Consider the following 57,671-nt stretch of genomic DNA (forward strand, 5'->3'; position numbering starts at 1 on the left):
ATCATTTTCCGTTTAGTTAAACGAAAAACGACTGATGATGTAGAAACCGAATCCACATGGACACGGCAGGCTTTGCATTATACGATGGATTTAGTCTTCCTTTATTAGCTTCCATAACTTTTTAGAATATACTAACCAAACCTTATAATCACTTATTTCTTCCCTAAAGTCGTATACTTTGTCCATATCTCTGTAATGACCAATAGCGGTTATTGGTATTTTAAATTCAACTTTACTCTTTATAACTCTTGATAAGTCAATGAATAATCCATCTTTCGTGCATTCTAAAAGTACCGATGAAATGTCTTTTGGGATATCGAAAAATTTTCTTCCAGTTAACTTATGAAGTTTCAAAGTAATAACCCTGGCTAAAAGAATTTCATAATCATGTAGGTCTGTAATATAGAGCTTGTTAAACCAGCCATCATCATGTGCAAAATAGGCAAATCGTTTCTTTGGTACATTATGTAATGGCTTTGCAAGGTGACCAAAAAACAATAATTCTGCAATTTGATTGTTGCTTAAGGTGTCCAGGTCCTCCTCTTCCGAGAAATCCACCCAACAAAAATCTCCGTAGCCATAAACATTATTCTCAATTAATTCATTTATTTCTTGCTTCGTAACATAATCAAATCTAGAATGTTGATTCCATTGTGCATTACCAAAATTATGTTTAAGAAGCAAAAGGTTTTCTGGTCTATTATATACACAGTTCATAAATTCATGGAATTCGATTCCATACGAATAAAAACAATTCGTCTGCTGCTTACATATATCAAATCCCTAATTTTCTTTCTATTCTTCATGAGATAGGCCCCTTGAAATGAACGATTTGATTGCTGTATTTATTACGCTGTTTTCGTAAATATTGTTGCTATTTAAAGTGTTCGATTATTAACCGCCTATATGAGAGGAAAGTTGGCTAAACCTCAACCCAAATACGCATAACAAAATAACATGAATGACTATTGAAATAAGAAATAAACGATTGCTTTTTTGTTTGGCTTTTTTACATAACCAAAATGACAGAAGAGGTAGAAAAATAACCAAAACTGGACCTATACCAGAAAGCATTAAAAACATGAAAGCAAAGGCTGAAGAAGGACCAATCCCATGTTCTCTATTTAACGCTATTGATTCTGGGGTGTCTACTAGCGAAACAGTAACAAACAAAATCAGCAGGATGTAGTAAATGTATAAACTAAGGAGACCTAGTACGTTTGTTCCATATTTTTTTAACTTCATTCTCAGCCTACCCCCCCTAATTCACGCACTCGTTCTAAAATGCTGAACGGTCGTAAAATTCACTCGTTTGCAAGAGTCCAACAGCATTTTCTTTTGCTTATCGGTATGTTCGAGCTTCTTGTGTAGCTCCAAAAATCGGAACCAGAACATGTAGTTGTCAATGTACTTGGTTGAAACGCCCTGGAACCTGTTCATCCACTGTTTCAAGCGTGAATGAAATGAATTGACATGCTGGATATGATAAATGGCTTTAGAAACATGCGTTCCTCTAGGCAGGATTTCGTGCGTTAGACCCTTCATTTTGGCAAACTTTTTATAGTTTGTCGCACTATCCGTACAAAGCAAAGACGAGGCAGCGATGTGTCCTCCAATGACTGTATCTATGGCTTCGGCTTTGATACGCCCGCGACCGCCCATTTGACAAATAATGTTTCCGTTACGGTCATACGCAACGATAAGCACAAAGTACAATTTGAAACTTTTCTTAATGAATTAACATTCAAGCGAGAACAAAATACATTGTTAATGATTAGTAAAAAGGGATTATCGACTGCGATGTAGCCATGATCCTTTATGTCTCGTTTTCCAATAGCTGAATCTGAGAAGCGATTGATGTGATCTGCTTTTCTAAAATGCCGCAGGATGCAACTCATTATTTTTGATCTTCAATAACTTAGGATCAAACCTATTGTTCAAGGCATTCATTTGATCATTTGATAGTTTGCCTTCAATCACGATTACTTCCTCTTTTGCATTCCAATAAGCACCGTTTATATCCTTATTGTTCCGTATAGAGAATAAGTAAACACTTATTTCTGTTGCCATATCACGAAGAAATTTCGGTTTATATTTTGCTTTCTTAAAAACTACTTTTTTACCGAATTTTTCTTCTAGCTCTTTGCGAATTTCTATCATTTCTTTTGTATCTTCATTATAAGCAAGGAAGACAATTCTGGGGTTATTTTCGTCTTCATCTTCGTAATAAATCACTGCCTGCTCGGCAAGCGCATCTCCATTCTCATTATTCGGAAATTGTTTGTTTATAGCAGCTTCCAATATTGGCGTAATCTCTCTTTGGAATGCTCCCATTGGACTCTCCTGATACACAGAAGATTCTGTATCAATTTCTCCCCTACAAGCGGTTAGCATCAACACCAACAAGAATATCCATATCGTTCTTTTAAACGTCAATTTTATCTTACCTCATTCCATCCAAATACCTATCAATCGATATTAAACTCAAAACGAATCAATATGTTGCGTAATTACATACTCCAAATAGTGGAAAAGTGTATAAGCATCCTGCCCGTTACTTTAATGGAATCAAAAAGAGGTGCTTCAATGCAGATCCTGAGCTAAAGTTTCCGTTAGTTGAACGAATTCCCACGCAAAATCAGTATTTTTTTACTTATCTCATCGGATAAATAATCATAACCCAGTTCACCGAAATGCAGTCCATCGTTTCTATGACCTCTTAATATTTCAGTTAAATTATGAAACCCCATCATACTTGAGAAAAAGTCAACATATTGGCTTCCTGTTGCTAAACTCACTTCTCTAACGACCTCTGCATATTGCTTAAGTACGACATTAGTTCGAGCATGTTGTAACCTCTCATCAACTGGTGCAGGGCTAATAAGTATGACCCTCTTTGGAGAAAGAATCGTAACAATATCAGTGAGATTCCTTTTATAGTCTAACAGTTGAACCATCTTGTGAAATGCAGCATCATTCGCACCGAATAGAACCGTCACTATATCTGGATTATGAATTAAGACATCTTTCTGAATTCTCTCAATTGCATCGAAAGTATTATTACCAGGTACGCCAGCGTTAATGACTTCCCATTCCTCGCTCAGTTTAGATTTAAGTTTTATTGTTAATAAAGAGCGGTCATGACCTTCTGTCCTTGCGGTTATGCTGTCCCCAAAACAGACCAGTTTCATTTATTTGGTCTCCTTTTGCCCAATGCGTAAAATTTATTGCCTCTCTTTTGCTAATCTGGTTATTTGTCTAATGAATTCTGTTTTATTGTCAGTGTAGGCTTCCCTATCATACTTATAAGTTTCCGCTAATTTATGCTTTAGTTCTTCATACTGTTTGGCAACAGTAGGGTTCTCACGTAGGTAGTCCCTAAAATACACTCTATCCCATAGAAAGTCCAAATCTTTTGACCCCATATGAATATGGAAGGATTCCTTTTCCAATCCTGTCGGAGAATAGCCTTTAATAAACATCAAATGATTTTTCTGTTCTTTCATGTGTATATAGTTATTTTCATTCATCTTGCTCATTATCAGTTCACAAATTCCACTTTCATTTGGAATCTCCACTAAAATATCAATTGTTGGCTTGGCTGATAAATTTGGTACAGCGGTGCTTCCGATATGTTCTATTCTTAGAGCTATTTCTGAGCCAAGAAGATTGGTTAAAAATTGTTTTTCATTTTTAAACAATAAAGTCCAATTTCCATCGTAAGGGACAACTGTTATTGGATATAATTTTCCAAGTTCATCTTTATTCATAACGAACTCACTCCTTATTGGTACGAAATCCTAAGTAAGTAAATTCCATATTGGAGTTTATAGTCCTTCTCCTGAACAAAACTGCCGTTACTTGAATGAACAAAAAAAGAGCTGCCGCGTGGCAAGCCCCTAAACTATCGTTTCCGTTAGTTCAATGGACTAGGCATTATTGAACGTATTTTATTCTCCTCTCGTCAAATGTCTTTTCGTCTGCTGTTCCATATCCATAACCGTCTCTGATAATTTGGTTAACGGGAACATGTGGGGTTAGGACAATTTTTCTTTTACCACCCTCTAATACGGTAACGATAAAGAAGTAATTTACTCCGTTTATGTGATATTTGTCCTCCTTAAATACCTCATAGTTAACAGCCACATAAAAAATATGAGGGTCGATAAATGTCTCAATATAACGTGTAGGTATATAAATTTTTCCGTATTCGTAGGGTATTTGCTTAGAAGCAACAGTTTGGGCTTTATTGATATTGAATAACCCAACCTTCTGGCCTTTATTTTGCATATTGTTGAAAAAGTTAATAAGTATGTCACGTTGACCCTTAACCCACAAATCAGGTATGTCAGACCATTCTTTTTCGTTTATTGAGTTGATGTAAATTGAAATTAAGTTTTCATCTAATCCATCTCTTGCGAATGCTAAATTTGCCGTTAGCATGTTCAGCCATAGTAAAAGTAATAACGAAATTTTAAGTTTTTGCACTTAGGCATCCCCCACATTTTCTTAGGATTAGTATGCCCATGAATTCTAACAATTTGTACCAGGTGTTTTTCACTATCCTGCCCGTTAGCGTAATGAGGCCGCCGATCTTGCCAGCAGCCTCATCATGCTTGTTTGTTATTGAACTAACGTTCGCCGGTTCTAATATGGTTTTAATTAATTAGTTGAATATGCTTTTTTCAATGTGTTTTCATCAAAGCCAAATTGAGAAACTACTCCATTCTCGAGGTAATAACAATCTACACCTATTAATTTTCCATCTGTGTTCCATGTAATAAATACCTGCCCTTTAATGACTTGGGATTTCAAATTATCTATGTCGATTATTCCATTCTTATAAATATCGTAGTCAGATTTATATCCATCTTTAGGTTCAATATCAAAACGCCATATTTTCCATTCGCCGTTCATAGCATCTGTGACTTCTGTATACTGAGTACCAAACATAACCTTAATCTGCTCTTTGGTTAATTGATATGCCAATGGATTTCTTACATCATTACCGCCTATTTCATTTTCAGCAGGTGTTTTCTCAGGTTCGGCAGATGGGGTCGTACCGTTTTGCGATTGTGCTTTCATACCTCTAAGTATTTCTAATTGTTTTGAATAAAGTTCAATAAGTGCATCGAGGTTTTGAGGTTTAGCATCTGTACCAGTTGTCGGCTGCAAGATAGCTACCTTTTTAGAATTATCCCAATCAATATTAAGGTTTAGAATATTGGCAATTTCACGTATTGGTACGTATTGAGTTCCTTGAAAATTAATACTTTGAGGAAGACCTACTTTATCACTCGCACCATAGTAATTATCGCCATGCAGTGTGCCTCTGTTTTCATCGGCAAGGTGATAAGCAAATGGAACAACCTTAGCTTCTATTTTGTATTCGGAGAACTGTGCGGCATAAACAGCAGTAGTAGTTATTAAAGCAACAACACATGTCAAACCAACAACCAACCTCTTCACCTTTATCAACTCCCATTGTTTCTCTTATAATTACAGACGCTTGGCGTAAGTAGAAAGTTTCGAATTTTGGAAATTTTTAACTTTTAACAATTGTTATTCACCCTTATATAACTAATGGGTGCATTATGAACGAATTTTTAAGTACACCATATTGCAGAAACCAGAAATAACCGTTTACCACCACGCTTAACTTCTCTGTTAAATAAACTACTTGACCCCAACTCGATATAAACAGCATTTGATTTCCATTTTTATTACATTTCTGAAGGTTTATCGGGTTCCTATGGCGAAATTTAATATTAATCCATTAACCAGAGGAGAGAAAGCATTATGATTCGGTTTACAAGAGGACCCTGGCAGGCCTCGCTGCTTATTCTCCTGTGTGCTCTGCTGTTGCTGGCCGGATGCATGGACGAAAGTGAGCCTAAATCGGTCGAAAAGGCGATTCCCACCGACCCGAGCCGCCCAGACATCGTGCTCATAGGCTCTGAAATTGAAGGCATTTATTTGGCTGACGCAGCCAGGGAAGTCGGCTTGTCCGTCGTAATACTAGATCCTCGAGACGAGCCGGGAGGCCAACTCATCCAGGGAGAAATGCACTACCTGGACGAAACGCAGGGTGGCGACGGCAAAACGCTGCTGCAGGGCAAGGTCAAGGAATTATTTGAAGCTTATAAACTGGGTTCGATCCGCAAGGGCCCGGAGTTTCAGAGCTACTTCCAAAAGCTGTTGGATGGTGTTCCGATTGAGTCAGGCATTACAATCACATCGGTGGAGTTTGGCACAGACTCTGTTACCTTGAAGAAACGGATTCAGTCTCTCAAATATCGAACCAAAAACGGACTGGACAAAGCGATTTCCGCCAAGTACTGGGTAGAAAATAGCGATTTCGCCACTTTGTCGAGCAAGCTCGGCCTGAATCGCCTTCCCGGCGTTGAAGTGGTATTTGGCGGCGACAAGGACTACATGGCCTCTTCGCTAATGATGAAGTTTAAGAACGTTGACTGGTCGAAATTCAAGCAAGAAGTGAACAAGCTTAGCAATAAGGAGCGCGAAGAGAATTACGGGAAGGCAACCACCGTGACGGATATGTTTACATGGGGCTTTGGAAATGTTGGAGGCAGGTATAAGCCTACAAGCTCACAAGTGTTTCTCCGTGGTTTGAATACGGTCAATCAGCTGAACGGCGAAGCTCTAATCAACGCATTATTGGTGTATAACGTCGATCCTTCTAATCCAGAATCTATCCGTAAGGCACTGGAACTGGGCCGGCACGAAACCGAACTTATTTTGCAGCATCTTCGTAAAGAGTTGCCAGGATGGGAGAACGCGGAGTTGAATGGCTACCCGAACTACCTGTACGTCCGGGATTATGACCGTTACGAAACAGAGTATGTGCTTCGGGCATCCGATCTGATGAGCGGTCGAATGTTCGCGGACAATGTGAGCATTGCCGGCTACAAGCTGGACCTGCAGGGTACGCAAAACTCAGTATGGGGAAAAGAAATGGGCCGTCCTGACAAATATGGCATGCCACTGCGCTCTTTCCTTTCGAAGGGATACGCAAACGTCATCGTGGCCGGCAAAAATGTAGGTGCCGCCGGAATTGCATACGGAAGCGCTCGAATTCAGCCGAATACGTCGATCGCCGGTGAGGTTATCGGTTATCTGCTCGGCTATGTAGAGGAAGGCTTGCTTCCTCTCACAAGACTTACCGATATTCAGATGGCGGAGTTCCAGAAAACACTGAAATCAAGAGGCATCACTGTTACCGGCGTGGAAGGAAGAAATAAACAAAATGATGTGGACGATGGTATTCGGGTGCTGTACGATCGGGAATCGTCTCAGATAAAGTAACGCTTATTTCGCTTATTTCGCTTATTTGAACTAAACAAGGGAGATTAACGAAAAACCTCTTAACGGAGGTTTTTTTATTGTTTAAATGGGTTATGTTTCCTTCCGTTAACCTGCCTGTTCGTAACGATCGATCCTCGATTTAGTCAGATTTGCCTTTCCGTCAATCACTTTTTGTAAATCTTCATATAAGAAAAAAGAGCTGCCGCGAGGCAAGGCTCCTTCACTATCGTTTCCGTTAGTTTAATAATTAATGAGTTTTGAAGTATTGATAAACTACGCTTATTCCATCCTCAATCTCTTCTTTTTCATAAGGCATTACCCCATTTGATTCATAGACACTTTTCCAAAATTTTAAGGCTGGAGTGTTGGTTTGTGCCTGGCTAATTGCATATCTGCCAGGATACATTTCAAAAAACTTGTTACAAGCTAATTTTCCAATCCCTTTCCTTCTCTGGTTTCTGAGAATAAAGAAGGAATTCAACACATAATCTGCATATTCTTGATTTGAATATGGACCACTTTGCAATAGAATAAAGCCTATTGGTTTACCATTTAAATTAATAAAAAATGGTGATAGTCCCTCTTTATCAAAAAACATGTCAAGAACATCGAATTCGAAAAGCCCATTATCCGAATTTAAATTTATGCCTTCAATGAATTCGGATAAGTCGTGTAAAAACAACGTCATTAAATTTCTTAATATTTCTTTTCGATCCGAATCTACTTTATCTATGAGTAACTCCATTATTCTACCCCCACCAGTCTCCAATCAAGCTTTCTTACCTAATAATGATGCAATAAAGTTCAGTTCGTTGGAAGCTTAAATTTATATTTAATCATTCTTTACCAATCTAAAAATCTCAGCGTAAGCATCTCTATCTTCCACCAAAAAAGCTGTTCGTTACTTCATTAAATGAAAAAGGAGCTGCCTCGTGGCAAGCTCTGAACTATCGTCTTCCGTTAGCTTAATTCCTCCAGTTATTGAATTACGTCACGGAGTGCAAGAGAATCTTCTACTGAAAGCTTTCTGTACAAATTTTGAGCCTCAATATAAACTTCCGCGAATTCATTCGTAAACCAAACATCATACCAAACAGATAATGCTTCACTACCATCAGTAGGTTCGAAATAAATTTTATTACGGGCGGTATAGTCATGCTAATCTTCGATTTTTTCCAATCCCCTTTTTTTAACACCGATTTGATGGCTAGAACTGTATTCTTATCTGTAACCTCTTTGTGTTTTTCGTGTTTGTTTTCTGTTCCGGAGCGTTTGAGAACTACCAACTTGTCATTGTTTATCTGCTGTTTGCTTTGGCAGCCTACACATATAAGCATCATTGAAAAGATCAAAATTAAAATCGATCTACCCATTAAATCCCACCTCCTGTATTAATATATGAACGAAATCTATTAGCCAAAAGTTACAAAAGCTTTTTCGGGAAATTGTTAAACTAGTCTGCCCGTTAGCTCAACGAGGTTGCCATTCCATTGCCAGCAGCCTCGTTCTAATTGTTAAACTATAGTTCTTCATTAGTGGAGAATAAAAAACGGATGCCGAAGCACCCGCACTATTTCACCTTATTTTCTTGCAATGATCATGAAGCGTTTTGAATTGGTCATGATCCCCTTATTCGTTTGATGTTTCCCGATGAATTTTTCAAGTAAAGCAAAGTCATTTTCACTTTGCCCAAAGTTCGGAATGATCGGAGTGTGCTTCAGTAAGAATATTAAATCTTCGTAAGATTTGTACCATTCCGTTACGTCATAATCAAAACCTTGAATATCATGAAACCCTGCTTCACGTAATTCTGTAATATATTTATTTTTTAACGTCCCGTCCTGAATACCAAATAACTGACCTCTTTCAAAAGCCTGTTTGATGTTGATTTTATCATCTTCGCTTACTTGCTGCGTTAGAAATATGCCGTCATCTACTAAGACTCTAGCCACTTCCTCCGCATTAATTGGTGCATGACGAGAAGATACAATGTTAAAAAAACCATTGGGGAAATCTATTTTGTCAGAATCCATTTGCAAAATACGTACATTGGAAATCCTTGAGGATTCCAAGTTAACACTTGCGGCATCAAGCATTCCAACCGAAATGTCAATTCCCACTAATAGCAAAGCTACCTCAGCGATTGACAACAAAGCTTCCCCACCAGCAGTACCTATGTCCAACAATATGTCCGATTTCTTGCATCTTTGGGAAACTTCATGATAAAAATCCCATTTTGCTCCCTCGGATGCAGACCTGACTTTGCTAAAGTCCCATCCATTTAAGTTTCCACAGCGATCGTAAAAGTTCTTGTACACTAATTCGTTCATTTATTCTCAATCCTCCAATGAGATAATAAAAAGCCAAAGGGTGTCCCTTGGCTTTAACGTAAGGATGACAGCCGACACCGTTCAAAGTTTAGTTTTCATTGATCAAAAGGGCAGAGAACCCCCTTGATGGCTGGTACGCGTTTTTTCCAGCCCGAAAACTAAATACCTCGAACGATACGGAATGACATCCGCTTCACCTCATTTTGAAAGATATTCCAATTATAAGTCTAAAGTAAATGACAAATCAATGTTTATTAGATAACTGCCAGTGAGTTGAAAAGGCCGTCAATTCTGGCAGCCTTTTGTCATTATGCTATCTGTTTTCCGTTAGCTTAATCGTTCTTCAATTAAGTTTAACAGCAGTGCTTTCTCCTGATCAGGAATCCATTCCGATAGTCTAGCCGCTGCAATCGGCAACATCCACTCATCAATGTCGCTGAACTGCAGATCAGAAAATGTAAGATAATGTTCCAAATATATTTCATTTATCTTATCCCTCATCAGTTGAAGTGCATCTTTAACGCTCTTTGGGGCATCATCAGGCAACGTACCAAAACGGAATAAGAGTAGAGTGCGTGCGACATCACCGGCAGGATTACCGACCATTCCAGTCATCCAATCGATTACCCAATTAAGCTCACCGATCATGGCATTCTCCGGGTGAAAATCACCATGGCATAGACAGTTTCCGTCTGGTAGTTGTTCCAAATAATCAATTATCTCTTTCTTCACATCATTCGAGAGTTGTGCTGCGTTCTGTATATTACGGGCTAATACCACTTTCTGTTTTAGGACGGGCGATCTTCCATTTCTCTCTACATCTAGTTCATATTTATGAATATGATAATGTAGTTCAGCAAACTCTTTTGTTAAACGATATAGTTCGTTAGGATGTTGAACAATCATACGAAGCATAGTTGAGCCCTCGATCCGTTCAAACACGATACCTTTCCTATGTTCAAAGTCGATTAAATCGTACACTCTGGGCGAAGGGATTCCAAGGAAGGCGACAATCTGATTTACCTCATATTCATATCTGATTGCTTCCACAGGAAATTCGTTCCGATAAAGCTTTAAAATTTTCCCCAGTCCTTGCTCGAAAATTTCAGCTGTTCGACCCTCGCTAAGCTTTATCATTTTATCATCTCCTATTGGAAATCTGCTCGTACTTATGATCTCATTGAGAAAGCCGCCGATACATAGCTGTCTGCGGTCTTCACCTGAATATATTTTGGTATAGTTCCCGATAGCTGAACAAGGCTTATGTACTGAGTCTCAAAAAATAAGGTCATCTCTAGTTTGAATCCCATGTAATTCGCAAAAAACTCTATATTTATTTAGGACGGTATAAATGTCGTCTTGTCCGATAATGTGATCGTTCTCATCAAAATATTGAAGAGAACCCCCCAATATGAAAAGAGTGACTACTTCTTCGTCTTCTGTAATCAGGGTATGAATGTCGCCTGGTGGTTCAAATATAAAGGTACCCGGAACAGCCACCCATTCGCGCCCTTCGTATCTCCATTTACCTTGAATATTATAGCCAATTACCGATCCACCAGTGTGTCTGTGTCTTCCCAAAACCTGATTGCTCTTAATTTTAAATAAATAAATCCATGTTCCGGTGTTTAGATCAAAGCGTAAAGGCTTGAAATAACAAGAGTGATTATCAGTGAACGGTATCCAAGGCAATTCTTCAATGTTAACTATACGTTCTGGCAACTGAAATTTTTCTGCGAGTTTTATTACTGCTTCTTCAATAAGGGAATTCATAGAGGCACCTTCATTCAAATGTGGTTAGGATATAATTAGTATTCGAAATCTGCCCCAATTTTTCCTTTATTTTCATCCACCTGTCGCCATGCTAAACTGCCCGTTAGCTTAACGCTTGGAGGGAACTAATACAATCGAACTCGCCTTAATAACGGAACGTTTTGATGCTTCGGTAGAGTGCCATCTCCTTATATTTTCAGGTGTATCAAGGGTAACTTTTACCGTTTGAGACCTAGTGTAATCATTCTTCGTTAGTATTTCCCCTTTATCATCTATGAATTTCGTATCATCTTTGAACTGGATGAAACAGTTATATCCGATAGAATTAATTTTTCCACTTACCCCTTTATTTACCTCGTCGGAACAATCGACAACTACACCGTTCGGCAAAACTTCACTTATTTGACCCTCTATGAATTTCGAATAAGTGTCATCGTTATTACAGCCAATTACAAGGAGCGTTAATAAGAAATAGGACAACGCAGCCCGATTCATAAAACTTGTTCGTATCATGTATACACCCCGTTTCTTTACATATTAGACGTATATACATTCTATATCGTTGCGTTATTTTTCCTAATAATTCCACAAAAACATTCCGATGACACCACACTTTACTGCCCGTTAGTTGAGCGCTGCCCTGTGAGTCTAATAGTTTATTTTCTAAGTCTACAACTTTATTTTCAGTCTAAAATACTTTATTTTCACTGAACAGCATGCATCACGAGGCCTAAATGCCTTGTTTTGTATGTTACACCATTAAAGGAACTTGCCAATCTTGCAAAAATAGAAGCGGCAAACCAAATAGCTCTGGTTTGCCGCTGCCGCGTTACTTTGCAATTCTTTAATCCTTTATTGAAAATATGGCAGATAAATATCGAATTGATGGACTACACGAAGTGTATCCGTCTGCTTCCCCTCATAAAACACTTTCACTTCCCAGTATTCTTCCATTCGGTTTTGTACAGAAATCTTCTCTGAAACAAATGTGTACTTACTAAAATCTTGCGAAGCTAATTCTTGAACAGCTGTACTTTGAATATTTGTTTTAAAACCAGCTAGTTGATCTAGCATGTCTATTTTATTCTCTTTAATAAGTGTCAACACAAAGTTTGCGGTTTTCTCAGGAGTAGCTAACTCTGATTTAATGGCATCAGCAAATACAAGTTGAGATGGTATGTAGTTGCCCCCAGGAGTCGTGACTGCAAAATAAAACGTATCAAAATGTTTACCGTCATATTGAATGTCTACAATCCAATTCTTATGATCGCCAGATTTATCACCATCTTCTGCTTGTTTCCAAAGGAAATCAAGCTTACTAACATCGATATCTTTAACCTTAGCAAGTGAATCATTGGTAACCCAAATTTTCTTAATTCTGTTATATCTCTCTAAGGTTTTAATATCACCATCGATGAGTAGTTGGATCACTTTCAATGCTGCTCTGTCTCTAGGTTCTAGTATTTTTTCTGGTTTTAAAATCGCAGAAGGAGACGGTGTTGAAGTTATTTCAACATTAGATTTATTGGAATTCTCCATTTTGCTTTCTACTCTTTGACATCCAGCGATTAAACAAACAAGACAACTAAAAATCAAAATCTTCTTTATAATTTTCATGCTGTTAAACATCCCCTCTTATTTTCATTCGTTACGTTCAAACCTTGTTGACAAATAGATAGAATTTAACTTCTCACTTTTATGAAAAAGCGCCAGCCTATGTATTATGACATAAAATCCTCTATGAAATTATAACATAGTATTATTATTGTGCTATCGTTCTTCGTTAGTTCAACACGAAATGCCTCGGGCAGACCAGTGTGGCTTTAGCCCCGTAGCGTGAATACGGTTTTATCTGAAGTAACCTGGCATCTTTGAGTAACAATCTAATTCTTGCTCTTGTACGGCACTTCAAACAGGATTTTATTGTTCTTGTCATAAGCATTAATTCTCAATTCATTCATTTCAACTAATCCGAAATATACTCTCTTCCAATTAGTCTGAATAATATTAGCCTCAATAGCTTGATTGTTCTTATCGATTATTTCAATTTTGTTTATTTCTGGATCATTAATAAAACCATATATTAAATGCCGTCTAACATTGTCATTAAAGTTAATTCTTGATTGATCTATTAATAATTTATTATCACTATACATTGCATTTGATGAACTCAGTTTCCATCCTTTAGCCTCATCACCCTCAAATATTGCCAAGCCAACACCAATATTTCCATTATCAAAAGGGGCTTTATATAAAATGAACGGTCTTTTCATTACGAAACCTTGATAAATTATTTCCTGTCCTTCTTTTTTATGTGTTTTATAAAACTCTTCTTCAATTGTCTTGCTTTTACATCCAGAAATAACAAGTGAAATAAATAATAGGATTAAAATAATTCTAAAACCTCTCATGTTCCCTCCCCTCCATGATTCAAGGTTATTTCAGATTCAGATAACGTCTTTTTTGCGGAATACGTATAATAGCCTTGTTAGACAGGTATCCTCACATACAATGAATATTGTTGTGCTAGCGTTTCTCGTTAGCGTAATGTACTTGGTTTGGATGAGGACACTATCTTCTAATCATCAACCTATTGCAGCCAGTAAATCATCCTTGTCGTCTTTTTTCAAAAGAGTCACATTGCTTTGTGTAACCCTAAATTTCCATAAGCTACTCACTCTTATATCATTCACCTTATAGTTCCAATCTTTGATAAGGGTAACTTCGTATGTTTCTTTATCAATCAATTTAACACTCGTTGTTAACTTTAAATTGGTTGTATTTCCATACATACCACCTATCGTGACCTTCATATTTCTGCTTCCATTTCGTTTTGGAAAATCAACAAATAAATGTGGGTCATTTAACTCATGTATCTTGGCTAAAGTATATTTTACGGCATCCGATTCACTAAACGAGTTACTGCAAGCTGCTGATACAAATAAGCTAATAACAGTAATAATATACAACGCAATTTTCATTTAGTTCATCCCTTTCCATACACTTTCACTTTTCTATATGTATGGACAGGACACTACATTTAACACATTTGCATGGAATATTCACTTTCTTCAAAGATGAATTATTTAACTATACTGCCCTTTACTTCAATGAAAATAAAAAAAGGAACTGCTCTTTAGTTGAGAAAGCTGCCTAATCATTTTTGTCGACATTACTCGTACAATCCACCAGGAGTCGATCCATCAGGAAGAACATAATGGAAGTAAATTCGTCTTTGTGCGTCTTTTCCCTTTGTATACCCCAAAGAAATATCTTCTATTTTTTCTTGTTTTAACCATTTAATATACAACTGGGCATTAAGGTCCCCATTCTCCAAACCTTTGATATCAAAATCTTGCACTTGATTGTATTTATAATTAGGTTTTGCAGAAATATCATATCTCCACCATACTTCCTGCTGTAAGTCATCCATAATGACTACTGATGGTTCTCCTAAAATATTTTTCACATAATTTTGATTCTGTCCCACATTTAATTTATATTGAATTAGCCATACCTTATGAGCATATTCATCGATCTGAGTTGGTTCTTTCATAATAGAAATAATGTTATCCATGGACGAATACTTAACACCTAATTCTAAGTTTTCTGCAATAAATCGAATAGGAAAATAGGCATGACCATTATAATTCAAAATTTTGTACTCGCTATCTAATTCCTTGCTTTGTCCATTGATTTCAAGTTTAGCTGGAAATAAGTACGCTTGTATCATGTCAGACGCATAAACAGCGGTTGTTGCGGTTAAACCAATGCCGCAAATTAGACCTAAAACAAACTTTTTCATACTCATCACTCCCAACATTCAGTTCTAAAAAATAAGACGAAGGGAACAAGTGAAAATTTTCCATTTATAACTTTCTTATACGCAAGCTATTTCAATAATCTGCCCTGTTAGTAGGGCAAATAAAATAGCTGCCGAAGCAGCCATTATTCAACTATCGTGCGTGGTTTTTAAAAGTGAATGTCATTAGTTATTTTCTACCAGGAACGGTCATCAATCCATTTTCATGCTCAATAAAAATCTTGCTGCAAGACGCTGTGCCTTTTGTAGGAGAACCTGGAATTGCATCAAATATACAAACTTGTTTCTGTACTTGATACTTATCATCAACTCGAACAACTGAATAATCTACTGAAGGCAATTCCATATTATCATCTTTATACTTCAAATCCACCGATACTTTGATATTTGCTGAATCTGAAATGTCCACTTTTCCCAATGAAAAAGCTATTAACGGGGTTACTCCACCAGCGTCACCTTCCTTAATAATGGCATTAAAATAATCTGTAACGATGCCCTTAGCAGATTCTTCAAGATTTTGTTGTTGCACCTTCTGTATTGGTCTGCTCGTTTTCTCTTCAAGCGACCTATTATCTTGTAACCCAGCTGCACTGACTATCCCAGCACAAGTAACTAAAAAAAGAACTGTCAGGATAGAAGCAAATTTAGAACTTTGTCTCATATAAAAACTCCTTTTTGTTAATTTAATTTTTCACAAACACCATGGCCCTTTTATCCTTTGTATTTATATTTTCTCAATACCTCTTTGTCTTTGTCTTTGTTTTGTCTCCTTCCAGTAAGTTTTAACTACTCAATTAGACGTTCAATGCTCACAAAAGTTCCATCATTTTACAAATTACACTTTACTGCCCGTTAGCACAATAGGCTTGCACGCGGCAGCCATTTTACGTTTGTTCAACTATAGTTCCCCGTTAGCTTAATTGCTTAATCAGGCTTACTCGGATTACTTCATCCCAAATTGGCCCACGGCGAACCTCTTGATAACCAATTTTTTTATTTAGCTCGATGACATGATTATTTGTTTCTTCTGTATGTGTATAAATTAAATTAACTTTATGATTTTGAGCTTCTTCCTCCAACTTGAGCTTTAGCTTAGTCGCTAATCCTAATCTTCGATAACTTGGATGAACCCATAATTGAAATATCTCGATAAACCGCCCATCAATTTGAAATAGGTTTCTGTCTAATTCGTTGTAAATTGTTTTCCACGGATACACGGAATCCCTATTTGCTATGGAATACATTATCATTGCAATTGGTTTGTTGGAAGCAGAATCCTCAATAACAAACACACCTTTATCTGAGTCAGTGAGAAATCCTTCTATTTTCTTACTATGTTCCTCTTTATTTTGTTCTGTCATATCAACTACATCCGAAAGTGTGTACCCATCATTTTTTAAATCAATTAGAACTAAAAACTCCTGGTCAGTTTTATTAGATTTTCGTATGTTTAGCATTCGTTCACCCCGCTATCGTTCTGCGCTCGCTTAAAGATTCGAAACATAAGAATTAATTTCTTGATTACTCGTTAAACGGTGTTATCCAAATCCTATATATCATCTTCCCATCCACTAAATCCTTTGAAGTATTAACACTAATCCTTACATTGTTGTTGCTAGCCCATTTTGGAAGGTGCTCGGCTAAATGCGCGAAAACTTTATCATCTGGAGTTGCATATCCTACGTTAACTCTTAGACCTCCTGCAAAGTCAGGATAAAGTGAATCAGCCCATTCATAAACTTCCCAAGTAGAGTCAAATATTCTACTTGCTTCCTTGTATTTCTCATTAATCCATTCAATGTCCATTCGGAATCCTCCTCAAAAGTATTATCCGTAACATTGAAAATACTTACCTTTGGTATTCGTGAATTGATTTAAGTATCCTTCTGTTACTTCAATGAAAATAGGAAGCAGATGTTGCGGCAATCTGCTCCCTGGTTATTCCACTATTGTTCTCTCTCCCGTTAGCCATCCATGCAGCGTAAGCGCCGCACCACAGATGATGAAAATGGGGTGAAAAATCTGTCAATACTGCTACTATGGCTGGGAGAGGAAGGTCGATGAACTATGGTGCCTTAGAGCCCATCCGTTAGTCTGACTCCAACGATCACGGTGCATCACAGATTGTCGCTCCCTTTTGGGAAGCACTCATGGGAGATTAATCCTACTCTGATTGTTGCACCAGCCTCTACTCTGATTTAGCCAAAGAGAGGATGTTTTTAAGATGGAAGTTGTCATTGAACGAGCATGCGGTATGGATATTCATAAGGACAACATTACAGCATGTATTCTCACTTCGAAGGGAAAGGAGATTCAAACGTTTTCAACGAAAACTGTATTTCTATTACAGCTCATCGATTGGATTAAACAACATGAATGTACTCATGTTGCGATGGAAAGCACAGGGGTATTTTGGAAGCCTATTGTCAATTTACTTGAAGCTGAAGGAATTGAATTTTTAGTGGTGAATGCTCAGCATATGAAAGCACTGCCTGGACGTAAAACAGATGTCAAAGATTCGGAATGGATTGCCAAGCTTCTTCGTCATGGACTCCTCAAAGCAAGTTTCATTCCAGATCGAAATCAACGGGAGCTTCGAGAACTTGTTCGGTACCGTCGCAGTATCATTGAAGAAAGAGCTAGACAAAACAACCGAATTCAAAAAGTGCTAGAAGGAGCAAATATTAAGCTTGGCTCAGTTGTGTCCGATATTATGGGCGTTTCTTCTCGTGATATGCTGCGTGCAATTGCAGATGGTGAAGATGATCCTGAAAAACTAGCGAACTTCGCTAGACGCACCATGAAGCGAAAAAAGGATGATCTTGAACTTGCTCTTCAGGGTTATGTGCACCCTCACCAACGCCTAATGATAAAAACCATTTTAACTCACATTGATTTCTTAAGTGAACAGATCGAGATGCTAGATCAAGAAGTCGCTACAAGGGTAACCCCATTCCATGACGACGTCGAACGTTTAGATTCGATTCCTGGTATAGCCACTCGAATGGCGGAACAAATCTTAGCGGAAATCGGGACGAATATAAAAAAGCAGTTTCCGAGCGCTGCGCATTTCTGCTCCTGGGCAGGACTCGTACCTGGACATAACGAAAGTGCAGGAAAGAGAAAATCTGTCAAAGCCAAAAATGGAAACAAATATCTGAAATCTGCCTTAGTTGAAGCAGCCCATTCTGTTGCAGCGTCAAGAAACTACCTCGGCGCCATGTATAGACGTACAGCAGCGCGAAAAGGAAAAAAACGAGCAGCCATCAATGTGGCTCATGCAATGTTAAGAATTGCCTACTATCTCTTAACTCGTAAGGAAATTTATGTTGACTTAGGTGAAGAATACTTTGACAAACAGAAGCAACAATCTATTGTAAAGTACGCGGTTCGACGACTAGAAAGCTTAGGTTATTCTGTGACCATTTCAGAAGTCTCTTAATTACTCAAAGATACCAATATGTTTTATTCCGGGCGCTTCACCCTTTTAAAAAAATGAATGAGCTGCGTCTTCTTTACTATTGTCTTTTTCAGTGACTGTAGTTTTAATTTTCATGGGAGTTCAGGATTTTCACCAACTGAATTGTTCCACTCTGCCATAGCTCAGTGTATTCCTTTTCGATTTTAAATCCATGCTTTTCATAGAATTGAACAGTTTGCTGATACACTGGCTTCGAGCTTGGCGGCACCGTTAAAGCAACAATTTTATTAAAGCCCATCTTCTTTACGTGTTCCAACAAATGCAATAACAATTTGGAACCGATCCCTTTGCGATGGTATCTCGGGTCAGTACCCATTAATGAAATAGAAATTGAGCCTTCTGCACTCTTAAAGACTATAAAAGATGTAACTTGTCCATCACTCTCAGCACACAATAAATCTTGAAACATTAAATCTTTACATGTGTCTTCTGCAACATCCTCTGTAAACCAAATACCAGTCAATGAATTTATTAATTGATTAATCTTTTGCGTAATAGGGTCACCAAATCTAGTAGGTCTCTCGTATAGATTTATTGAAAAATCCATCTTTTGCAATCCCCCTCTTCTCACAAAAAATCGTTATCATTTCATGTGACATTGTAACACATATCCAAGAAGAGAATCATTGCGTTAAACTGCCCGTTAGCGGGGTGAAGGGCTGCCACGCGGCCCTTCACTGTTTAGCTATCGTTTTCCGTTAGGTCAAAGAAATAAATTCATTCCAGGAGCGTCAGATGCTCTTGATTGAAATCCGAATTTTCATACACACCTCATTGGCATTTTTTATCGTGAATCATTGTTGGGAAGCTCTTCTATTGACTTGTAGATAAGTTTTTGTTTATTTGGTAATTCCATATCTCTATGAAAGTGACCAAAATACCACTTTTTATAAGATAAGCGTTCTTTTATTTGCTCAAGGTAATCACTTAACTGATCCTCATGAATACCAGTATTATTAGATTCATTTAGTATCAGCAAGGTCGATGTAGGACACATATGCGTGATTACGAAGTCAACCTCCCATTTATGCCGCTCTAGATTCTTAATTCCTTCATGGTACTCTTCTAGTGATGGCATCTCTTCTGGCCACCAATTAACATTCTCTTTTCGATACTCTTTGTCGTGAGATTGAGCTCCACCAAAAGTAAATATCTTGTATCCCTTAATAGTAAAAATCTGACCTCGCATTAAATGTATAATGCTTTCGCTTATTCGATGTACGTTTCCACCATTCCAATTCTCTACAGGGTAAGAATTAAGCAACTGGAAATTCTCATGATTTCCGTCAATAAATAAAGTACTAAAGTTTTTTCGAGCTAGCCATTTCCTCCAATATAATTCATCATTTTTATTGTCCCATACAAGTCCAAAATCTCCAGCAATTATTACGTAGTCATCTTTACTTAAATCTCTATTAATGGGAAATCGCTTGGAATTCAATTTACCAATATCTATATACCCATGAAGATCACCAGTTACGTACAACGTAATTCACTTCCTTGGAGAAATCTCAATTTAATAACTAACAGTTTATTCTCCACTCAACACGGGTTTCCTTTATTTGTAACTAAACTGCCCGTTAGCTTAATCCCCCCCCCCCCCCCCCCCCCCCCCGCTGCAACTAAATTGTTAATCATATGCTCTAACTCTAAACCACTCAGTAAAAAAACGTTCACCCAGAGCTAATGAGCGAACGTTTTTTTATTTCAATACTTTATTTGTCATTTCTAAACTTTATTGTCCATTTCAAAACCAATTTGTCATCCAACAAAGAAAAGAAGAAGGATTTGCTCCTTCTTCTAATTTCTAAGCTGATTCACAATGACATCCCAGATATCTCCCGCTATAGTGATCGGTACATCGGTGGTCTGAACAAGTCCGTTGCTCCAATTAACAGTAAACCGCATCGTATACGGCCCATTTGAAAGCGTAGTATCGAAATTCGTATTCAGCATTTCACCAGTGTAGTTAATGAGATCTGAAGAGGACATAGCAGCCGTATCATTGGTCTGTACTAGCGTCGCATTTACGCTTACTGGCTTTGTCGACGAAGTGCCCGTGTCAGTAACCTGAGCAGATAATTCAAAGGCTTCTCCTGCCCAGAAAACATTCGCAGTTCTGCTCTTTGAAGGAAACATCACATTCCATGACTGTCGGTACGCTTCCCACTGAGGAGTGTGTGTGACTTGTCCGGTTATGCTTAGTGGTAATGCAGTAAAGGTATACGTCTGCACATAGGTACCGCCCAAGCCATCGTCCAAATTCAGTCTCAAGGTATAGACTCCTTGATTCAGCGGTCCATACGTGAAAGTCCTTGTTGAGCCCGATGCCACATTGCTCCATGACATGATACTGGTGTAAGCTCCCGCATTGAAGCTGACATCCACAATCACGTTTATTGCATTGTTATCTGGGTCTGAAACATTCACCGTAAATGTTGGTGTGTCATGCTGATAGATCGGAGTAATAAAGGTAATATTACCTGTCGGTGGTCGGTTGATTAAGAACCACGTTTGCGGTGAAAAATTGGACCACACATACCCGTCAAATACTCTCACCCTAACACGCAGCTTCTGTCCAGTAGGCAAATCAGATGGCACTGTCCAGCTTCCTGTATTGGAGGTGGAGTCTTGAACCGTCACACCGCTATCCAACACCATTACAGTATTGTCTTCGTTAGTTACTTCGATTTGGAAATGGGAGAACACTGTTCCAACATCAGGGTCAGTCTGGTTCCACTCAAAGGTTGGCTTGGTTGTTGTGAATATGGTAGGCGCAGCTTGTGTGCCTGATGGGTTGGTCATGTTTGCACTTGGTGGACTATTTGAAGTCATCCAGCCAACAGTTGACCAATCAGACCACACACCACTTACAGCCTGCACTCTAACCTGTACCTTTAACTTGGCACCCAAAGGAGCATCAGCAGTCATGGTCCATGACGCCTGAGTTTTTGGGCGATCCGCAACGGGGACGCTGGTATCTCCACTAGAGAGCAGTGTTCCAGATTCGTTCCACACACGCACTTGTTGGTACACGATGGAGCCATTTTGTGGGTCCAGCTGGTTCCATGTAATTGTTGGTTTTAATGAAGCCATTGAAGAAGGATTTTCATACGTACCAGTCGGATATGTCAGGCTGACAGTAGGAGGAAGCACACTTCCAAGATAGCCATCATTACTCCACTGAGACCATGTTGTTTCATCCTTAACACGAACCTTGATATGCCATTTTGCATTAGTAGATCCAACCACATTGGTAGCAATGTAACTGTATGCAGCGGCTTTGGATGTAAAAGATTTTACTCCCGTACTGTAGTAGTCATATTCAACAGGACGACCCATCCAATCTGTAGTTATTTGGCCAATGTACACCTCATAAGCGGTGAACGTTGTATCAGGGTCTATATCATTCTGGCTCCACGAAATGGTTGGGTTACAACCGACACAAAAGAAGTCTGGTTTATCCACAGAACCACCAGGATAAGTTAATATTACCGTAGGTGGATTATTAGGACGAAGACCCACATCAATTATTTCAGTGGCTGGCCATGACCAGGCACCATACTCATCTTTAACTTGCAAGACAATTGTGTAGGTTCCTGAATCTTGTACGCGGTCCAGTTTTGAATTGATGACATTACCATCAGGGGTGATGTAATACCATTTTTCTTCGAAGATACCATGATTTGCTTCGTAGCCTGCGTCCATGCCTCCAGTACCTATATCGTAACGGTCTGGGTCGTAGCTATTAGCGGTATAGTTAACCACACCGTTTGGTTGCATAGCAGCAGTGAATACAGCTACCGGTCTACGATGCACTGTGATACTCTTCTTGAAGGTGTTGGAGTTCTTCCGGTAAGAGTCGAATAGCATGTTTGGATACTTGAAGATCGCCGCTGGATAAGGATCATCTTTTGCTCGCAAGGCTATATCCCATTTACCAACTCGATCGAAAGTAGGTTGCCCTGACGCAAAGCTTTGACCGCTCAATGGAGACAATCCCCCATTGTTCCTAAACATTGGTATGTGGGTGTAGGTCCAAGCGAATGAACCAGCAATTGGGTCAAGTTCAGGATCTTCGAACTTGATGTTGTCATACTTCAACTCAGCCTTACCGGAATCCTCGTCCAAGATGGCATAGTCGGCTGACCATAAATCAGCTTCAGCGTATGGCTTAGAGGTCATGGCACTGTATTGTACAAATGACTTATCAGAGAACGCACCGAACTTACCACTGGTTGGGAAACTGTTATCGACAATATCGCTAAAGTAATTAACCTTGTTGACCCACACATTCAATACATTTCCAGATGTTCTGATTTTGACGCTGTAGCTTTTACTGTCCTGAATGTTATATGGTGCGGAAGCGAGAACTGTCCTGCCACCGCTCACATATTTAGACAGATACATGCTTGTGCCATCAAACTCCAAAGCATAGCGATTTGCACCGTCTTGCATACGGAATGAATATCCGAATAAGTTAGTGTCTATTTTGTTTTGTTCTGTTTTGAAGTTGTAGGCGATATCCGCGTCATTCAAAACATTTGGTGAGATGAATTGACCATATTGGTACCGCTGAATGTTTACAGCAGCAGCTTCAGCTATCGGACCCTTATCAATCCAGTACACAGTGTCGCCATATGGTGGGCTGTTGTAGCCGGTGACCCACGAATGATACATGTAAGCTGACAGAAGTAATCCGTCGCCCATATATTCGCTAAAGGACATTTTGCTGACTGTTTGGGTTGCACTGGACATGAATCCTAGACTACCTTGTAATGTAGCGCTATTCCCACCTGTGCTGATGTTACTGCACTGATTGAAGATATTGGCAGCACATTTACCACCTTGGTAATTACCCCAAGCGTCTACGTGAAGATTAGCAGACATACCTGAGACCTGCGGACCACCCCATCCCCAGACGCCACCCGTTGTCATGTCAATCACATTATTGACAATGGAACGGCTATCGCCCCATGAACCACCAACAGTATACAACGTTTTTGATATGATGGTGTTATTGGCTGGATTGACGATCATGGTGTTGAGGTTGTCACGCCAGTCATAAGTCCAAGCAGCACTGAAATAAAGATTGTTACCACCAGTTCTAGCGCGCCAAACAACTTTGAAATTCTTGTCATACTTAGCAACATAAACACCAAGACCGAGTTCTGGAAAGAACCTAAGATTTCGGTCAGAGCTGTTGATGGCATTACCAGCAGAATCAACACATGTTTTGGTTTCGTAGAAATAGGTATTGCCCATGTTATCGCGGAAAGGCTGTTGATATTGTGCGTAAGAACAAGATGCAGTGTCGTACTGAGCAGGTGTATAGCTTCTTGGTGTGTCGGTATAAGGCCATTGTGCATACTTTTTCTCGTATACAGTTGGTACAGGTGGGTTGTTATTAGGAATCGTCCCAGCTTTTAGGATATTACCATAAAGGTCAACCTCATAATAACTGTCTCCGAAATATCCGTTAGGGCTGTAATAGCCAGCAGAATCCATAAGGATTAGGAGGTGGTCACCACTAGTTAGTGTAGCCTTAACGGTTGCACTTCCCCATTGCCCTGTAGAACCTGGGATATCGAAACAAGCTATTCTAGTGCCATCCAAAGCCTTGAAACTACACGCCATGGTGCTGTTAACACTAGTGATATAATCTTGATCGCTATCGCCTGACGTGTCGCGAGTATACTTGACCGGTGTTATCTTTGTGAATATCAGATATACCGTTTTCTCAGCAAGGTACGGCGCAGCAGCATTACTGATTGATTCTGACACCTGTCTAGTTGTTCCTGTGTTAGAGGAATTGACGTAGTACGGGACATCCTTCATAGAAGTCAACTGACTTCTCGGCACATTATTAATGTCTAAGGTGTAATCGTATGGGTTACCATCTAACCAGTAATGCTTGTACGAAAAGGTTGCGAAGCAGGAAGTGCAAGAAGTGGTGTCCTGAACATACTTGCCCTCATAACGACCAATTTTGTTTTTGTTTAACGCATAGAATTTATAAGACGGGTCCGAATAACTGGAAGACCCTGTGAAGTAAAGATGCACTTTGTCGGACGAAACGGGTGTTGCTCCGCTTACCCAACCAGCTGGTTGCCCATCTGGTCCAGGATAGAACAAAGGTTGTGAGTACCCAAAAGTTGGGGAGGTCATGGCTTTGTAGATGGATAACCCATTCCGGCCCAAACCATTGTCATTCAATGGAGCACTGAAAGAATCAACATCTCCGAGACCTGCCGGAGTACTTATTCGATTGACACCGAATATCTGAGATTCTTTACCTTTACCTGCCCCAGTTGCCAAAGTTTCATTATCATTCTGCCAATTGTAAGTCGGTAGCTTGCTTAACACACTGTTGGTGTTGGTCGCAACCAATGGCCAAGTAGCAAGGATGTCAGAAGCTTTGTAAACTGTTGGTGGATTCGGGTCTGGGTTCGGACCATTGCCTGAAAGATCGAACGATACTTCAGGCGCTTGGTTGATAACATCCATGATACCTGACTCGGCTTCAGCAAAAGCACCAAATTCTTCTACTGCACGAAGTTTGAATTTGTATTTACCGACTTTGGTTGGACTGAATGAATACTTATTAAGATCACCAGTGATTGATGTCCAAGATTCTTCATCCAGATTGCCATCATTGTCAGCATCATACTTGATATACCACAACACTTGCGTGATGTTGTCACCATCAGTGCTGTAGGACTCATTTAAAATATCATAGCCATCACCACGAATACCCAGTGAAGGTGCATTGATTTTGGCAATTGGTGGGTAATCAGGGTGGACGATAATATTACATGAACTGATGTTCTCGGACTCCAATCCGGATGAATCGTAAACCCTTTCCAATGTAACTGCGACAGTGATATCCGACATGGTATTGTTGGAATAAACAGGTAACTTATTAGTCCAGACATCTCTAGAATGATCGATTGTACGACCCATTGGGCTTCGGCTCTTGTCAGCATTGATTGCATTAGCAGCTAGTGGGTGATTTGCTTTCACCTCAGAAGGCGCAGTACATGCAGCAATTGGATTCGGTTTTACGACATTGATTGTCGCTGAGCGTCTGCCTGATTTTGCCCCGCGATTATCTGTTGCTGTGGCATAAACAGTGTGGTAACCTAGCACATCAGCTTTGATGTTACGATAGGTGTCACCATCGTATGCCAACTCACTAAACCCGTATCCTGTAGAAGTGTCCGCGAAACTTTTAATCCAAGGGTCAGTACTTCCCTTGAAATCCCAGTTGAAATAGAATCCATCGCCATCAGGATCGTATGGCTCATTAGGTGTTCTGGATTTGTCTAGCACGACACCTAAGTCAACAAAGTTGCCTACAACGATTTCATCAATTGTTGGGTAGTTGTTGGTGTTTCTGTTGGCGAACCAACCAGGAGTAAAGAATGGTGCAGCGTTATCAGTGTCAATGCTGATCGTAAAGGTCTGTGGCCCGACTACTTTGGAACCTCCGCAACTTGAAAAAATCTTCATAGTAACATTGACCACACCCTCACCCATACCTCTAGGATAGGGCGGTCCAGCAAAGCTACCAGTAGACGGTGAACTTGTGTTGCTGACACCATCAGCAATCAAACCATTTTGTTCGAAGATGAATCCGAACTTGTTCATGACACAAGCATTACCACTACCGTCAGTTCCTGTGACAGCCACACCAACAGGTGTTGCCCAGTTGTCGTCACCGTAAGTCATACTTGTTTTATCCAAGGTGAATGTACCGGTGATTGATTCTGGCACAGGTAAGGCAGCACAACTTAAAACTGGTGTAACGGTAACGGACTTGCTGTTGTCACCAGTATTACTCTCACCTGAAACGGTATCTACAAATATAGCCACGTTATACATGGAAGTACCTGCAAAGTTCTTGGTGAATGTTTCTGTTTTAGGCGTGCCCGAAGCTAACCCTGTATAGTTGAATGTTTGGTAAGTTGCGCCATCAATAACAACCCTGGCAGAGAAAGCTGTGGTGATGTCTGTGCCACCCGTATTAGAGAAACTGAAACTGAACGATGTTGAGCTGCCTGCTTGCACACAAGAAGGTGCGGTAATGGAAACACTGCTGATGTTAGGTGCATTAGGTGGTGTTTCATACTCAACTGTTACATTACCATCGTACTCATAGGTGAAACCTTGTAGATCCACGAGAAATGCGGTGTAGTAGGTAACAACTTTCGCACCATTTGCTGGAGAGTTGATCTCATACTCAGAATCAAAACCATCCACAAAGTTGGTGAATTTCTGCTGGAACAGGACACGGTATTCGCCAGCATCACTAGCATTTGATGTAACATCAACTACTGTTATGGCTGAGGATCTCGGTAGCCCTGTCTGCCCATTTGGCCCGATAATTGGGGTAACAGCAGTGTTTACAGTTGCTTTAGTTGCAGTAACGTTTGACACAACGGAATCAACAATCGAAACCCCTGCATCTGTCTTATACGGTTTGGAAGAATCCCTTGTGGCGCTCAAACTAAGCGTTTGTAGCTCCGGAAAGTCCGTGGAATCACAGCCTGGGAATTTTGGCATAAAATAACCACCAATTGACTCCGTTGGTGCGGAAGACCCCCTATGGTGTGTTGCAGGACCAAAGTTGGAGGGACCACAACTTATCTTAACCGAATTCCCACTCTTATCGAAAACGTCGGCATACCAGTTAGAGCCTTGTGAACCTCCTGGGATGTAACGATACCAAGCATAATACCCTTTCGCGGAACTATTATCTGTTGAAGCTACAGTGATCTGCGTCCCGCTATGAGTATCATTTACTGCCCCAGAATAATCTTTCACCCCAATGGCAGCAGGTGGTGTTATGTCTTCCCCATTATGTAGAATCCTCTTGATGACATTACCTGCAGGCACATTTGTAATGTTGACAGTGCCACCCGATAAGTAGTTGCTGGAGGCATAGTACTTGGTACCAATCTTCTCAGCACCACCAGCAGTGAAAGCTATAGATGAGGTCACAGTGCCGGGCGAGGCGGCCAATGCTCTTAGCTCCTCGCCCAAATACTGCGTAATGTTTGATTCCAAAGCCATCATAGCGAGAAGCGCAATGCTGACCATCCTAACACGTTTCTTTAATAATCCTAAATTCAAGTTAGACCACCCCTCTCACGATAAGCACCATTACGGTTGATATGTTTGCAACGATGTTATTGTGTGAGTCATATCCTTAACAGGTGGTTTGGCCGGAACAAAAATTTGAATGTCGATCCCTCTAGGAGCTTCAGCACCATCTTTTGGTAAAATAAAAGCCCCCATGTCTCCGAATCTGTTTTTAAATACCGAAGTCAAGGTATTTAAAGTTCCGTTATGAAATGCTTTTTCATCCGGTATCTTAAATCCAGTAAAACTCATCCCCAAACCATAGCGACCTGGGTAAGACTCGGTGTCATTATTAAACACAGTATGTGACTTAACCAAAATTACATAGCTTTTAGGGTAGTCTTTTACTAACGGCATTTCCTTACCAGAACGCTCTGTTTGATCGAACCAATGTAACTCATTGATATCACCCAGCAGATGACGGTTAGGGTCATTTGCATCTTCCATGTCAATAGCAACGACTTGATCAATTTCACCTTTGTACTTACCATCTGGTGTTGCGTAAGTTAACTTCTCAGGCAACCAAGTTAGACCCTCGTTTTGTTGTGCTGTAAACATAGGAATCATAGAGAACATATTAGTGCGTTTGAGTTGCAACTCAGCTTGTCCAATAGCCACCTTGTCAACAGGAAGTTTTTCACCATTGTTTAGTGTAAGAACACGTTCAACGATTGTAACAGACTGAGCACGTGTTGTTTTACCTTCAGGCGCTAGTTCCCCACCAGATAAACCTTGGATAAGACCTTTGTTTACTGCAGTATACATCACACCTTGATCATTAAGACTAACATGCTTTTGTTGCAAAGATGGGTCAGTTGAACGAACGGCAACTTTAGACATTTCAAGCCGCGTGATCGGGTTTTCCAAGAAAGAGGCCGTAATTGCTTCTTCACGAACCAAACCTTTTTCAACAGCTGCCTTGATGTAAGGCACGAACCATTGACTTCCTTCAGTTGAGCCAGACACTTTCAGCTCACTTGCGGTTACAATCATTTTAATGAACTCGGCGCCCGTCACATAGTTCTCTGGACGAAACGAGCCATCACTGTAACCATCAACATATTTTTTAGCAATAGCCGTTGCTACGGCTTTTTTAGCCCAATGATCTCGCATGTCTGCAAATCCAGTTGGGTTATCATCTGCCATTGTAGGCACTGCATTCATCAAAGATAAAAGCATTAACGAAGCAGATAGAGCAAGTTTCCTTTTCAAAATGAGTTTTCCCATGATCATTTCTCCTTTTTTTAAGATAAGATAGTTCAAACCATACCTCTTGAGGCATAAAGGGTTACTGAGAGGTGATCGTCTTCCGGAAAAGAAAAAAACCCTATGAGGCACGTCACCGACATGACAGAAAAAAACACTGTCATGTCATACGCTGCACCCATAGGGTCGCTTGCTTGCGGAAGGTAGTTCTGATCTGCCTACCATGATATCACAAGCAAAAACCATTTGCTACAGCGATTTTCGACATGATTTTTAATTTATTATTGTATATCTTAGAACCTTTATATAATGCAAATAAAAGGCTCCTATTTTCCGATTTCCATTAAGGAGCTACCCTAATTCCACCAACATATAATCCATCAATTCGGAAAAGCATTTTTTCCTGACATAATATCGATGTTCTACCCCAAATCCGAATACTAGAAAAAAGAAGAGAAGAAGGAGTTGATCCTTCTTCTAACTTCTAAGCTGATTCACAATTACGTCATAAATATTTCCCGCAATAGTGATCGGGACATCAGTGGTCTGAATGAGTCCATTATTCCATTGAACAGTAAATCGCATTGTATACGGTCCACTTGATAGTGTATGGACGAAATTCGTATTCAGCATCTCGCCGGTGTAATTAATCCGATTCGAAGAGGACATGGCAGCTGTATCATTGGTCTGCACGAGTCTTGCACTTACACTTACAGGCTTTGTAGCCGAAGAACCCGTATCCGTAACCTGAGCAGATAATTCAAAGGCCTCGCCGGCCCAGAATACATTTGCACCTCTGCTCTTCGTAGGGTACATCAAATTCCATGACTGTCGATAAGCTTCCCACTCCGGAGTGTGTGTGACTTGTCCGGTTATGCTTAGCGGTAATGCAGTAAAAGTGTACGTCTGCGAATATGTACCGCCTAACCCATCATCCAAAGTTAGTCTTAGGCTATAGGTTCCTTGATTCAGCGGTCCGTACGTGAAAGTTCTCGTCGAACCCGAAGCCACATTGCTCCACGACATCAAATTGGTGTATGCCCCGCCATTGAAACTGATATCCACCTTCACACTTAGTGCATTTCCATCCGGATCTGACACGTTCACAGTAAAAGTCGGAGTGTCGTTTTGATATATCGGCGTCGTGAATGTTATGTTACCACTTGGCGGACGGTTGATAAAGAACCACGTTGATGCTGAATATGGCGACCATGCATACCCGTCAAATACACGAACATGTACTTGAAGCGGCTGATTCGCCGGCATGTCTACAGTTGGAACCCAACCTTGCGTCGCCGACGCTGATCCTTGGAAATACTGCCCCGTGTCATAAATCACTGTTCCGCTACTATTCATTACTTGCAACTGGAAGTACGTAAATACCGTACCCGGATCTGGATCGGTTTGACTCCAAGTGAATCCTGGTCGCAACGTATTCACGATCGTCGGGCTCGCTGCGGATGCACCGGTTGGATAAGTCATTGTGGAACTTGGCGGACGGTTTGTAATGATCCATCCGATACTTGACCATGGACTCCATGCCCCGGCGTCGTCACTGATCATTACTTGCATTTGGTACTTGGCTCCAACAGCCAAAGCAGTGTCGAGTTGCCATGAACCACTCGCTGACGTCGTGCCTTGAGTGACGGTTCGATCGATGACCGTGTTCCCTAATTCGTCCTTCACCAAAATTCTCGCTTGCGTGAAAATGGTGCCTGGATCCGGATCACTCTGAGTCCAAGTAACGGTCGGTGTAAGTGAGCTTACGTAGTCTGGACTACTTTGCGTCCCAGTTGGGAAAGTCTGTACCACGTTTGGCGGATTGTTCGGAGGTGGTGTAAGAACAAATACTGAGGTCTCATGCCAATCGCTCCAAGCCCCATATTCATCTGCAACAGCTTCGCGCAAGGTATATGTCCCTTGTTTGCTAGGACGAGTGAGCATTCCACTTACAACATTTCCATCAGGGTCGGTATAACCATACATGCGTTGGTAAATACCGCGATTTGTAGCAAATTCGGCTTTTTCGGTCGAATAGTTAGTTGAGCTTAACCACCTGTCTGGGTCGTAGCCGCCTTCGTTCCAAGTTAGCGTGAAGTCTGCATTCTGGTTAACCGTGAAGAAGCTAATCGGTTTCCGATGAACGGCAACTAACTTGGTATCAGGGTCTGCGAAGCTTCGAAATGCGGCGTAAGTGTTATCGGGATATCGCTTTCCTACAGGTGCAGGATCGTCTGGTTCCGTAAAGCTGATTTTGAATATCCCAACCTTGTTAATACTCGCAATCGGAGAATTCACTTCCCTATCCACATACGAATTTGTTGCATTCGTATCTGACTTTCCATCCCCCGCATCGAGAAACTTCTGAGGTGTTGTATTGGTGTATGTCCATTTGCCGAGTTGCGGAATGGCGGGATCATTTTCTGGATCCGTAAAGTTCACATTGTACTGGATCGTTGAGTCGACAAGCACCACGTTATCAACAGTCGTGCTGTTGTTTGGATACTTTTCGATATGGAACCTCTTCATGAACAAGTTGGGTGCACTCGCAAATATGCCAACTTTACCACTAGAAAACTGTGAATCATAGACATCGATCAAAGGAACGCCGTTTACATATACAGTTATATGATTCTTATTTGCCTTGACCTTCAGATCGGAGTAGACTCCAGGTATTAACGGATTGGTTTGTTTGTCCAATTGTGTTCGTACTCCGTTAACGACCTTGTTTAGGACAACTCCCTGAGTGGTCAATTCAGCTTGATAATAGTTCTTATTATCTTGCGCACGGAAGGTTATTCCAGCACCATTTTGATCACTGAATGTAGTGTCTGTATACTTAACAGAAACATACATAGAACCATCTGCCAGAGTCTGCGAGTTATCAACGACGTTACCATAACTGAACTTGCCGTCACTAGTACTAGAGCCAGAGAAAGTAAACTTACGACTCGAGTAACAGAAGTTATCAAAGCTACCATCACTTTCATCATCACTGCTCCACCGGAAATAACCCTCACCATCGCCAGTCAGGATAGTTTGGATATCCCCACCCCAAGTACTACACCTATCCGATTTTGCAAAGTTTTCAAACATCGGGGACTCCATAAGCTTGTCTCCCGTTAACACGTCATAAACCCTCATAGAGATAGCAGAAAATGTTTGCTCCCATGTGTACGGTGGTACAATTTTCCGCACATAACCAGTAAGTGGGAGTACAAACTTACCGTCAGAAGTCAATACCCCTGTAGTACGGAAGTACTGATTGTTATCACTATCACTGTTATACGCTGCGCCCTGAATCTCTAAAACAATCTGCCCAGTTTTTATGTTATACAAGGTGTGCATAATTACATAGTTATAGCAGGTACTACTATCGTCACTTCCACAGTTATAACTAGAAACCGTCTTGATTCTTTGATAGTAAACAACATCTTGATAGGATTTTTCAAACATGTTGTTGTAGATCTGCCCATAACCATACCCGTTGGCAGGATATTGATTCACACCCTTCAACCCAGAATAGTCAAAGCCAGGCACCTGCCCAATATATGCCCCTGTATCGTTATCGTATATTCCATCACTGGTAATCAATCTCTTGTTATCAGCAGTGTGGTACACGATATCCAAATATGGTGAAGAAGTCATTACAGACCAGTAACAACAACCGCTATCGTAGTTGATATAGGTCTTGGCACCTGTCCACAGGGCTGTCCCACCATCAGGACTATACTTTTGTAGGTTACAGCTGAAGCTATCTATATAGGTAGTGTTCCCGTTATCATCCTGACCATAACCAACCTTCGAGGAAGTACACTTAAAGGCGTAGAAGTTACCTGCCTTATCTCGTTTCTGGTTGATGGCCGTAGGAACAGTGGACTTGACACCATTGTTGATAAAGTTAAACGGTGGTGTGTCTACTGGCTTTGGAGGTACCGGAGCAGGACTTACCCAACCCGCTGGAGGTGCGTTATCAGGTACCATCCAGAAGGCATATTGCCCAGCTTGATGTGCTCCCTGATAAGGTCCACTTGTTGTTTGATATGGCACATAGTTTCCTGAGGCAACGTTGGAAAGCTTGAATAGCGGTCGGTAACAGTTCCCATTGATGGGCATCTCCAGTAATCACTACTGCAGCTGCGTGGGTGATTGTAACTACGCATCCACAACATGTCCGCCACAGGATTGACATGGGCTTCCCAAATACGAGTAGAGTCGGTACTGGACATTGTTCTAGCGGTATTGGTTCTTGCATCGAAGACACTAAAATAATAGCCATATGGTGTCCAACAAGCACTAGAACACATGAAAGAACCGTCGGTAGCAAACCTATACCAAGAATCCTTCGAGCCCCTCTCACCCATCGGTACATATGTCTGACCACGAGTTCCCCAAACATACTCATACATGTCATAACCTGTTGTGGCCATACTGAATGTCCCATTAGTTGGTACAGAGTACAGACTGTAAGACCTAGCAGGCGCAGCTAACGCTTTTTCAGTTGGGTCATAATACATCCCAGCAAGGCGATTAGCACTGTAGGCATCGTCAACTTTAAATCTGGAAGTGTCGGTCAGCAATTCCTGCATGTTGTAATTCACACCCTCTACAACGGGTGGGGCGGGCATATCGCCTTTTACATCAATTGCTAATGTTGGCTGCTGATTCACTACGGTGAAAAGGAATTCTTTTGTTGCTGATTTACCCCAATCCTCTTCAACATAAATCTTCAATTTACAAGAAGACAGTACAGTAGGAGTAAATGTGAAATTACCACTACCATCTGGTGTGACGGTGGTCACAGGATCGTCGGTATAGACACCATTCAAATTTGTATCGCAAGTAATGGTATTCACATGCTTAACAATAGTATCACCATCAGGACTGAATGAACTGTCGTGCATATTCATCGCGATGCCCCGCAGACCTTTAGATGCTAAGCTTGCATCTGCTATAGGCGGAAGATCAGGCAAAACGTTGAGCGTTGCATTTGCAGGAGAAAGCGATCTTAGTCCCGCGCTGTCTGTGACATCCAGCTTAATCGAGTAATTTCCTGCGCTTGGATAAACTGCTTGCTTTGTATTATGCCAATCATAACCTGTAATGGAACGCTTCATAGGACTCCAACTGCTTGCGCCGCTGATGTCTGGGCTGAATGGTCTACCCTCTACAACCTTCGGTGGCAATGTAATCGCCGGAATCGGATTCGGCTCCATGACGGTCACGCTGGCCTTACTCATTGATGTGTTGCCACAAAGGTCCGTAGCGTAAACATCAATTGAGTGCGTACCATCTTCTGCACTCGTCAATCGCATGGAGAATGGGAAGGAATACCTTTCTTCATACTCCCAAGGATCGTAATCATCAACGTATTTTTTGAGCCATGAATCCTTGGCAGCAGCTCCGCTCCAGTCCCAATAGAAGTAATACGGGTCACCATCAGGATCTCTCGGAGTCGCCGGGTCAGATATTGTATCTTGTATGATTTGTACATCCAACCAATCTCCTGGGAATGCCGTGTCTACTGCATAAGGCATTGAGCTTGCTCCATGGTAAACAAATCCCGCTTTAAACTGAGGAGCATTATTGGAAGGTGTACATGATACTGGCTTTGTAACTTCAAACGACTTCGGTCCTGCTGTTGCCTGCCCGCCACAAGTCGATGTGACTTTTAGCGTTACTGTGACAGTACCTACCGATAGCCATTTCGGTTGAGGCGTAAACCCACCAATATCAAATGAGAAGGCAGATGTCGATTTTTTGACCTCACTGTTCCCATTCTGTGTTATCGTATACGCTACCTCTTGGATGGAGCAGCCGCTTCCTCCAGAAACCGAGATATTGTTAGCTTGAATCCCGTTTTTATCACCGAATGGAATCGACGGCTTTTGGACAATAAAATCCGCCGTTACCGTTTCTGGAGACATACACGTCGACTTAGCCGTGAACATAAAGCTCTGGATATTGTCAGAAGTATTGCTTTCCCCCGGAAGGGAATCTACGATCAGCGTGAATGACTTCGTCGTCGCAGCTGAAAAGGTGTAAGTGAAGCTCCCTGTCGCCTTCTGTCCTGCCCTAAGCCCGGAACCATAAGTGAAATCTTGCAGAGGACTTCCATCTACTCTAACATGGGCTGTAATCGTAGAATTAATGTCCTGGGTCCCATAGTTCTGGAAAGAGAAGTTGAATGTTTCAGCAGTGCCAGGTGTAAAGCAAGAATTTGCTGATGTTACGGCTAAATTTCCAAGGTCTGCTGTAGTCGGTGCCGGCGCAAATGTGACATTCACTTTAGGACGATAACGGTATGTTGTCCCCTCTAAGTCCACCGTAAAGGCATAGTAGTATACCATCACTGCGGCCCCATTTGCTGGCGAATTCAGTTGCTTGGAGTAGTAACTCGCCTGGTTGAAGTCAACGACAGCATCGATGTTATAGTGATCTGAATCGCCCCCACTTGCAACCGTAAAACTCGGAATCGTGGATGGCATCGTGTACCCGGAATCTACTCCCGCCGGACCATCAATAGGTTTAGCGGTATCTAGGCTTTTGTCGATTGCACGGACGGAAGATGAAGCAACCGCCGTAGAATGGATATACGTAGAACCTAAATAGTATGCCTTATTCCTAGCAGCCACTAATTGAAGGGACTTTCCAAAGCTGCTTGATGTAAACCCGGGATACGCTGGCAATCCTGTCCCGTCACTATCAATGGTGTCGGGATCAGAGGGATAGGCTGACGGTTTTGACTTCACCTTTTGCGAGGAACCGTCTGAAAAATTTAAATCGGCGTACCAATATGGCGAGCGAGGGTCGTTCTTTATGTATCTGTACCACGCCCAATAGCCTTGCTCCGAGTTGTTACCTATTGACGATACAGTTTGCGGAAGACCCGGAACAATAGCCTTGCCTGTCCAAGTCGATTGACCCTTCCAATTGCTAGATGAGCCTAGCTCTGGGGATACCGTTCCAGTCGTCCCGTCAACTTGTGTTACCGTAACGTTATCGATGACATACCCAACAGGTGCTGTAATGCTAAAGTTATCAGTCGCCAGCGTCGGTGTAGCATCAAACATTTCACTTCCTACTGTATATCCCGAAGACGATGTATATTGAACGTCAACCGTAGACTGCGGTGGTGTCGTTGCTGCCTCGGCTGATGAGAACTTACTAATAACGGACAGCAGCGCCCCCAGAAATAACAGAATTGCAATAAATGTTAGTGAGATGTATGGAAATTTCTTTCTCAATTTCTTCATATCTTCACCTCCTTTTGATTCCCAATCCCACTTGGATTGATCACTTACGTTGGCAAATGGTCAATCCAAGGAGGACTGATCCTCCCTAGTTGAGCTTGTTAATTTGTAAAAAGGGCACCAAAAATTACTTTCACTTCTGGCATGGATTCGCGGGTCGGTACGTTCATATCAATAGTGAATCGACCACTCCTTGATTGCAGTCCACTTTTCGGGATAACGTAAGCCGGCAAATCAGAAGGAGTTTTTCGGTAAACCACTGCAAGTGAGTTTAGTGTCCCATCTTTTAACGCAGTCTGATCTGGTGAACTAAACCCATGAATGCTAATACGAGGTATTTTAGCCACGTACTTGTCCGTATCCTCATTTACTTCGTTATGCATATTAAAGAATAAAACATAACTATCGGGGTAGTCCTTAACGAACGGATCCTTTCCCGGCCCCTTATTTGCTAACCAACGTAAGGAATTGAAATCCCCCAAAAGTGAACGGTGGGGATCGTTCGGGTCCGCCAAATCGATAAGGATTAGGCTGTCGATCACTCCCTTATACTTTCCATCAGAACTTGCAATAAAGAGATTAGTAGGATCCCATTTGGTTGTTTGATCACCGCCAAAAATGCTTGGTGCCATGGAGAAAATATTTGTTTTCTTTAGCGCAATTTCGGCATTGCTTGCAGCATACTTGTCAGTAGGGAGCTTTTCTCCCGCTTGTACCCTTAATATGCGTTCGATGATCGTTACGCTTTGTGCTCGAGTCGTGGTTTTCTCTGGTCCGAGTTCCCCGTTGATTAGGCCTTGAATCAGACCTTTCTTTACGGCGTTGTACATAACAGAAACATCATCCATCCTCAAGACTGGATTCTGCAACGTTTTATCGGTTGCACGCAAGGACAATTTTGACATATCAACGCGACTAATCTCTTGATTCATTTCATTAATATCAAAGTCTCCACTTTGATAAATCCCTGCAGTTTTCGCTGCATTCACATAGGGCACATACCACATTCCACCATTTGTCGTCGCTGTTACAGGTAATTTCATGGCCGTTACGACCATTTTAATGAATTCGCCCCGGCTTAAGTTAAAATCCGGTTTAAAGGAATGATCCTCATAGCCATCTACATATCCTTTGTTTACGGCACTCAAGATGGAATCCTTTGCCCAATGATCAGATATGTCTACGAGATCAACCTTTGCTTGCGTTGAGTTCGCAACTGCTATTTGATCGCCTCCGCTTGCCTTACAACCTGAAGCAGCCATCACACTAAATGCAGCTCCAATGAGAAAAGCCTTTTTCCATATCATCATAATCAACTCACTTTTCATATGAATTTCAGCCCGCCTCTTCTCGCTAATTGCCAAAAGAAAAAACCCTATGAGGCGCGTCTTTGACAGACAGAAAAATTCTGTCATGGCATACGCTGCACCCATAGGGTCGCTTGCTTGCGGAAGGTAGTACTGATCTACCCTAAATGATATCACATGCAAATCCCATTTGGTACAACGATTTTGGACACGCTCTGCCATTTTTTATTCTGAACTTGCTTTTGAAACTGACAAAACTGTATATCTTAGAGCCTCTACATATTGCAAGTAAAAGGCTCCTATTTTTCCGATTTCCATTTGTTCAAGTACAAACTCTTTTGGTAAGGATTCTTTATAGGATCGTTTCTCCGTCATGGCATCATATACGTCGCATACAGCCACGATCTTGGATAATGCATCTTCCGGAATAATCTGTTTTGGATAACCACATCCATCTTCTCTCTCATGATGGCCTTCTATGGCGGATATGATATTTTGCTCGTAGCCGTTATCTTTCAAAATCTGCACTCCAAATTCAACATGTTTCTGTATAAACTGGTACTCAGATTCCATCAACTTGCCTTTCTTGGAAAGAATATGATCAGGTATATTCATTTTTCCTACATCGTGAAGTAGACCTGACCGTAACGCAGAGATGCTTTGATCATGATCCATTCCAATCATCTGTGCAACCTGGAAGCAGAGCTGTGAAACGCGAAGAGAATGGTAGTAAGTCTCTGCGTGATGTTTCCTTAGCCGTTCTAATATGAGATAGTCAGCCATCCTTTCACCGCCCGATATCCAATTTTATTTTATCCGGGATGCTTTTAACACGATGTCGTTATCGGAACCGGACGTTTGCTACACTACTAATGACAATTGGCTCTTGTCTTCCAAAGCCAATTAAATTTTGACGAATTTCTACAATAGCCACAACCGATGGACCGTAGATTGTAACATCTATGTTTCTGGTAACCTGCGCCGATGTTCCGCCATTTGCTATGATCGACCGATGAATGACAAATGGATAACTTGGATTCGTTACAAATTCAATCCAATGAACAACCGGCGCCTGGCTTAAATAGCTCCCTGCGACAGGAATGTTCGTAGAATCGAGCCGCATATTAAGACGTAAGTATTTATAAAAACTGTTTGTACCTGCCGTGGTGTTATAGACAAGAAGTCCCTTTGCTGCTTGTACTGGATCTATATCTAAAGATGCGGCGTGAGTTGCATGATCTATAAGGGGCTTAGTTTTGTCAGTGATAACCGTTTGGAGCATCCAGTTCACGATAACCACCCACATCCATACAATTGCTAATATAGCAAGAAGGGAAAACAATAAGATATGTACGCCACCGCGCTGCTCGCGAAATAAAACTTGGTTTCGCCGGCGAAGTGCAGTCAGCCAATTCAACTTAATTCCCTCCTCATCAATTGTATGCTTCGCTTCTACCGTAAAGGGTTATTACATAATAACCTTCGTTGGTAGAGCTACTCCCCGAACCTCGAATTGCAGCCAGCATTTTAGTCAAATTAGGAGCAGGGTATTTTAAGGTTAGTGTAATGGTAGGATCTGCGGCGTCCCTTAGAACTTTCGTCGATGTACTGCCTGTATAAGATGGGTAACTTGTTCCTCCAACTGTAACTGCCCCTAACCCCAATGCATTTAGACGCGCATTTGTATTGGTTATGACTGATGGACTTACGTGTCCTACTACTTCGGCCTCTTTCAAAGCGTGGTTAGCAATCATATGCATATGATCGAGCCGCATTGCGTAAACAAAAAAGGGCACGATCGCAAAGCATAAAAATAAAAGGATGGGCATTACAAGCAAGGTCACAAGGAGACTCGCAATGCCCCTTTCGTTAGTAAGAACTCGGATAAATCTGCTCTTTGTCATACATCCATCACTTCTGTCCTGTTTTCTAATTGGTATTATAGTCAAAACCTCGGGCTTTATTGGTAATCTGACTATGGCCATTCTGGAGATCTTGTACGATGCCACCATTACCAAGGAAAATGAAAATCCCAATTCCGAAAATAAACGTGCACAATAATAGAGTAATAATGAGTTTTGACATAGCTTAGGGGGCCGTGGCCGTCGCTACACCCGTGGTAGTATTCACGGTTGCTCCGGTAACGGACGTATTTATATTTCCTGATTTCGTTACTGCTGCAGGGGCAACCCTCGTCCCCCCAACATACAATCCAACTCCGGCTAGCAATGCACATACCAACAAAGTTACAACAAGCTTTGTCAAATAAATCCCCTCCATTTAGTTATGAAAATTATTAGAAACATTAAGTACTAAGTCGGGGAACAATTAAGGCGCTGTTCCTGTAAACGTTCCAGTTGTGGCGTTAACTGAAGAACCTGTGACAGCGGTATTAATACCACCAGATTTCGTTACTGCTGCAGGGGCAACCCTTGTCCCTCCAACATACAATGCGACTCCGGCAAGCAGTGCACATACTAACAAAGTTACGACAAGTTTAGTCATTGAAAACTCCTCCATTTAGATAAGAATAAATTCATATTAAAAATGCTTGGTATTCGGATTATGTGGTAGAAATAATTTAAGCACGTTCTCAAGAACAATCAAGGTGCTGTTCCTGTGAAAGTTCCAGTAGTTTCGTCTACTGAAGATCCTGTGACAGCAGTATTTATACCGCCGGATTTCGTTACTGCTGCAGGGGCAACCCTCGTCCCTCCAACATACAAAGCGACTCCTGCAAGCAATGCACAGACCAAAAGAGTAACCACGAGTTTAGTCATTAATAATTCCTCCTATGGAATTGTTTAATTTGCTTTGCGATTTGCCATTGGAAGGCTTAGTTAAACGCGTTCTGAATATTTGTACGCTGAGTAGTGCCGGCTGTTCCAGTAGCAGGTAAGATCTGTGAGCCGAACACATACATTGAAACACCCATAAGGAGTGCGCATACAAGCAACGTAACAAGAAGCTTTGTCATGATGAAAGGACCTCCTAAGGAGTTGTAAAACTCGTCATAATTTGAGTGCTAATGGAGGTAAGCCACGGATATAAAAATAAGACTACATCAATTCCAAAAGGAATCATGATATAAAAGCTAATAAATACTGGCGCGTTCTCAATGCGACGATTAACATCAGATTCCAGAGTAGCATCTATGTTTTCGGCCTCATTTTTCAGAACTTCGACAATCTCTTTAGCTTCCGTTTCGCTTAGCGATATTAGGGCATTCACGAGAGGATATACCTCCGAGATGCCAACGGAATCTTTAAAGCGTTCAATAGCAGCCCTTTGATTGTTACCCCATGCAGCAGCCATTTCTTGAATGTGCGGCTTAAGCAGTTTTAGAGGTCTGCTTGCCATAAGGAAGGTTTCTCTTATGTCCGACTTTTCATTGACACAGAGTTGCAACCTTTGAGATAACTTAGCGATCTCAATTAGGTACTCTGTCTTTTTCCCATTTGCTGAGACCATTACGAGTACAAATGGAAGCCAATATCCAAGTAATCCCGCAGCCAGTAGGAGAAGAAGTATGAAGAAATACGCTCCAAGATTTAGATTTAGTAGTACGTTTATACTTCTCACTTGTGACATAAAGGCAAACAATGTAAATATGGTAGCCATACTCCAACGAACAAGCTGAAACCACGAATGCGTCAAAGTGTGTGGAAGACCTGCTAGTCTTGCTCTCTCATAGTAATTGCGGACCTTTAAGGGCATTTCCTCATCATCAGCTAATCTTTGATAAAACGACTGTGCTTCTTCTGTTTTTCTTAAGTCTTCGAGCAATCTTGCAAGACGGCTGTTACGGGTAAACCGAATATTAGATACAATCGGCAACCAGAAGAACAAGGCACCTGCTCCAAAACAGATTATTAAGATCCCCTTAAATCCGTAATTCCAGAAATAATACCAAAAATCCAAGCGCTCCCCCCCTTGCTAGAATCGCTTACGTCCTGATTTAAGTACCATGATCATGGATCCCATCAGAACGACTAACGTAAGGACCATAAGGAATTTACCGAATGGTTCCAAGAAATAGTGCTTAAAATTAGGCGGATCAGCAATAACGTTAAAAAGGACGATACCAAACGCAGCAAGCACTAGGAACACTGTACCGATACGATATACCGTAATCATTGCGAGCCGATTCTCCTCATTTTTCTTTGACGTCAGCATATCCTTCACTAACTTTTGAAGAGCCCCCGTTACATTAACACCTCGCGTAATCCCAATAAGGAGGATGTCTACTAGATCATCAGCCCAGTGGTTGTCTAAGCGCTCCGCAAATTCATAAAGGGCATCTTTAATTGGTTTAATGCGAAGGGAGAGCTCGAGTCTCTTCCATTCGGCACGAACATCTGCGTGCATGGTAGGACCTGCTTTTGAAGCAAGTTCTGCCATCGTGATGCGAGGCCGATAATGACCGATCAAGTTTTGCACAAGTGCAATCATACGAAGTGCAATGCGATGCCTCTTGCGCTGTAATCGAAAGCGAATATAAAAATAAGGGAATGAAGCGAATAATATTCCTGTACATAAACTCAAGAACACTGGATTCGTTGAAGCTATCCGATCGGTACCGGTAGCGTAGGCCTGTTGCAGAAGATAAATCGCCCCGGTCGATCCAAATCCGCCAACCAACAAGCCCACAAGCATAATCGAAAGTACAACTTCTACACTCGTCTTGATTTCTGCAATCTCCATTTCAACAGCGAAGCGATCGACGAGCGGTATCTTCCGAAAAGATATTTTTATTTCCTTTTCCGGATCGCCAAGACTCCTGAATCTTCTTCTTTTTTGAATAGCAGCGGCAATTTTTTGAAGAACCGGAATAGCAATCATTACCGTTCCAATAATCCACAAAGAAATGAATAGTCCCTTTGCGAACCCAGATACAAGCATTGGAGAAAAAAGATTACTCATCATGTCCTACTCCCAGAATCCGAGCTCTTTAAACTCGCTCGGATTCGCACCATTGGCAATCATATGGTCCATGAGGGGACGGCTAATTTTGTGCCCCGTTAGTTTCCACTCCCGGTTAAGGTAATCCCATTCGATCAAAGGCCTGACCTGAACTTTCTCTTCATCATCCACTGAAAGTTCTGTGATCTCTGTAGCGATTCTGTAATTCTGACCATCTATCTTTACCAGTCGTAGGAATATAATAATATTGAAAGCTCGAGCAATCCGTTTTTTTGCATCCTCTGTATCATGAATACGACCGTCTTGCTTCATCATATCAATGACGTCACTGACAAATGATTCACGATACTTGGTATGCATTGTCGCCATGACGTCATGTCCACGTAGAGCTCCCTGTATGGCCTGATTAATTTCCGCCCCCCGCCCCTCGCCGAGCACAACCCAGTGCGGAGACATGACAAGTAAAGGTTTAAAAGCTTCCTCCATGGTGAGGCCAATATCATCAACTTTGCGTACACCTAGGATGCTTCGAATTCCCTTCAACCTTCTTCTAAGGGCAATTTCAAAATCAGATTCCAAAGTCCTGATACGCTCCTGCTCAGGGATTTCCTGACAAAGACCAAACAAGAAAGTAGTCTTACCTGTATTTGTAGAACCCCCGATCAACATACAAGCGTGATAACGAACAAAAAGTTTTAGCAATTTTACCATCTTGGAATTGATCGTTCGGTACTCCACCGATGAGAGCATTTCAAGAGTGACATCACGAACAATAAAATTCCGAATATGTATGGCTGGCACATCCGAGTATGGCGCTCTTGACATAACAAGCCTCGACCCGTTCCATAAATACGACTGTACCCACGGAGCGTTTTCATTTATCGGCTTTTTCCCACATAGAGCAAGTCGATCTTGTAAGATAAGGACCTCTTCGGTGGAATTGAACTTTCGCTTGGTATAGGGGATCGTTTCCCCTTTCATAATGAGGAAAATATCCTTATCAATGACTTGAATTTCTTCGACACCTGGAAGATCCTTTAAATCTTCAATAAGACTAGCTCCACATGTTTGAGCAAAAATACTTTCGGTTGCGTTCATTCCTTCTATTAAAGTATCAGGATCCATTTCAATCCGATACTCCATAATGAGCGTATCGATAACTGCTTTCATCCGGTCTTTTGCACTGATCTCACCAAGGCCCGCCGCAAGGATGTCTCGATATAATTCTTGATCCTTCTGCTGCCGATCCATTAAATGCTTATGGACTATCTCTACAGCTTGAGATAAAGGAATGCGTCGTCCCTCTCCAAGATGAATGAGACGAAGGGATGAACTCGCTTGTTCTTTTGCCTTCGCTTGTCGAATATCTTGCAGATGTTTATATGAATCGAAGGCAATACGCGGTTTCATTTTCATCACAGTTTCCGTCACAATAGTCACCCCCTATTCTGGAATATTTTACGAAAGAAGCCAGGCTGCTTTTGCTCAGAAGCGGCAGCGACAAAGTCCGTACTATTACTATCTGCAATCGTTGAGGCCAGTTGATTAATTGCTTGGTTAAAGGAATCGATCTGCGAATCAGCTTGTAAGTATAGAGGGATACCATCGTGAATGGATTTAACACCCAATCCACCACCCACGTTCGGGATCTTCCCTGCTACATCCATGTCGAGATAGTTAATCATATCTTCGAGCTTATCATTTTCTTGTAGCCGGTTAATCACAAGCTTAAAGTCTTTTGAACTTAAACCACATAGTCGCCAGTAGCATTCCAACCATTCTTTCCAGCTGATCCGGTACGATGTATAAATCGGTTGAGAAACCAACCATCTCTCATCCGCATATCTAACACCACATATCGTGGCTGCATTATCTGCAAAGGAACTGACATCCATGATCGTAATATGAAAAGTCTGTCTAGCGACGCTCATTAGGTGATAAATCATCTCCGGTGTCACATCAGAGGCCGTTTCCCTACGGTGGCTGCCTGGCAAAACATAAAGATTAGAAAACTTTTTATGTACGACAGATGCAGCTTCTAAAGAGGATGGGTCCAGCGTACCCGACTGCAGCTTTGCTCGTATTTGAAAATTACTTTTAATCCGATCCGAAATGTTTAAGTGAGATCGCAATGAGGGGTTTTTCAGATTCCCGTCGATTAATCCCACACGTAATTTTGTTTTCGAAGCAATAGCAAGGGCCGTATTCATTGCGACCGTCGAGGCGCCGTCCGCCGCAGCTGCTGGCAATACTGAAATAAATTTGCCGCCTTCAACGTGTTGATCTTGACTTCGTTCAAACCCGAGTATGTTTTTGGCAAATTCATAAGCTGTCTTTTCAGATGAAATTTGTGCTGGAAGAATAGTGAAATCGTAATCCAACGCCAACTTCTCGATAATTGATATCATCGCTGAATCGTACGTAACCGTGTCTAATGTGATGTAAACCAGCGCACCTGTTGACGCACGCTTAATTTCATCAACCCATACCCATGGATACAGATCGGTGAATAGACCGGCATCAGCACAAACGACATCATAATTATTTGCAAGGTGGAATAAAAATTCGTCTTTTTGATCAACAATCTGAAATTCCATACCTTCTTTTCGATATTCCAGAAGCCTTTCCATTGCCTCTTGTTGCTTGATACCTATTAGAACTCTCATTTACGTACCTCCGTAGCTGTAGGTGTTACTGGCGGAGTTGATGACTGAGGCTGTTGGGCACTAGAATTGCTCCCTTTAACTTCCGTATCTTTAAGATTGCTCTTTACCGTAACTTCTCCCTTATTTTGTTTCGAAAAGGCATCCGCCCTCTGCAACTCTAGGAAGGAATCCGTAACTTTAGCCGGTGGCATGTCACGTTTATTTAGGTTTGGTAACGCGAGTTTTATTTTCCCGCCAATTGAACCAAGTGCGTACGCACTGTAAGTGTCATCGTTCATGATGTATGTATTCGTTTCGGGCTTTCCTGTTGATTTTGCACGACTATTCGCGAGTTGGTCGGAGTCACTTTGAACCAGGTTTTCCAACGCATTAACGTCCCAAACCTCAACTCCCTCTGCGGTCTTGATCGATGTAACTCGAAGCCCTTCAATGATCTTTACAGCACCTATCGTTTCCAACCCGTTTGGAGTCCGGATCAACTTTGGACTATCAAACTCAACCCAAACATCTACCGAATCTCCGAGGCGGACCATATTATTAACGTTCGTCGTGACATCCGTCTTAAAACTGTAATAACGTTCGCCTTCCCTCGGAACATAACCCGGAGTACCGACTTTCCATGATGCAATTTCCTCGTTCTCCCCAACAGGCACGAGTACTTCCTTGCCTAGGAGATCCTTTGAATCAATGATTGCTTCTTTGACGTGAGCGGCCTCGGGTATGGATACTTGTCGCAGCATGGATGCTTCGATGATTTCCCCTGACTTGAGCAACCGAGTTGGCTTAACCGTAATTGTAGAGGTGAATTTGACCTCTGTTAATTTGGAAAAATATAGATTGCCAACGACAGAAATCGCCATAAGGGCTACTCCCGAAGCCCCAATAATTACTTTCCGCAAACGAATCACTCCCCAGATAGCCCTATGTCCTACGGGCATTCTACTCTATGATGTACAAGATACAAGACCTATGTATCGACAAATTATATGTAAATGTTTTCCTTCTATTGTGTTGTACGTGTTTATTATACACACATAGGACTAAAATAGCGACAAATTTTTCTATTTATATGGTCTAAAAGACACTGTAATCTAAGTTTGTCGAATCGTGTAAATAGATATAAAGAACTAATGTCGAAACCTGTCATATTACGTAGTTGTAAACACAAAAAAGCTCTATGATGACACACTTTCCCTAAGGAAGGTGCGACTCATAGAGCCACGTTATCTTGAACAATTAGTTCAGCAACTCTCAATGCTGAACTAGTAACACACACGTTTAGTATAAACTTGCACACGTTCAAATGCAATATGTTAGCACTAAGGCATTTCATTAATTTTCTCAATGACTTTTTGTTTATTTACTCGGCGATAAAAAGTCAATAGCTGTAATAATTCATCCGTCTCTTCATCAGGCGGAGAAATCAAGTGTTCATTCACTGGACGATAGTCGCTAACACATATCACTGTAGTCCCATGTAACCCACACAAGAAGGTAAATGCTTCATATCCGTATCTCATTAATCTATCTTGTATTGGAACAATTAATAGACTCACATCACCGGCTACGACCATTTGATAAAGTTTGGTATATTCTTTCCGTTCGTTTAGAAGTCCACCGGTATCATACAACCAATGATCAACTGAAATATTATTTTCAATAGCATACTCGAGAATCACTCTATGTTGGTAGTCGTACAGATGCCTTCTCTCGCTGTTGAAAACACGGCAATATCCGACAACAGCCCCCTTTCCTGCCGAACGATGATCTCTAAATTTCACTTGCAAATACTGATCATGGGTATAAAAGCGACGATTTCCTTCAGTGCGGTGAGCAACTAAAGTTCCATCACGGTCCCATCTCTGTAGTGTTTTTACAGTTCTGCCAATCAATTTTGCGAATTCTCCTACTTTGTACTCATTCTTCATAGTATAATATTACCACAAACCAACTCTTTATAAAATAAAGTTAGAATAAAATACCAATTAAAGGCAATTCATTCAAATTAATTATTCTCCAAATGCTGTCTAATAATTTTCGATATCAATTCTTGTACATGACCATCAGTTGCTTTGTGTAATTTTTGAAATTCTGAATAATGTAAGGAGATCGTTAGTCTATGTACAAAATCGCCTAAGATAATCCCTTCATCAGTTGAGAAGACCTCACCATCAACAATATAATTCTTCAATAACGTTTCATTCTCACGGTTACGTAAGACCATGCCATTCCTCACGACAACCAGGTATGAATTTTGCTCCCAAAAAATCCGAATATTCTTCGTGCCAAATTGATGGACCATGGTCCCCAACATGTGTAGAGTCGTATCATCCAATGATGCGTGCGGTATACTGAATCGTACTGCCCCTTTGCTTGCAGCATAAGGCAAATTAAGACAAGGCTCACTAGTCCCCTCTGGAACGGATTTATCCAATACTACCATTTTGCCATTACAAAGGATTGTGACCGGATCCGTATCAACAATCCAGCAATGTTCCCCATCCCTATCTACGCTATCGAACAGGCGGTATCCATTAAAAAAGGGATTCAACTCACGCCCCTTTATCTCTTTTGGCGTATTTCTTTTCCTGTTTTTGTGACCATTAAATTCTCCACATATCTCAACACGGTGAGAATCAATCCACTTCTTAGGGATGGCATAAGTTGCATTACGCAGGTATGGATGTGAAGGGAATGCAGGGTCTACGTTTTTCTCAATCCAGCTTTTGATGAATTGCAACGGGACTTCTAATATGAGAGCTGCCTCTCTCATGGTTACATGTTCATTAAAAAATTCTCTAACTTTTTTAATCTCATCAGGGGAAAATCGTAATCCATCCCGCGATCCAATGGGGTGCAATATCCCTTTCTTGATCCATTCAAAAATAGTCCGTCTAGACAAGTTAAGCTCGGTCATCGCGTCATCAGTTGTTAGCAAAGCCCGTTACCCCCAAATAAATTACTATCGACTAATTTTGATTGAATTTTCCCTTCTGGGAAGATGTATTTTCCATCTCGCATCTGAGGTGGATCAATTAAAGCAGCAATCAATCATCTAGCCTTCCCTAGTCACATGCAAATTCACTATCCCTTGCAATTGTTTAATAAACTCAATAGCATTGGCTGCCTTCTTTGACACAAAACCATCCGCCGCAAAACATTTAAAGCTTTCCTCTTCATACATTGAAGTAATGTAGAACTTTGCATTCGGAAAGTTTTGATCAATAGTCTTACGCGATTCTAGATGACTATCTATAAGCAAAGAACCACTAACAATTATTACGTTAATTGCTTCCTTATGTTCCAGTTCGACAGCTTCATCAATTGAACCCACATATACGACAGAAATGGCATTGGGATCAATAATCGCTTTCCATATACCACCTTCAAGAAGATGGTTCTTTTTTTCAACAATCAATAATTTAATCACTTAAGTACAACCACCTTTCATAAAATGATTGATTCAGGAAAATAAAGTTCGTTAGCCAATATCCAGTAATTAAGCAGTTTTTATGAGAATTATAATTAAAAATTAGTTTGTTACTTAGGAGACTTTTTCAAAATGTAATGAGGTGAAAGTGGAAAATAAAGTTCGTTAGTGATGTTTACTCTTGTAAAATCATCATATCCCCCAACTAATTTGATTCCTGACAGTATTAAAAGATAAGGCTTATTTTATTAATAAGTATGGCAACTAATAATCCGTTTATCTACTGACTGGCCGCTGGAGATCTAAATTTAAGTAACGTTCACCGAGGGAGTTGAATAGCTATTTTTCTAGTATTACGTAATATACTGTATTAAGTCATCTGACACTTCAGACTTATCAGCCCATATATAAGAATTAGTTCTGAACCATTGATATCTGTCAGATACTAGCACTAGAAACAAAGGAGTGAGAGTCTTCAATTACAGATCCTTTAACAACTTAAATATGGGAAGGTCTTCATAAAATTCCTTTTTCTCTTTTTCAAACTGCCGATAGGCTGAATTCGCCTCCATTTTGTTCGCGAGTAACACGTTAGTACAAAATACAAGCTCCAGATTATCCTGTTTAGTTCCATCCAATTTTAACTGGATGAGAATTTCATTGTCTTCCTCCCTTAGGCTCCCATGTATTCGTTTTTTTATTTGAAGCCTGTTAATGATTTTTACCGGGTCGGGCGGATTTGAAGATCGTGCTCTCTGATACAAATGATCAGCAACCTCGAGCAGATCAGTATTTCCGCTTAAGTCAAAAGCGTTTATACATCTGAGACAAAACTGATTAGTCCAGTTAGACGCAGCCTCAGTTTCATATGGATCAAAATGATCGAACGACCTCTTTAATGTTTCGGGGTTAAGATTTACCGCTTTCGCCAATGTATCCACACTAAGCATGGTATAGACACTGTGCGGAAAAGTATCCCCAGATTCGAACTGGATATCAATGCGTAACTCAAGCATATCCATTCCGTAGCCGTTAGATATTAGCAAATCCCCTTTTGGATTATAATATACGAGAACAGACTTATCCCCGAGCTCTACGTTAATAAGCTTGGTACTTTCTGGATCCTTAATCTTGATACCTACTAATTTTTTCTGATTAATTGATTTTGTCAATAAGTATAAAATCAAACCGAGATCATCAGCATCCTTTGCTTCATTAAAAACTGTATTATTTTGAATTCCTAAATGCTTAAAAAGAATAGAAGCATCTTCAATTTCTCTATGAAGTTGTTTTACACTTTGGAGCTCATCTTGTAATTCTTTGCCTTGTGTAATTTCAAAAAATGAACCTGCAAACTGCACGGGATGGCCAGCAAACATATCATTGAGGAAAGGGATGACTTGTAATTGCGCGGCTAGAGAATGGAACCCTAAAAAACGAAAATGTAACTTCATATTGCTCTGTTCGATAGTAATGGAGAACACTTCTTCAAGAATGAGGATTGTTTTATCTTCTTCTACGGATATTTTCGTACGAAAGTCATATGAATGCCCGTTAACTTCGAATCTTGTTAATCCTGCTGTTCCTAAGGATTGGATTCTACCAATATCTAGAGGTATTCGAATGTTATTCGCCATCCCGTAAATAGTAAAGTCGTGCTCAAATATCGAGCTAGTCGTAGTATGCGTAGGATTATACGTTAAGCTAGTGAGCGTATATGCTTGGAAAGAGTCCTTAGGGAACAAATTGTTCTTTACAAGGACTTTGGGTTGATGTTCCTTCTCTGATAAAAACTTTCGACAAACCGAATAGAGATTCGTTTCCTCAAGTGGACGTAATTCTACGGATTTGGTCTTCTGGTGACCGTACTTCTCAATAATTCGAGTGAGTTCCATCCCTAAGAGTGATTTATAAAATATTTTAGTCGCACCACTCATCTTGACATCAACGACGAGCAGCAAGGCGCCATCGCTGTTTAAATAATTTCTATAATGGGCCATTTCTAAGGAAAAAGACCGATTTTCTTCATGGAAATGATCCACCGTATTACCTTTTACTTGTACTGGGACGATTCCTACCAAGGATTCCTTTTTCTCGGATCCATCTCTAAATACAGATATGGACCCGTCAAAAGATATTCCCTTATCACCGACAGGTATATCTGCATTCAAGTATGAGCCTGGTTGATGTGCCGCAGTTGTAACTGCACCTACAGCTAGGCGCTCTATTTGTGTATTGGACAGCATCATCTGTGCCATCATCCTTTTCGAATAAGATAATTTTTCCAACAATAGCATTGTACAAATTCTACAACTCGTATTCAAATTATTGGGCAGCATTATTGTAGTCGCTCGTGCCATGCTAATCGCTTATATCTACTAACATTGATAAGCACAGTTTCGGCTGTATCTATATTTTCCGATGATTTCATTAAATGTTTCTCAGCAGCAGCAGCGGCAGTAGCATGGTCATCAGTTAGCCAAAAAAAAAACCACTATCGAATTATCAAGGGAGGGGAATATTCACCCTACACAAATATTTTCTCGTGGACTGATATGCATTCTGTATTTTGATAGAAAGTCTGATTTGAACATTTCAAATTCGTTTTTCCTTTCAAAACCAAAACTGATACGCTCTTTGACATATCTTCCTTTATCGTCAACATAGCTAATCGTATAACATCTACTATAAAGATATGTTTCATTGGCATATTGTATTGAATCAAAGTTTATTGTTTTTCCACGGTACTCAAGCTGATTTATTTTCACTTCAACAGGTGAACCATCATAATCTGTAAACTTTCCGTGTCGTTTCGGAGTTATGAGATTAATGATAAAAATAAAAACAATGAATCCAATTACTGGTATGAAAATACCCATTATTGGAGCGAATAGACCTGCTTCGGGGAACATTATAAACCCTAATATGGTACCAGGAATTATTAAAATAAAGATTAGCTTGAGTACGTTAATAGAAGCAATTGAGACATTATTATTACTGTAAAAGCGCATGTGTTGCATCCTCCTATCACGTCAGTTTAATCTTCATCTTGCATGATCAGTATTAAAAACTTCTCATTAGGATCGATCTCTATCGCATGAAAAGCCCTTAGTATCCGAGCTTAAAAGCTTTAGGTTTAGCTATTATTTTTATTCTAATACCGGTAACCTCCCCGACGACCGTGTATTTAGTCTGATCCTGGCGCTAATTTCGTAATGTTTACAGTTGTAAAACCGATTAACGAACTTTATTTTCTAGTAAAACACTTTATTTTCCACTAACGATCTCTAATTTCCCCGATCAGCAGCAGGAGTTGATTCAGGAAAATAAAGTTCGTTAGTCAATGACCAGTTTATTGTTTTTGTGCCTTCCTAAGAATCAAGCTGGAGAATAAACTGCACAGTGATCTGATTATTATTTTTGTAGATGTGTACGGAATAACCCTCACACTGAACATCTTTAGTGATGGAAGTTTTTGCAACCTCACTAAATTCGTTGATAAGACTATCGTCCACTTTGTGGCCAAAAATTTTCATTAAGTTAACTGCAACCTTGAAATTTTCCATGTTAGGTTCATTATTCGCACTTAACACATCTTCTATTTTGACATAGGGCATAACCCCTTTTGATGTATAAGATGCAACAAGCTTAGAATAACTAGGATTTAATGAGTCCCGATAGAGAAAACCGCCATAAATCTTACCGTTTATTTCTTCTACCCCGGGAACATACCACGTACCTTTAAAGTCAGGAGACATCCGTCTGTTTGAGAATTCTAACCAACTGCTGTCAACTGACTTTAGAATAGCATCCAACAATTCTTCCTTTTTATAAGGTATGGGATGTTCATCTGCATAAGCCGTAAGCAATTGGTGATCTTCATTAGTTCTCCAATCGCTTAATTGGATATAGGGCCCTGAACGAATATACTTTTTCTTGGATTCAACATAAATTTGGTACCCTTCCCTAATGCCGGTCTCGTCTTTCCTAAAGGCTTTAATTATTGAGTTGCCACCTGTACTGAAATAATGATCTGCAATAACGGTATCTCCTCGTCCGCCGTCTCCCAAATCATAAGTCATTTTCAGAATGGTAATAATCTGTCCATCATAATTTCTTTTTATATGCGGATACTTGGCATCTTCCTCTCGTACAATTTGCATAAAAGGAGAGTTGGTATCATTACCGTCTATCAGGTAAACCTCATGGAGGGTCCAGTTTATCCCGCCAAGTTCAACTGTATAGGGAAATTCTATATTAGATGCCCTGTCTAATTTGGATCTGAAATTGGTACCATTTAATGCTACATCAGCTAATTCTAATGCAGCTCTATCTACCTTTAGCTTACCGCCTGATCTTAGTTGCAGGACACGGTTGATAACTGTTACCGCCTGCGCACGTGTCGATATTTCGTCCAGTCCAAGTTGACCGCCGGTTAAACCTTGCAGAAGTCCGGTTTCCGTTGCTCTATAAGCATAGTACCTATCAGTGGTCGCAATTGAATCTTTATTTTCATTCCCGATTGATCTGACTACTAATCTAGCTATTTCTAGTCTAGTAATAGGTCGTTCTACGTCTTGGGTAAAATCTTCATAACGATGAATCCCTGCAGCAACGGCTGCGTTAATAAACGGCTGATACCATTTTTGATTTGTATTTACCTCTGGTTTGAGGCCTAACGCTTTCGATAGCATTGTTACAAACTCTGCTCTGCTTATGGTTACATCGGGTTTAAATGTTCCATCCTCATATCCGGTTGCGATGTTTAGCTGAATCATGTTTTGTATGGCTTCCTCAGCCCAATGACCCTTGGTATCCATAAAGGTGGAAGATTGTGCATTCGCTGTTGCCATAGTAAATAAGGATGCTATTAATGCGTTGCTTGCAACAAGCCTTACAATTCTTTTTCTCATGAGAACCCCCGATGTATGTAATAGAAACAAATGCAAAAACTACCGCGGTTATTTCGCTTGATGATAAACTGTTTACTTTTGTGATATCCACTAACGAATTCTATTTTCCACTAACGAACTTTATTTTCCTTGATCAGGAGTGGAGTTTCTGCTCATGCAACCATGAAACCCGTGACACGATTTTTGCCATTTGACTTAGAGAAATACATAGCTTCATCGGCGCGCTTCAGGAGCTCATCTGCAGGAAGGCCTTTCGAATACCGAGCGAAACCAATACTTGCTGTTGTAACGCATTCCTTTTCAATACGTTTACGCACCCGCTCCGAGAATTCTTCTATAAGCAAAACCGTTTCATTCGACGTTACGAGCACAACCATCTCTTCTCCGCCGAACCTTCCAGCAATCCCACGACCCTCAATCTCTTCCTTCAGGATGGAAGCCACTATCTTGAGAGCATCATCTCCAGCCTTGTGTCCTTGTGTGTCATTGACCTTTTTGAAATTATCGAGGTCAAAAAAGATTATCGCCACGTCCGAGGCCCGCTCCACATATTTTTGCACTGCACTCATAAAGTACTTTCTGTTAAAGAGCCCAGTAAGACCGTCGGTAATGGATGACTTGTACGAGTTTTCCAAAACATCTGAAATCCGCGTCGTTACGAGAACAAGGACCATACTGCAGCCAACAATAAAGAATGAATCATGTACTAGAACTGCGTAATGCAAGTTCAAACTTTTGGGAAGCAGCTGCTCTATACCACCGTACAGCTCAGAAAGCGCAAATAAAATGAGCAGCCAGCGGAATCCTGAATTAGCCTCAGGCAACCACTTAGAAATTTGTACAGCTACAAAAATCGCAGCGAGACCGCAGATGAACATACTGATATATGCCGGCATGAAGCTGATAATCAAGATCACAGGAAGAACACAAAGAAGAACTATCCTTCCTCGCTTGGCCAAGTTTCGATTAAGCATAAACAGTGCGATTCCGCTCACATACCAGCCGATATTAAACAGAGCTTGAACTAGATGATGAAGAAACACAGGCAGCATTGGTTGCTGGAGTGCAGTCGTCGAAATGGTGATTTCCAGTAGTGCAGATAAAAGTAATATCGCCGATCCAACTGTAAGAAACCTATAACCGCGTTTTTTTCGAAGGCGATAAAACAACCTGGTAATATAAAGCAACACTGCAAGTAAAGGAACAGCACCTAAGCTTAAATAAGGAATCATATCTTTCTCTCCCAGTCATAATGAGGTATGTTACGCTGACCGTTGAAACCAACTCTTAGGATCGGTTTTGTATGTATGGCTATCACGATTATCAAGCTTGCCTATCCAAATTTGATTATTCTTTTCATCAATCTTGTAAAAAACACGAATCCTGCCGACCTTGATTTTTTTGATTTCAGTGTAGCATAAAAGTTGTTCGTACTTTCTACTTAATGGCCGTGGATTCAAACCTAACTCGGCGATCGCCTCCTCCATAGCCCTTTGCTCTTGTTTGGAGAACTCGCTAAATTCCTTTTTTACTCGTTTCGAAATAAACCCTACTTGATACATATCGATTTTTCTTCCTCTCATCATTAGATTATTTTACATTTAAAATAGTCTTTACTTCTTGTCCACTTACTGTCGTCACGAAAAACTCGCAGCCGTTGTTGTAGATGCCGTCGATTCCGCGCTCTTCACGTATCTGGTAACACATGGAGTATTCACCCAAGAACTGATACCCTGGCTCAACATAATCCATGAATCCTCCGTAGCGGTCCACTTGCATCATCAAAACGATATACCATCCGCGTACCCGTCCCGGCTCAATTTCTCCATACAGTATTCCGCCCTGCGCGGCCCCATTTTGAGTTAGCCATTTTTTGATCTGAAGGGATTCGCGGGAAAGCCGATACCGACTCTTCCGTTGTAAATAAGAATTGGCGCAGTTTGCTGAAATAAGAGTGCAACCTTTCTTCCCCAACAACTTCGAGAATTCTGAATTCGGACCGGTTAGGAATCCTTTTTCTTTCGGTTCAACCGTTTCAGATCGCTCCCCGATTTTGAGTCTAACCATATACAGGTTGCCGAGCATGGAGTCTCTGACTTCGATTCTTTGGCCGGCAAAAATAAAAACTTCTTCATGGTGTTGAAACATTATTTCTACCCCCAAGGATTAATGAATGGAAAGATGAACTTAAGACAAGCGATTTGCACAACTGCAAAGCAGAAGCCCACGAACAATAAGCTAACCCAAGGTTGTTGTAGACTTGGCTTTTTTTTTCCGAAAAAAGCTTCGACATAGAATAAGATTAGCCCCAGAATTCCCGCATTGAGTACTGAGAGCATTGTGGCCACGGTGCCAGCTGCTATCCCTAAATAAGCAACCATCAGAATATCCCCGCCGCCTACTTCATCAGTTATAAGTGCAATGATGTAATACAATAGCGCTGGAACTAAAGCGGCTATATAGAACAACCAGCCTTGCGGGTGAACAAAGATTCGGGTGATAATCATAGCCAATATCGCCGGCATCGAGACTATGTTAAACACCTTTCTGTATTTCCAGTCTGTATAAGCAGTTGAAGCCATTATGGGTACCATCTGACCATATACAAGTATTTGCTGCCAATCCAAAGATCCCGCTCCTTTCCTATCAATGCTCCATTATCTTCCAAAATGTTTATCACCATATTATCACTACTTACGACATTGTGCAATGTTGTATTGTTTGACATTGCACAATGTTTGATTTTTTATTTAGTGAAAAGACAAAAACTCCCTATGGCTGCGCTAAGGTATCGAACCTGTAGCTGCTTCCCATAGGGAGCTCAACTTGCCGCTTTCGCGGAATAATAACAGACAGATGTCAGTTCTGACTCACATTTTACCAGAGCTCGACGGTAATTGAGGCGCACTTCACCATACTTCCATTATGTCCACAATATCATACGTTTATACAAGGATATTAGCCGTGTTTTCCGCTTTCGATCTCCTTTATTATGTCGTTCAGGAGTTCGACAGCCTCATCCTTCATGATTAGATGATCGAATTTAGAGTCGTTCCCCGTTTCTAGTTTGCGGACACGATCTTTTAGAGATGCTAGCAACGATTCTTTAAATGGAGGCTTCGTAAGGTGGGCGTCAATGGCCGCTTGCGCTTCCTCGAGTGATGGGTAAGTCCGGTACGGTTGAAAAGGCGCTTTGTGAATGGAGTACTCTTTTATTCCTCCTTGAGACGCCCAATTTCTGATTTCAGGATTAGTAGTGTTTATGATAGCCCCCGGATATCGTGTCGAACTATGTATTGGGAAGTCTTTATAAATTTCAACTTCTGGCATTTAGCTTTGTTCCTCCTAATGTTTAATTACCCGCCGAATAGTATTAGAGATCTCATTAAAGTGTAAATATACAGTTTAAAATTATGTATCCTTATTTCATTCTTTGTAATTCTCTCATGCCTTTAGAACAATCCGAAGCAGAAAAACCTGCATCTCTACATGGATTAGACGAACTACCACTCCCTCCACTACTCATACAACTTCCAATAATCCAAAGCAAAATAATTACAACAATTACTCCTAGACAACCTGCCTTCATTCTCTTTTCCCTCTGCAATTCAACGACTTTTCATGTATTTAGAAAAAATATTTCAACCGTAGTACCTTCATATAATTTACTTTTGAATGACAATGTTCCTCTGTGTGCACCACGTAACGGATATGTATTCATACTCAAGACGCACATTGCTAAAACTTGAACCAAGTTGCTTTAGATGCGCTGCGGTTACATTGAATTTACTTAGTACTGAGAACTCCGCCGCTGACTCCTATCAGGCTCATTGCCTTTGCGAGATTAGTATCGTTAGTAGACTTATCACCGTAATAGCTGTTAAGTTCAGTAATAAAATAGTCAGTATCAGCGTTTAACTTATATCTGGCTGCTTTCCAATCTTTTATAACTCCAGACACTATGTCTTTCTTTTGACTAGTGTTCATTTTGACCCAATCATAGCCTGTTGTTTCTCCAGCTGTCTTATGCCACGTGCTTCCCGTGTAATCACTGGTTGATGATGATGATGTTGTTGATGATGATGATGTTGTTGTT

The 57,671-nt window shown here is 40.8% G+C and carries 53 protein-coding genes and 1 pseudogene (1 of these 54 running past the window's edge); 2 read left to right on the forward strand and 52 right to left on the reverse strand.

Going from position 1 to position 57,671, the window contains the following annotated elements:
* Positions 1-90: 90 nt before the first annotated feature.
* The 8 genes and pseudogenes from QFZ80_RS00005 to QFZ80_RS00040 form a co-directional block, all read right to left on the reverse strand.
* Positions 91-558 (reverse strand): hypothetical protein, encoded by a 468-nt coding sequence (locus QFZ80_RS00005; RefSeq protein ID WP_307544698.1) that lies wholly within the window; start codon positions 556-558, stop codon positions 91-93.
* Positions 559-894: 336 nt separating this feature from the next.
* Complete coding sequence (locus QFZ80_RS00010) at positions 895-1,245, reverse strand: hypothetical protein (protein WP_307544696.1); 351 nt, start codon at positions 1,243-1,245, stop codon at positions 895-897.
* Between the two features lie 21 nt (positions 1,246-1,266).
* Positions 1,267-1,704 (reverse strand): annotated as a pseudogene (locus QFZ80_RS00015) (IS1595 family transposase); the annotation flags it as partial.
* A 168-nt stretch (positions 1,705-1,872) separates the two neighbouring features.
* Entirely contained in the window at positions 1,873-2,436 is a 564-nt protein-coding gene (locus QFZ80_RS00020) for a hypothetical protein (RefSeq protein WP_307544694.1), read from the reverse strand.
* 176 nt (positions 2,437-2,612) lie between these two features.
* Positions 2,613-3,191 carry a GDSL-type esterase/lipase family protein gene (locus tag QFZ80_RS00025; protein WP_307544692.1) on the reverse strand — a complete coding sequence of 193 codons (579 nt, stop codon included), beginning with the start codon at positions 3,189-3,191 and terminating at the stop codon, positions 2,613-2,615.
* Between the two features lie 33 nt (positions 3,192-3,224).
* Positions 3,225-3,770, reverse strand: a complete 546-nt coding sequence (locus tag QFZ80_RS00030) for a GrpB family protein (protein WP_307544690.1) — start codon at positions 3,768-3,770, stop codon at positions 3,225-3,227.
* A gap of 166 nt (positions 3,771-3,936) precedes the next feature.
* Complete coding sequence (locus tag QFZ80_RS00035; RefSeq protein WP_307544688.1) at positions 3,937-4,488, reverse strand: hypothetical protein; 552 nt, start codon at positions 4,486-4,488, stop codon at positions 3,937-3,939.
* Positions 4,489-4,662: 174 nt separating this feature from the next.
* Positions 4,663-5,469, reverse strand: a complete 807-nt coding sequence (locus QFZ80_RS00040; RefSeq protein WP_307544686.1) for a stalk domain-containing protein — start codon at positions 5,467-5,469, stop codon at positions 4,663-4,665.
* Positions 5,470-5,799: 330 nt separating this feature from the next.
* Between QFZ80_RS00040 and QFZ80_RS00045 the strand changes: the two genes are divergently transcribed.
* Positions 5,800-7,326, forward strand: a complete 1,527-nt coding sequence (locus tag QFZ80_RS00045; protein ID WP_307544684.1) for an FAD-dependent oxidoreductase — start codon at positions 5,800-5,802, stop codon at positions 7,324-7,326.
* A gap of 247 nt (positions 7,327-7,573) precedes the next feature.
* Here the strand turns inward: QFZ80_RS00045 and QFZ80_RS00050 are convergent, their stop codons facing one another.
* From QFZ80_RS00050 to QFZ80_RS00110, 13 genes are all read right to left on the reverse strand, one after another.
* Positions 7,574-8,071 carry a GNAT family N-acetyltransferase gene (locus QFZ80_RS00050; RefSeq protein WP_307544681.1) on the reverse strand — a complete coding sequence of 166 codons (498 nt, stop codon included), beginning with the start codon at positions 8,069-8,071 and terminating at the stop codon, positions 7,574-7,576.
* A 268-nt stretch (positions 8,072-8,339) separates the two neighbouring features.
* On the reverse strand, positions 8,340-8,699 hold the full coding sequence (locus QFZ80_RS00055) for a hypothetical protein (protein WP_307544679.1): 360 nt from the start codon (positions 8,697-8,699) through the stop codon (positions 8,340-8,342).
* A gap of 207 nt (positions 8,700-8,906) precedes the next feature.
* Positions 8,907-9,656 carry a class I SAM-dependent methyltransferase gene (locus QFZ80_RS00060; protein WP_307544678.1) on the reverse strand — a complete coding sequence of 250 codons (750 nt, stop codon included), beginning with the start codon at positions 9,654-9,656 and terminating at the stop codon, positions 8,907-8,909.
* Between the two features lie 327 nt (positions 9,657-9,983).
* Entirely contained in the window at positions 9,984-10,793 is an 810-nt protein-coding gene (locus tag QFZ80_RS00065) for a phosphotransferase family protein (RefSeq protein ID WP_307544676.1), read from the reverse strand.
* Positions 10,794-10,931: 138 nt separating this feature from the next.
* Positions 10,932-11,429 carry a 2,4'-dihydroxyacetophenone dioxygenase family protein gene (locus tag QFZ80_RS00070; protein WP_307544674.1) on the reverse strand — a complete coding sequence of 166 codons (498 nt, stop codon included), beginning with the start codon at positions 11,427-11,429 and terminating at the stop codon, positions 10,932-10,934.
* Positions 11,430-11,537: 108 nt separating this feature from the next.
* Positions 11,538-11,942: a hypothetical protein gene (locus QFZ80_RS00075; protein ID WP_307544672.1), complete on the reverse strand. Its 405-nt coding sequence runs from the start codon at positions 11,940-11,942 to the stop codon at positions 11,538-11,540.
* 339 nt (positions 11,943-12,281) lie between these two features.
* Positions 12,282-13,046, reverse strand: coding sequence for a hypothetical protein (locus QFZ80_RS00080; RefSeq protein ID WP_307544670.1), 765 nt, complete (start codon positions 13,044-13,046; stop codon positions 12,282-12,284).
* A gap of 266 nt (positions 13,047-13,312) precedes the next feature.
* Positions 13,313-13,840, reverse strand: coding sequence for a hypothetical protein (locus QFZ80_RS00085; protein ID WP_307544668.1), 528 nt, complete (start codon positions 13,838-13,840; stop codon positions 13,313-13,315).
* A 174-nt stretch (positions 13,841-14,014) separates the two neighbouring features.
* Complete coding sequence (locus QFZ80_RS00090; RefSeq protein WP_307448668.1) at positions 14,015-14,410, reverse strand: hypothetical protein; 396 nt, start codon at positions 14,408-14,410, stop codon at positions 14,015-14,017.
* Positions 14,411-14,601: 191 nt separating this feature from the next.
* Positions 14,602-15,234: a stalk domain-containing protein gene (locus tag QFZ80_RS00095; protein ID WP_307544666.1), complete on the reverse strand. Its 633-nt coding sequence runs from the start codon at positions 15,232-15,234 to the stop codon at positions 14,602-14,604.
* Positions 15,235-15,421: 187 nt separating this feature from the next.
* Positions 15,422-15,913, reverse strand: coding sequence for a hypothetical protein (locus tag QFZ80_RS00100; RefSeq protein ID WP_307544664.1), 492 nt, complete (start codon positions 15,911-15,913; stop codon positions 15,422-15,424).
* Positions 15,914-16,163: 250 nt separating this feature from the next.
* Entirely contained in the window at positions 16,164-16,709 is a 546-nt protein-coding gene (locus QFZ80_RS00105) for a GNAT family N-acetyltransferase (RefSeq protein ID WP_307544662.1), read from the reverse strand.
* 64 nt (positions 16,710-16,773) lie between these two features.
* The gene (locus QFZ80_RS00110; RefSeq protein ID WP_307544660.1) at positions 16,774-17,058 is read right to left on the reverse strand and encodes a hypothetical protein; all 285 of its coding nucleotides are present in this window, start codon (positions 17,056-17,058) and stop codon (positions 16,774-16,776) included.
* A 418-nt stretch (positions 17,059-17,476) separates the two neighbouring features.
* Here QFZ80_RS00110 and QFZ80_RS00115 point away from each other — a divergent pair, with 418 nt between their 5' ends.
* Entirely contained in the window at positions 17,477-18,694 is a 1,218-nt protein-coding gene (locus QFZ80_RS00115) for an IS110 family RNA-guided transposase (RefSeq protein WP_307544658.1), read from the forward strand.
* A 103-nt stretch (positions 18,695-18,797) separates the two neighbouring features.
* Here the strand turns inward: QFZ80_RS00115 and QFZ80_RS00120 are convergent, their stop codons facing one another.
* The 31 genes from QFZ80_RS00120 to QFZ80_RS00270 form a co-directional block, all read right to left on the reverse strand.
* A complete protein-coding gene (locus QFZ80_RS00120) occupies positions 18,798-19,280 on the reverse strand; it encodes a GNAT family N-acetyltransferase (RefSeq protein ID WP_307544656.1) in 483 nt (160 codons plus the stop codon).
* A gap of 237 nt (positions 19,281-19,517) precedes the next feature.
* Entirely contained in the window at positions 19,518-20,219 is a 702-nt protein-coding gene (locus QFZ80_RS00125) for a metallophosphoesterase family protein (RefSeq protein ID WP_307544654.1), read from the reverse strand.
* Between the two features lie 314 nt (positions 20,220-20,533).
* Positions 20,534-27,868: a CARDB domain-containing protein gene (locus QFZ80_RS00130; RefSeq protein ID WP_307544652.1), complete on the reverse strand. Its 7,335-nt coding sequence runs from the start codon at positions 27,866-27,868 to the stop codon at positions 20,534-20,536.
* Positions 27,869-27,898: 30 nt separating this feature from the next.
* Positions 27,899-29,104, reverse strand: coding sequence for an S-layer homology domain-containing protein (locus QFZ80_RS00135; RefSeq protein WP_307544650.1), 1,206 nt, complete (start codon positions 29,102-29,104; stop codon positions 27,899-27,901).
* A 456-nt stretch (positions 29,105-29,560) separates the two neighbouring features.
* On the reverse strand, positions 29,561-33,133 hold the full coding sequence (locus tag QFZ80_RS00140) for a glycoside hydrolase family 78 protein (RefSeq protein WP_307544648.1): 3,573 nt from the start codon (positions 33,131-33,133) through the stop codon (positions 29,561-29,563).
* Complete coding sequence (locus tag QFZ80_RS00145) at positions 33,031-36,339, reverse strand: hypothetical protein (RefSeq protein WP_307544646.1); 3,309 nt, start codon at positions 36,337-36,339, stop codon at positions 33,031-33,033. The genes QFZ80_RS00140 and QFZ80_RS00145 overlap by 103 nt, the downstream gene beginning before the upstream one ends.
* A 98-nt stretch (positions 36,340-36,437) precedes the next feature.
* The gene (locus tag QFZ80_RS00150; protein WP_307544644.1) at positions 36,438-37,664 is read right to left on the reverse strand and encodes an S-layer homology domain-containing protein; all 1,227 of its coding nucleotides are present in this window, start codon (positions 37,662-37,664) and stop codon (positions 36,438-36,440) included.
* Positions 37,665-37,868: 204 nt separating this feature from the next.
* Positions 37,869-38,426, reverse strand: coding sequence for an HD-GYP domain-containing protein (locus tag QFZ80_RS00155; RefSeq protein WP_307544643.1), 558 nt, complete (start codon positions 38,424-38,426; stop codon positions 37,869-37,871).
* A gap of 58 nt (positions 38,427-38,484) precedes the next feature.
* Positions 38,485-39,060 (reverse strand): hypothetical protein, encoded by a 576-nt coding sequence (locus QFZ80_RS00160; RefSeq protein ID WP_307544641.1) that lies wholly within the window; start codon positions 39,058-39,060, stop codon positions 38,485-38,487.
* A 16-nt stretch (positions 39,061-39,076) separates the two neighbouring features.
* Positions 39,077-39,547: a hypothetical protein gene (locus tag QFZ80_RS00165; protein WP_307544639.1), complete on the reverse strand. Its 471-nt coding sequence runs from the start codon at positions 39,545-39,547 to the stop codon at positions 39,077-39,079.
* 184 nt (positions 39,548-39,731) lie between these two features.
* A complete protein-coding gene (locus QFZ80_RS00170) occupies positions 39,732-39,908 on the reverse strand; it encodes a hypothetical protein (RefSeq protein ID WP_307544637.1) in 177 nt (58 codons plus the stop codon).
* Positions 39,909-39,971: 63 nt separating this feature from the next.
* Entirely contained in the window at positions 39,972-40,148 is a 177-nt protein-coding gene (locus QFZ80_RS00175) for a hypothetical protein (protein ID WP_307544634.1), read from the reverse strand.
* A 98-nt stretch (positions 40,149-40,246) separates the two neighbouring features.
* Entirely contained in the window at positions 40,247-40,423 is a 177-nt protein-coding gene (locus tag QFZ80_RS00180; protein WP_307544632.1) for a hypothetical protein, read from the reverse strand.
* Between the two features lie 56 nt (positions 40,424-40,479).
* Entirely contained in the window at positions 40,480-40,620 is a 141-nt protein-coding gene (locus QFZ80_RS00185; RefSeq protein WP_307544630.1) for a hypothetical protein, read from the reverse strand.
* Between the two features lie 14 nt (positions 40,621-40,634).
* Complete coding sequence (locus tag QFZ80_RS00190; protein ID WP_307544628.1) at positions 40,635-41,564, reverse strand: hypothetical protein; 930 nt, start codon at positions 41,562-41,564, stop codon at positions 40,635-40,637.
* Positions 41,565-41,579: 15 nt separating this feature from the next.
* Entirely contained in the window at positions 41,580-42,569 is a 990-nt protein-coding gene (locus QFZ80_RS00195; protein WP_307544626.1) for a type II secretion system F family protein, read from the reverse strand.
* Between the two features lie 3 nt (positions 42,570-42,572).
* Entirely contained in the window at positions 42,573-43,997 is a 1,425-nt protein-coding gene (locus tag QFZ80_RS00200) for an ATPase, T2SS/T4P/T4SS family (protein WP_307544624.1), read from the reverse strand.
* Positions 43,998-44,002: 5 nt separating this feature from the next.
* On the reverse strand, positions 44,003-45,232 hold the full coding sequence (locus QFZ80_RS00205; protein ID WP_307544623.1) for a CpaE/TadZ family protein: 1,230 nt from the start codon (positions 45,230-45,232) through the stop codon (positions 44,003-44,005).
* Complete coding sequence (locus QFZ80_RS00210) at positions 45,229-46,131, reverse strand: CpaB family protein (RefSeq protein WP_307544621.1); 903 nt, start codon at positions 46,129-46,131, stop codon at positions 45,229-45,231. Before QFZ80_RS00210 ends, QFZ80_RS00205 begins: the two co-directional genes overlap by 4 nt.
* Before the next feature lie 420 nt (positions 46,132-46,551).
* Positions 46,552-47,160, reverse strand: coding sequence for a MerR family transcriptional regulator (locus QFZ80_RS00215; protein WP_307544619.1), 609 nt, complete (start codon positions 47,158-47,160; stop codon positions 46,552-46,554).
* A gap of 77 nt (positions 47,161-47,237) precedes the next feature.
* The gene (locus QFZ80_RS00220; RefSeq protein ID WP_307544617.1) at positions 47,238-48,170 is read right to left on the reverse strand and encodes a helix-turn-helix domain-containing protein; all 933 of its coding nucleotides are present in this window, start codon (positions 48,168-48,170) and stop codon (positions 47,238-47,240) included.
* A gap of 117 nt (positions 48,171-48,287) precedes the next feature.
* Positions 48,288-48,662 (reverse strand): hypothetical protein, encoded by a 375-nt coding sequence (locus QFZ80_RS00225; protein WP_307544615.1) that lies wholly within the window; start codon positions 48,660-48,662, stop codon positions 48,288-48,290.
* Between the two features lie 479 nt (positions 48,663-49,141).
* A complete protein-coding gene (locus QFZ80_RS00230) occupies positions 49,142-50,911 on the reverse strand; it encodes a DUF4365 domain-containing protein (RefSeq protein WP_307544613.1) in 1,770 nt (589 codons plus the stop codon).
* A gap of 273 nt (positions 50,912-51,184) precedes the next feature.
* On the reverse strand, positions 51,185-51,673 hold the full coding sequence (locus QFZ80_RS00235) for a hypothetical protein (protein ID WP_307544610.1): 489 nt from the start codon (positions 51,671-51,673) through the stop codon (positions 51,185-51,187).
* Positions 51,674-52,033: 360 nt separating this feature from the next.
* Positions 52,034-53,575, reverse strand: coding sequence for an S-layer homology domain-containing protein (locus tag QFZ80_RS00240; RefSeq protein WP_307544608.1), 1,542 nt, complete (start codon positions 53,573-53,575; stop codon positions 52,034-52,036).
* A 152-nt stretch (positions 53,576-53,727) separates the two neighbouring features.
* Positions 53,728-54,807, reverse strand: a complete 1,080-nt coding sequence (locus QFZ80_RS00245; RefSeq protein WP_307544606.1) for a GGDEF domain-containing protein — start codon at positions 54,805-54,807, stop codon at positions 53,728-53,730.
* A gap of 30 nt (positions 54,808-54,837) precedes the next feature.
* Positions 54,838-55,137 (reverse strand): type II toxin-antitoxin system RelE family toxin, encoded by a 300-nt coding sequence (locus QFZ80_RS00250; protein WP_307544604.1) that lies wholly within the window; start codon positions 55,135-55,137, stop codon positions 54,838-54,840.
* Between the two features lie 28 nt (positions 55,138-55,165).
* Positions 55,166-55,723 carry a hypothetical protein gene (locus tag QFZ80_RS00255; RefSeq protein ID WP_307544602.1) on the reverse strand — a complete coding sequence of 186 codons (558 nt, stop codon included), beginning with the start codon at positions 55,721-55,723 and terminating at the stop codon, positions 55,166-55,168.
* Positions 55,724-55,728: 5 nt separating this feature from the next.
* Positions 55,729-56,202 carry a prepilin peptidase gene (locus QFZ80_RS00260; protein WP_307544600.1) on the reverse strand — a complete coding sequence of 158 codons (474 nt, stop codon included), beginning with the start codon at positions 56,200-56,202 and terminating at the stop codon, positions 55,729-55,731.
* A 331-nt stretch (positions 56,203-56,533) separates the two neighbouring features.
* A complete protein-coding gene (locus tag QFZ80_RS00265) occupies positions 56,534-56,905 on the reverse strand; it encodes a hypothetical protein (protein WP_307544598.1) in 372 nt (123 codons plus the stop codon).
* Positions 56,906-57,361: 456 nt separating this feature from the next.
* On the reverse strand, positions 57,362-57,671 hold the 3' portion of the coding sequence (locus QFZ80_RS00270; protein WP_307556807.1) for a hypothetical protein. Its footprint extends 290 nt past the window's final position; the window shows 310 of its 600 coding nt (coding positions 291-600); its start codon lies beyond the right edge, outside the window; the stop codon is at positions 57,362-57,364.

Origin of the sequence: Paenibacillus sp. V4I7 (assembly GCF_030817275.1) — a bacterium.
Lineage (GTDB): Bacteria > Bacillota > Bacilli > Paenibacillales > NBRC-103111 > Paenibacillus_E.

Bases quoted from the DNA above. Each gene is read 5' to 3' on its own strand.
- QFZ80_RS00230 (WP_307544613.1), bottom strand. From the start codon at position 50,911: ATGATGCTGTCCAATACACAAATAGAGCGCCTAGCTGTAGGTGCAGTT.
- QFZ80_RS00100 (WP_307544664.1), bottom strand. From the start codon at position 15,913: ATGAGACAAAGTTCTAAATTTGCTTCTATCCTGACAGTTCTTTTTTTA.
- QFZ80_RS00150 (WP_307544644.1), bottom strand. From the start codon at position 37,664: ATGAAAAGTGAGTTGATTATGATGATATGGAAAAAGGCTTTTCTCATT.
- QFZ80_RS00070 (WP_307544674.1), bottom strand. From the start codon at position 11,429: ATGAATTCCCTTATTGAAGAAGCAGTAATAAAACTCGCAGAAAAATTT.
- QFZ80_RS00165 (WP_307544639.1), bottom strand. From the start codon at position 39,547: ATGACAAAGAGCAGATTTATCCGAGTTCTTACTAACGAAAGGGGCATT.
- QFZ80_RS00010 (WP_307544696.1), bottom strand. From the start codon at position 1,245: ATGAAGTTAAAAAAATATGGAACAAACGTACTAGGTCTCCTTAGTTTA.
- QFZ80_RS00060 (WP_307544678.1), bottom strand. From the start codon at position 9,656: ATGAACGAATTAGTGTACAAGAACTTTTACGATCGCTGTGGAAACTTA.
- QFZ80_RS00030 (WP_307544690.1), bottom strand. From the start codon at position 3,770: ATGAATAAAGATGAACTTGGAAAATTATATCCAATAACAGTTGTCCCT.
- QFZ80_RS00120 (WP_307544656.1), bottom strand. From the start codon at position 19,280: ATGGATTTTTCAATAAATCTATACGAGAGACCTACTAGATTTGGTGAC.
- QFZ80_RS00245 (WP_307544606.1), bottom strand. From the start codon at position 54,807: ATGATTCCTTATTTAAGCTTAGGTGCTGTTCCTTTACTTGCAGTGTTG.
- QFZ80_RS00115 (WP_307544658.1), top strand. From the start codon at position 17,477: ATGGAAGTTGTCATTGAACGAGCATGCGGTATGGATATTCATAAGGAC.
- QFZ80_RS00265 (WP_307544598.1), bottom strand. From the start codon at position 56,905: ATGCCAGAAGTTGAAATTTATAAAGACTTCCCAATACATAGTTCGACA.
- QFZ80_RS00110 (WP_307544660.1), bottom strand. From the start codon at position 17,058: ATGGACATTGAATGGATTAATGAGAAATACAAGGAAGCAAGTAGAATA.
- QFZ80_RS00080 (WP_307544670.1), bottom strand. From the start codon at position 13,046: ATGAAAATTATAAAGAAGATTTTGATTTTTAGTTGTCTTGTTTGTTTA.
- QFZ80_RS00090 (WP_307448668.1), bottom strand. From the start codon at position 14,410: ATGAAAATTGCGTTGTATATTATTACTGTTATTAGCTTATTTGTATCA.
- QFZ80_RS00195 (WP_307544626.1), bottom strand. From the start codon at position 42,569: ATGATGAGTAATCTTTTTTCTCCAATGCTTGTATCTGGGTTCGCAAAG.
- QFZ80_RS00235 (WP_307544610.1), bottom strand. From the start codon at position 51,673: ATGCGCTTTTACAGTAATAATAATGTCTCAATTGCTTCTATTAACGTA.
- QFZ80_RS00025 (WP_307544692.1), bottom strand. From the start codon at position 3,191: ATGAAACTGGTCTGTTTTGGGGACAGCATAACCGCAAGGACAGAAGGT.
- QFZ80_RS00255 (WP_307544602.1), bottom strand. From the start codon at position 55,723: ATGTTTCAACACCATGAAGAAGTTTTTATTTTTGCCGGCCAAAGAATC.
- QFZ80_RS00135 (WP_307544650.1), bottom strand. From the start codon at position 29,104: ATGGGAAAACTCATTTTGAAAAGGAAACTTGCTCTATCTGCTTCGTTA.
- QFZ80_RS00145 (WP_307544646.1), bottom strand. From the start codon at position 36,339: ATGAAGAAATTGAGAAAGAAATTTCCATACATCTCACTAACATTTATT.
- QFZ80_RS00175 (WP_307544634.1), bottom strand. From the start codon at position 40,148: ATGACTAAACTTGTCGTAACTTTGTTAGTATGTGCACTGCTTGCCGGA.
- QFZ80_RS00185 (WP_307544630.1), bottom strand. From the start codon at position 40,620: ATGACAAAGCTTCTTGTTACGTTGCTTGTATGCGCACTCCTTATGGGT.
- QFZ80_RS00055 (WP_307544679.1), bottom strand. From the start codon at position 8,699: ATGGGTAGATCGATTTTAATTTTGATCTTTTCAATGATGCTTATATGT.
- QFZ80_RS00045 (WP_307544684.1), top strand. From the start codon at position 5,800: ATGATTCGGTTTACAAGAGGACCCTGGCAGGCCTCGCTGCTTATTCTC.
- QFZ80_RS00050 (WP_307544681.1), bottom strand. From the start codon at position 8,071: ATGGAGTTACTCATAGATAAAGTAGATTCGGATCGAAAAGAAATATTA.
- QFZ80_RS00065 (WP_307544676.1), bottom strand. From the start codon at position 10,793: ATGATAAAGCTTAGCGAGGGTCGAACAGCTGAAATTTTCGAGCAAGGA.
- QFZ80_RS00250 (WP_307544604.1), bottom strand. From the start codon at position 55,137: ATGTATCAAGTAGGGTTTATTTCGAAACGAGTAAAAAAGGAATTTAGC.
- QFZ80_RS00075 (WP_307544672.1), bottom strand. From the start codon at position 11,942: ATGATACGAACAAGTTTTATGAATCGGGCTGCGTTGTCCTATTTCTTA.
- QFZ80_RS00215 (WP_307544619.1), bottom strand. From the start codon at position 47,160: ATGAAGAATGAGTACAAAGTAGGAGAATTCGCAAAATTGATTGGCAGA.
- QFZ80_RS00205 (WP_307544623.1), bottom strand. From the start codon at position 45,232: ATGAGAGTTCTAATAGGTATCAAGCAACAAGAGGCAATGGAAAGGCTT.
- QFZ80_RS00105 (WP_307544662.1), bottom strand. From the start codon at position 16,709: ATGCTAAACATACGAAAATCTAATAAAACTGACCAGGAGTTTTTAGTT.
- QFZ80_RS00240 (WP_307544608.1), bottom strand. From the start codon at position 53,575: ATGAGAAAAAGAATTGTAAGGCTTGTTGCAAGCAACGCATTAATAGCA.
- QFZ80_RS00095 (WP_307544666.1), bottom strand. From the start codon at position 15,234: ATGAAAAAGTTTGTTTTAGGTCTAATTTGCGGCATTGGTTTAACCGCA.
- QFZ80_RS00085 (WP_307544668.1), bottom strand. From the start codon at position 13,840: ATGAGAGGTTTTAGAATTATTTTAATCCTATTATTTATTTCACTTGTT.
- QFZ80_RS00180 (WP_307544632.1), bottom strand. From the start codon at position 40,423: ATGACTAAACTCGTGGTTACTCTTTTGGTCTGTGCATTGCTTGCAGGA.
- QFZ80_RS00155 (WP_307544643.1), bottom strand. From the start codon at position 38,426: ATGGCTGACTATCTCATATTAGAACGGCTAAGGAAACATCACGCAGAG.